Here is a 57,486-nt window from a genome sequence, read left to right as displayed (position 1 = left end):
TGAACAGCTCATAAAAACCGATGCCGTAAGCAAGCAGCACAATCAACCATCCCATGGTAAGTGATACCCATTTGCTTGTTTGATCACTTCCTTTGAGGGAACGGTAGATGATGACGGAATCAAGTGTATCCGTGATCACCATACCCACTGTAAACGTCACGCCCAGCATGAGGGGCATCCACTCGGAACTATTTCCTGCGGCCAACGCCCAGACAGATGTTTGGCTCACCGTGTCGGCGGCGAGGGCCAACACCCCGCCGATCAGGACGATCAGAAAGGGGTTGCTGGTTTCGCGCAAGGAGCGGGGAATCCATTTCCCTTTCACTCCTTGCGGTTGAAACGGCTCCTGCTTATTGGTCCATTTCACCAGATTAAATATGTTGAGGGTGCCGATCGTTAACAAAGTGATAATGGACATCCAGGTAGCCACTTCATCAAAATAATCAGGGAAGGTGAACATCTGACTGACGACCCCGATGATCACAGCCACGCCAGTGACAACCAAGCCATGCCCCAATGAAAAAAAGGTGCCTACCCAACGGGCCATGGTATTCCGCTTATGCCAATTGTATCGCGTCAATCCGTCGATGCAGGCCAGATGGTCCGCATCCAACCCATGCTTCAACCCCAAGGCGAACACCAATGCAAACAACGACCATTCTCCCATCAATCAATCTCCCCCTCGCATGGTATTCAACTAGAATTCAATCCCCTTGACAGCGGACACACCAGCATCATAATAATGTTTCACCGGTTCGATCCGCGACACCAGATCAGCACGTTCCATCACTTCCGGCAAGGCGTTGCGCCCCGTCAGCACCAAATGCGTATGCTTCGGCCGCTGTTCGATTAAGGACAGCACTTCCGCCCGCGGCAAAACATCGTCGATGGGGAACGAAGTGATCGCCAATGCATTATTGATTTCATCGAGAATAGCAACATCATACTCTCCACTCATGACCCGCTCTTTCACCACCATCCAGGCCTCTGCCAATGCGGTGCGATGCTCTTCCGGTGTTTTGGTCCAAGTGAAGCCGACGCCCAATGGTCGCACCTCCACGCCCAGTTTTTTCAGTGCCAATTGTTCACCATAGGTGCGTTGCGGCGATTTGATGAATTGCCAAATCCCCACCCGTTGCCCCCGGCCTACCGCTCGCAAGGCGAGTCCCAGCGACGCCGTCGTTTTTCCTTTGCCGTCTCCGGTATAAACCAGTGTCAATCCTTGCCGGCCGGCTTTCGCTTTCTCAGGCATATTCCCCACTCCTTTGTTGCCGGGCTTTTGTGCAATGTTGCAAAAAGCGAGCGGCAATGCGTGAATTGGAAACGAAGTGAAGGTGTGTGTACCCGGCCAACACGTTGGCTTGGGCATACCCTTCCTTCATCTCCCCTCGCCGTCCCTCACTTGTGTAAGCAAACGGCCAGGTCGATCCGGCCTCAGGCTCCAGCGAAGAGTAATGGAATTCATGTCCACGGGCCGACTCGCCCTTGGCAAATAACAAGTTGTCATCCGTGGCCCGCACTTCCCGATATCCCAATGCACTTAAGCGGTGTTGCATCCGCACCCGACCAGGGATGAAGCCGACCATGGGATATACTTGCCCCGAAGTGGTTTCAATGGATCGCGCCAAATACATATATCCACCACACTCTGCAAACACGGGCTTCCCGCACTGGATGAAACGACGGATGGACTGTTTAGTCCGTTCATTGCGGGATAAGCGTTCCGCAAACTCTTCGGGGAAGCCTCCGCCGATCAACAGGCCATCCGCTTCTTCCGGCACGGCTTCGTCAGCCAACGGGCTAAAAAACACCAATTTCGCCCCCAGTCGCTCCAATAACTCCAGGTTTTCTGGATAATAAAAATGAAAAGCAGAATCTTTCGCCACCGCCACCACCGGCGCTCCTGGCAAAACAGGCACCGAATCCAGATATGAGGATGATGGCATCGATAGAGGAGGGGCATCTTGCGCAATCGCGAGCAAACGCTCCATATCCACACCTTGTTCGACCTTGTCAGCCAATTGGGCAAACAAATCCTCGCATTCCCCACGTTCAACCGCAGGCACCAGTCCCAAGTGGCGTTCCGGCAACGTCATCGACTCATCCCGGGCCAGCCAACCCAATACCGGGATACCGCATTCTTGCTCAATCGCCGCTTTCACCAACCGGTAATGCCCTTTGCTTCCCGCCCGGTTGGCAATCACTCCCCTGATCGCCACCTGGGGATTTAACCGCTGGTATCCTAGCACAACCGCCGCCGCACTGCGGGCCATGCTGTGTACATTCACAACGAGGATGACTGGACAGTCGAGCGCCATGGCAATCGAAGCGCTACTGCCTTGTTCGCTGAGCGGATCTTTGCCGTCGTACAACCCCATTACTCCTTCGACCACGGACACATCAGCCCCGTCACTGCCGCGGATGAAACATTCGCGCATGTTCTCCTCGGTCAACATCCAGGTGTCCACATTGCGCGACACCCTACCTGTCACCGCCGTGTGGTAAGTAGGATCAATATAGTCAGGACCGCACTTAAACCCCTGCACTTTCAGTCCCCGGCGCCGGAAAGCCGCCATGACGCCCAAGGTGATCGTCGTCTTTCCTACGCCACTGCCTGTCCCGGCAATCAGCAATCTTGGCCGTTTCATCATCGTCTTATCACTTCCTTCACTGAGGGAAAAGGAACTTGGGCAATCGATATCGTCACATTGCCCGCCTTCTTTTTAGTGAGTAACCATTCTGTCGCTCCCGCCGACAAAAGCGCGGCAGGCTCACTGACACCGTAAGCGCCAGTGTAACGGTAAACGGTGGGGGAAGGGTCAGGCAAGGTGACCGTGTTGAGTTCATCCGGGGTGTACGTGTCCAAGCGCCAACCATATTTTTTGCAGACAGACAACAAACCCGGCTCTTCTTTTTTCAAGTCAATCGTCGCCACATTGCGGACACTACGCAGAGAAAAACGCTGTTCGTTCAGCGTTTGCACGATTACATGCTCAATCTCTTCCGCCGACGTCCCCTTGTTGCACCCGATGCCCAACACCAACACCTTGGGTCGGTAGAGCACCCCGTTATGCAAATAGCGCTGTTCTTCTTGTTCGTCCAAGAGGCGGTGCGTCACCACCAACGCCGCGTCAAATTTCGCTTGGTCGGCTTCTGCACATGAATCAACCACGCGAATATGATCAGGCAACGGGCGGTCATAATCCCACCAGTACGGTTCCCCCGATTCCTGGATCACTGCTACCCGCTCTTCATTCACCACCGCTGCGCTCACTGGAGTAGCCTTGGCGAAGCTTTCAATCTCCCAACCAAAGGAACGGCCAAACAAATCGACAGCGATCGTTTGCTGAACATCGGAAGCCGTAGTGATGACCGGCGTCGCCCCTACTTGAGCGGCCACGCGCTTCGCCAGTTCGTTGGCACCACCCAGATGACCCGACAACACACTGATGGCAAATTTCCCTTTGTCGTCCACCACCACAACGGCGGGGTCTGTCTTTTTGTCTTGCAAGATCGGGGCGATCATGCGCACTACCGCACCTAAAGAGATGAACAGGACAATGCCGTCATACCGGCGGAACAAATCCGGAAGAATATGTTTGACTGAGCCTTGAAACAGCACAATTGACCGCGCCGCCTCATCCCCGCGCGCAAACTTGTCCATATAATAGACATCGGCCTGTTCCAACTGTTCTTGCAACCGGCGCACCATATGCACTCCGTGTTTGGTGATGGCCACGAAAGCAAGGGGTCGCTTCATGCGCCATCCACCCCTTTTCGAAACCCATGTGTGAACGTCTTGTCGTACAGGCGAGAGCGAAACGCGCCCCCATCCGCCAACCGGGATGGGTCCAAAGCCCACCCGGCCAAAATCATGGCATGACTACGAATGCCTGCTCGGCGCATCTCCTCGTCTAAGTTACCGAGCGTGGTGCGGAGAATGCGTTGATCTGGCCAAGTAGCCCGTTGCACCACTGCGACAGGGGTTTCATCCGCCCAGCCGGCTTCCCGCAGTTCGCGCACCACTTTCTTAGTCAGGGTAGCGCTTAAAAACAGAGCCAGTGTGGCGTGATGGGCGGCAAGCGTTGATAGCTTCTCACGCTCCGGCACGGGTGTCCGCCCTTCTGCGCGGGTCAGGATGACCGTTTGCGTCAACTCGGGGATCGTCAATTCCGCCCCCAAAACGGCCGCTGCGGCAAACACGGAGCTAACACCTGGAATGATCTCCACTTCAACCCCATACTTCTTCAACTCCACCATCTGCTCAAAAATCGCACCGAATACGGCGGGGTCACCGGTATGTACCCGGGCCACACTACGCCCTTGACGCACATGAACCACCATGCAATCAACCAGTTGCCCCAACTCCATCCCTGAACTTGGCACAACGGTCGCTTCTGGTTTGGCTCTGGCGATCAAGGCTTCATTCACCAGTGAATCAGTGTACAACACTACATCAGCTGTCTCAATGATTCGCATGCCTTTCACCGTGATCAACTCAGGATCGCCAGGGCCCGCTCCCACGATATACACTTTAGCCGCCAACGCTGTCATTTCCTCACCACCATCAATGAAAGATATCCCAACTTCTTCCCTCTTAACTCCCGCACATCCCACCAGATCTGCTCTTCGGGCGAGCTCACTTTGCTCACCACCGCCGCCCGGTCAAGCAGATCCAGTTCGTCCAGAATGTCAAGCAACAAGTCGAGCACTTTGGCCACTTTTAAAAACACCACAGCGTCATGCGTTTGTAGCACCTGTCGCATCGCTTCCCGATCGGCCGTCGCCGGTGCGATAACCACTTGCTCATCCCCATCCGCCAAGGGAAGGTGCAAGCGGGACGCAGCTCCATTCACTGACGAAATGCCGGGGATGGACATGATTTCCACTTGCGGATGAAGCTTCCGCATCCGGCGCCCCAGATGAATAAAGGTGCTGTACAGCATGGGATCGCCCTCTGTCACGAAAGCGACATCTTTCCCCTGTGCCAGATGGGACCACACCGTCGCCACTGTTTGATCCCACTCTCGCGACAAAACGTCCGGATCGCGCGTCATCGGAAAAATCAAGCCAACCATCTCTTTTTCCTGGGCTTTTACATACTGCTCCACAATGGACAAGGCATAGCTTTTTTCACCCTTGCGTTTTTTGGGATAAGCGATGACGCGGGTTTCCTTCAACATGCGATAAGCCTTCACGGTAAGCAATTCGGGATCGCCTGGCCCTACTCCGATGCCAATCAGTTTGCCATAACGCGCTTCATTGCTCATGTACATCCCCCTCTTCCCCATCCGGCCGCCATGCAGCGATGACATATGTCGGATTGAGCGCGGCAAATCGGGTCATATTCAGAATCGGCTTGCTCCGCGACACTTGCATAAGCGTCACCCGCACCGCCATGCCCGCCGCTTCCAAGCCGGCCAAAGCCGTCGACAGTGTTTCAATCGTGGCGGCATTGATAACCAATCGACCACCCGTCCGCAATCGGGAACAACACACCGTAAGTAGCTCGGACAGCTCTCCACCACTCCCGCCGATGAATATCGCGTCAGGATCAGGCAACTTGTCCAACCCTTGGGGCGCTTTGGTGTGAACGGCGTGGATGTCGGCACGGAACTTGATGCAGTTCGCTTCGATGTTGGCCATATCCGCCTCATTTTTCTCAATTGCATACACTTGGCCGTGCGTTGCGCACTTAGCAGCCTCGATCGCCACTGAACCGGAACCGGCTCCGATATCCCAGACAACACTTTCTTTCTGCAAACGCATCTCTGTCAGGCTGAGCAGGCGAATCTCTTTTTTCGTAATCAGCCCTTTATCCGGCTTGCGCTGAATGAAGGCATCATCATCCATGCCCATGAACCAAGGCTGGCTTCGTGCCCCGTCCCGGCGTTTTAAGATCACGATGTTGAGTGGAGAAAACTCCGCTTGCGCCATTGGCTCCAACTCCCACCAGCCCGCCCGTTCATCCGCGCCGCCCAAATTCTCAGCCACAAACGCCTTGTATTCAGTCATGCCGAACCGCAACAAATAGTTGGCAATGGCCCCAGGCGTATTCTGGTCATCCGTCAGTAGCGCCACCATATCCTGCCCGTCGATGCGTTGGGCCAAGCCGAACAACGGGCGGCCATGGAGACTTTCTACCGGTACCCCTTGCCAACTTTCCCCCATGCGGGCGAACGCCAGCTGTAACGAACTCACATGGGGAAGAATCTCCACCCGCTCTCCGCCGAGACGCCGCACCAGCAAGCGACCAATTCCATAGAATAGGGGGTCGCCCGAAGCGAGCACAACCACGCGCTGCTCCGCCATCACTTCGGCAATCCGACCGATCATGCCCATGATGCCGCCTTTGAGTACCCACTTCTCTCCCCTATGCTCAGGAAAATAAGCCAAATGGCGCTCTCCGCCGATCAAAACATCCGCTTCTTCAATCCATTTCCGGCAATGCGGGGGGAGTCCATCTTTCCCGTCCGCACCGATCCCAATCAGTTTCACCATCTGTGCCACTCCATTCCGCCCTCCCCAACAGTTCACCCTTCATTTTCACCAACACCGTTTCAATCGTCAGGCCTCCATCCACATGCCGCAAGCCTTGACGGCAGACCAACTGGCTCAACCGCGTGAAAAACGACATCCGCCCGGCTTCTTCCATCAGCTGGCCCGCGTGGGTCGCGCTGTTAGCCTCACGTACCGCCTGCACCAAATCGGGGGGTGCCCCCACTTCCTCCGCCACCGCCGCCAAAAAACCAAAGTCGACCGCGGCGCTTTTGGAGTGAACCATCATCACACCTTGGGCTACCTTGGAAAACTTGCCCATCATCCCTACTAAACTCACTCGTTCCACTCCGGCCCGTTTGGCGTGTTTCAATGCAAAACCTACAAAATCGCCCATCTGGATAAAAGCTTCTTCCGGCAGATGTGGGAAACACTTCATCGCATGTTTTTCACTGCTACCACCCGTAGTCAACACGAGATGACGGCAACCATTGGCTTTGGCCACTTGGATCGCCTGCGCCACACTGGCCCGGTAAGCAGCAGTTGAGAACGGAACCACGATCCCCCGCGTACCCAAGATGGAAATGCCACCGATGATTCCTAAACGGGCGTTCAACGTTTTCTGGGCGATCACTTCCCCTTCTGGAACAGAGATGACCACTTTGACGCCCCGGTTCACCCCATGTTCGGCTAGCACCGTCTCCACCGTCTCCCTGATCATCCGCCGGGGCACCGGGTTGATGGCCGCTTCCCCCTCCGGAATCGGCAAGCCCGGCTTAGTCACCCGACCCACACCGACACCACCGTCAATCTCGATTCCTTGTTCACGCAACCAGGTGACGGTGGACACAATCGTCGCTCCGTGCGTGGCATCGGGGTCATCCCCGCCGTCTTTGACCGTACTGGCTCGCGCATGGTTTCCATCCATCCGTACCTCATCCATGGCAAACACCGCCTTTTGGCCGATCGGCAAGCGGATCGTCACCTCTCGGACGGCTTCCCCGGTGATCAACGAGAGCAAAGCTGCTTTGGTCGCCGCCGTCGCGCAGGCTCCCGTAGTATATCCCGTACGGAGCGGCTTTTCTTCGCTTGTTGCCTGCGTTGACTTCATGTCACGCTTCCATCTCCCGTTCAGCCATCATGGCTAAGGCATTTACAATCGCCACCGCCGTCGGACTGCCTCCTTTGCGGCCCAAATTGGTGATAAATGGCACATTTAGCTTCAACAGCTCCTCTTTCGACTCCGCCGCAGATACAAAACCTACAGGCACACCCACGATGAGCCCCGGTTTGGCTACACCCTCCCGAACCAGGCGGATCAATTCCAACAGCGCCGTGGGGGCGTTGCCGATCGCGAAAATGCCGCCTTCAGCCTCGGCGACTGCTTTTCTCATCGCCACAATCGCTCTGGTCGTCCCCAACCGTTTGGCTTCTGCCATCACATCACTGTCAGAGATATACACCCGCACATCTCCACCAAATTTTCCCAAACGCATTTTGTTGATCCCCACTTGCACCATCTGCACATCAGCCACGATCGGCTTGCCTGCTTGGATCGCTTGGATGCCCGCTCGCACTGCATCAGGATGAAACACAACACTTCGGCCCAACTCAAAGTCGGCGGTTGCATGAATGACCCTCTGCACGACGGGAAATTGCTCCGGCGTAAAATCATGCGCCCCCAATTCATCGGCAATCATTTGAAAGCTTAAATCCTCAATCTCCTGAGGTTTGGTAGTTACGGGGCGAAAAGTCTCACTCATGGGACATTCCTCCTAATTCTGCTCGTACCTGATCCAGCACTTGATCGATCTGATCCAAAACGCGGCCATATTCGATCTGCGGCCGGGAAATAAGCACTACATGTAACCCCAACTCCAAAGCGGCTTCCACCTTCTCATCAACCGAACCGATCTGCCCGCTCTCTTTGGTGATGACGGTGGCCACTTGATAATGTTGGTACAAGGCCTTGTTCAATTCTTTGCCAAACGGCCCTTGCATAGCGATGATGTTCTTCTGTTCCAAACCCAACCGTTCGCATTTTTCCATGTTATCCTTGCGTGGCAACATCCGAGCAACCAACCGCACGCCCGGTTCTGACAACAATCGCTGAGAGAAGATGTCCAACGTTTTGCTCCCTGTCGTCAGCATGACCACCCCTTTTCGGCGCGCCGCCACTTCCGCCGCCTCTTGATAAGAGGATACGGTCTCGATAAGTGGATGACGCTCACCCTTCCATTCCGGGCGTTCGTAGCGAAGGTAAGGGATACCTGCGCTTTCAGCCGCCTGAATCGCATTTTTGGATGCTTCTTCGGCAAACGGATGGCTGGCGTCCACCACCATGGTAGCGCCTTGTTCCTTTAAAACGGCAACCATTTCATCCGCCGTCAATCGGCCTACCCGCACAGAAACGCCCGCTTCCCGCAAGCTGTCGGCGGCACTTTCGGTCACAACCGAGGCCACGAGTGGATACCCTTCTTGTTGCAACAAACAAGCCAACTCACGGGCATCACTTGTTCCAGCCAACAGAAAAATCACTGCTGTTCCCCCTTCAATGGTCATGATGATGATGGTGGTCATGATGATGATGGTGGCGACCGGTCGCGACCGCCTGTTTGGCCAAGGTTTTCCAGTCCAATGCCTGTCCCTGCTCCAACTGGTCGACGCGGCGTTTCCAGATGTCTACCAACCCTTCGTCACACCCGAGGTAAGAAACCATCACCGCTTCTGCACCGACGTTGGTCTCATTAAACTCCCGCACCATCCTCTCCATCCGCTTGATCAGCACGCCAGTAAATAAGAAATATGGCAACACCACCACCCGTTTGGCACCCAATCGAAGGCATCGGTTCAATCCTTCATTAAGCCGTGGGTCCGTCACCCCGATGAAGCAAGCTTCCACCCACGGGACAGGCAATCGTTCCCACAACAGGCGTGTGATCTTATACAAGTCGCTGTTGGCGTCGGCATCACTTGATCCACGCCCCACCAGCAGCACGGCCGTCTCTTCCGTTTCCCCAGCCCTAAGCACGCTCTGAAGCCGCGCTTCCAAGATGGGCAATACCAATGGCTCCACCTCAAGCGCCCGCGCGTATACAAACCGAACATCGGGATAAGCCGCTTGCGCCTCCTGCAAAAATAAAGGGATGTGCACTTTGGCATGCCCTGCCATGAACAGCATCAGCGGAATCACTTTGATCGAAGTGGCCCCTCTGTCAACCGCTCGCTTCACACCGGCATGCATGTCTGGCTGGGCAAATTCTAAGAAGCAGGTCTCCACAATCGGTTCCGTAAACTTGGTGGCCATCTGTGCGGTGAATTGCAACAATTCTTCATTCCCCTCAGCATCACGGCTGCCATGACCCACAAACAATATCGCTTCCATTTCGTTCTCTCCCATCCGTTGAAATTGGACACGACCTGTGCACCACATGCTCTTCCGAGCAAGAACGATAACCTCCCCCTGCCTAATCGCCACAAGCTAGCGGTTCAATCGTGATCTGGCCTTCGGTGTATCGAAACCCACCAATCTCTTCCACCCGTTTGAAGAATTTATGGAAGCGCTCATTGGGCTCAGCCTGTTCTTTGTAGGCGCGCACCGTTTGTTCAACCGCGTCAATTAACTCATCAGGGGTGAGCCCTTCCGCCACCCGCTTGGCCACTTGGGCGTTGCGCCCAATTTTCTTGCCTCCCAGAAACAAATCATACGTGCCACGGCGATGGACAATGGCAATATCCTCAGTCACCGCTCCGTAGCAAGCCATCGCACAACCGTTAAACCCGATTTTCAGCTCCTTAGGGACGCTCAAGCCCCCAATCCGTTTCTGTAATTCCTCCAACTGCGGAATCGACTCCCCCTTGTCCCCATCACAAAAATCACAAGCCTTCAATTGAACTACATTTCCTACTGGCTCCAGAAGAAGTCCCGCCGCGCTCAACTGCTCCACCACGCGATCTGGGTTTTCCGTCGGCACTTTCAGCACCAACCGGTGATCGGGCGTATAATGGATCTCCCCCTCTGCTCCAGCCACCTCTGCCAAACAGCGCATCTGCTCCGGTGAGATTTTTTTCTCTGCCAAGCCCGCTGACACCGCCACTTCAAAAATCGACGCGACGCCAGTCTCGCGCCTTTCCAACATCGACAGCGCTTCTTCAGCTAACTGCACGGGACTCATTTCGTCTGCCGCGTCCGGCGTACCCGCAGCATCAAGTGCCCACGGCTCTGCTTCTGGACGCAGGCGCTCGTGCGGTTTCAAAGCCTGCACGGTCTGGTCCAATGTATATTTGCGCTGATATCCACGCGGTGTAATCATCAATCCTTCATGCACAAACGTGCTCCCATTACCGATCAGCACGGTGGTGAGCATACCAATCTCGTGATCCAGCATCTGGCCAAGAGTGGTCAACACCACCTGCTGCCGTTCGCGATAAGCGCTCTTCACCAATCCCACCGGGGTATCCGGGGAACGGTATTTCAAAAGGATTTTTTGCGTTTCAATGATTTGCTTGGTTCTGCGCCCGCTGCGAGGGTTGTACAAGGCAATGACGAAGTCGGCAGCGGCAGCGGCTTCAATCCGCTTTGATATCACTTCCCATGGCGTCAGATGATCGCTCAAGCTGACGGTGCAAGCATCGTGCATCACCGGCGCCCCCAACAGCGAAGCGCACGAGTTGATCGCCGAAATTCCCGGGATCACCTCCACATCGATGCCAGTTTCCGGGCGCCACCCTTTTTCAATCAACACCTCGTAAACCAAACCGGCCATCCCGTACACACCAGCATCACCGCTGGAAATCACCGCCACCTTTTTTCCAGCATCCGCCAGCCTGACCGCCTCCTGCGCCCGGCTCACTTCTTCCGTCATTCCGGTGCGCACAATCTGTTGCGTCGTTAAAAGCGGACGGATAAGATCTACATAAGTGTTGTACCCGACGATCACTTCACTCTCCATCAACGCAGAACGGGCCCGCGCCGTTATGTGCTCCGCATGTCCCGGCCCAAATCCGACCAACAAGATCTTGCCGACTGGACGGCCCATCCAATCACCCCATCTCCATATATAATTGAAAATTAATTCTATTAAAAATGTTCAACCGACAAAGAAAATAAAAGCTCCTGACTACACGCTTTGACCTGTCAGGAAAATGAAAAAACACTTTCCGCTCTCTCGGGCAGAAAGTGTTTATAGGCGCAGAATCGCAGACACCAAGCAGACACATCCCACATGGGCACACGTATCTCTTGCCGTCCCTATAAACACCTCCCTATCCGCGTAGGTCAAGCGGTGTTGTCAGAAAAGGCAGGTCTCCTGGCTCATGGATCATCGTCTTCACTTGAATCTGGCCTTCCCATCATCAACAAATGCAGTGGCCAAACTCGGACTCCCCATTCACAGTGGCGGGACCGCGTCGGATTCTCACCGATCTTCCCTCTTCGGGAGCGCAGATCTGGCGCTCCACCTTTCCCCACAAAGATATTCATTTTTTAACAAAATCATTATATTGAAATTGTAACTTACTAGCCTGCATATTTTCAATTTTGCCACTGGCATTATCGCAGGATAGACGCGTCCTTTTAATCGGATGCTTTTAATTCCTTGATTATTCACAGTTAACCAGCAGTTTAATTCAGATCAACTTTCTGATAAAATACACATCTTCCCGCGCCTTCTCTATACGGCTATCCAGGGCTCATTTTTCAAACACATACAGCCTGCCGTTTGCCGGTGTGCCCAAGCGTGGCCCCTTAAATCCTCTTTTCAGGAGTTCTTGGCGCATGGACACCATCAGGATCCCATGGCTGACAATCAACGTGTCTTCCCCGTTGCGGGACATGATTTCATCGATCACGTCCGTCAAGCGCCTCTGAACATCCTGTTTGGCCTTTATTTGCGAGCGGTGATTGCAAAGCCAAGCTCCCCTCATCATTAACCCCCAGGCCCAAAGCGGCAATTTCACCTTATGGTTGCGAAAAAGAGGACAGATCGGGATTTCACGCAATGCTTTTGTCACGGTGATCGGCCCTTGATAAATTCTGCGCGCTGTTTTTTCCGCCCGCGGCAAATCGCTGGTGAAACAGCGTTTCCATGCGATATCTCCTAAATCCACTTCGCCTTCTTCTATATCAGCGACATCGTATTCCTGAATCCATTGCGATAATTCCTGTTGTGTCAGCAAAAATTTTTTAGGGAATTCTTTCTTCACTTTAAAATGGCGAACCAAACCGATTTTCATGCATTCCATCCTTTCTGCTTGAAACAGCCGCCAGCGACCAGCGGAACAAGTGAATGAAAACAACGCGGAGACAACGAAGGGCTCGTATTTTAAACGCCTTTCCCTTCGTTTCATTCACTCAATAGGAAAAGGTTCTCCGTACATCACTTTTATCTTAGAAGTTACTCATTTTGCCCCATCAACAATCCAATTATATAATATTTTTTATAATCTAATAAATAAAATTGCAGGAAGGGGCAAATCTCAGGTCGTATCCATGCCCGCTCAGTGCCAATCTGCGAGCTCATTGCAAAGAGAGGTGTATCCCCATGGAAATCACATTTACACTGTGAACGGACCCAATGGCGTGAAGCGAATGAGAAAATGGTTTTGGAGCCGCTAGCCTATTCATCAGACACGCTCTAGCGAACACTATTTCCAAGCGCAAAAATTCGCCGGTACGCCCTATGCCAAACAGATTCGCACAGTGAAAAAAACCGAAAGATGCTGCACAATTGGGGCGTAGCCGCAAACATCCCATCCGCCCTGATTGGGAAGAGGTGAAAGAACAGGTGATGCGCACTGCCGTTTACCACAAGTTCAAATTCATGCTGATCTACGAAGCCTGTTGCTGCCCACTGGTGACGAACTGATTATCGAAAACTCCCCCATTGCCTATTATTGGGGCTGTGGAGCGGATGGAAGCGGCTTAAACCGCTTGGGTGTGATCCTGATGGAAGTGCGGAGCCGCTTGCGGCAAGAAGGCTGATACATCCATTTGTCCCACGCGGGTTGTCGGCTTATTGGCAACATAGCCCCTAAGCAATGGTTGCGTCTTGTACACATGGTTGCAGGGCGCTACTTTCAAATACTTGGGGGTGTCTATCATGTGAATCTGCGCTACGAGACTTCCACGCCTATTTGACTTGAAAAAAAGCATTGAATTACCCTCTTAAATTTGCTAGCGTGGACGGAAGATGCGCATTGAATTCAATATAAGAGGAAGAGAACAATGAATCAAACACATTCTGTAAAACAAAAAACACACCAGTTTCTGATTATTTTATTACCTATTCTCGTGACCCAATTGACTCTGTTTTCAATGAACTTTTTCGATACGGTGATGTCAGGCCACGCCAGCGCCCGTGACTTAGCCGGGGTGGCGATCGGTTCTAGCATTTGGTCTCCCGTCTTCACTGGGTTGAACGGGATTTTGCTATCGTTGTCCCCGATTGTCTCCCAATTAGTCGGGGCCAAGCAGAACAACGAAGTGCCATTTAAAGTGATTCAAGGCATTTACTTGGCGGTGGCCATAGCATCCGCGGTCATCCTGTGCGGGACTTTTCTCCTTGATCCCATCCTGAACGGAATGAGCCTTGAAACACAGGTACGGCAGATCGCCCACGACTATTTAATCGCGCTGGCATTTGGCATTGTGCCACTATTTATCTATACCGTCTTGCGTTGTTTTATGGATGCGTTGGGTCAAACACGGGTCAGCATGTTCATCATCCTGCTGTCCTTGCCGATCAATGTCGGGTTGAATTATCTGCTGATCTTTGGCAAATGGGGCTTTCCCCGGTTGGGTGGGGTCGGAGCAGGTTATGCTACGGCGATTACGTATTGGTGCATCATGTTTATCAGCTTCGCAGTGATCGCTCGAGTCAAACCCTTTTCCGACTATCGCGTGTTCTCTCGATGGTTCCGACTGTCTTTGTCCGCATGGAAGGAACAATTGAAGATTGGCGTCCCCATCGGGTTTGCGATCTTCTTCGAAACCAGCATTTTCGCCGCCGTCACGCTACTGATGAGCGGCTATGACACAGCGACGATCGCCGCCCACCAAGCAGCGTTGAACTTCGCTTCGTTCCTCTACATGGTGCCCATGAGCATCTCCATGGCCTTGACCATCGCCGTCGGCTTTGAAGTAGGGGCAAAAAGGAGCAAAGACGCACGCCAATACAGCTTCCTGGGCGTCGGGATCGCCCTCATGATGTCCGTTGTTTGCGCCATCGCGCTGATTCTCTTCAATGAGCAGGTGGCCGGATTTTATACCACCGACCCTACCGTATTGGAACTGACCAAACAATTTTTAATCTATGCCATCTTCTTCCAACTGTCGGACGCCATCGCCACCCCCATTCAAGGGGCATTGCGCGGGTATAAGGACGTCAACTCCGCATTTTTGGTAGCCCTCATCTCTTACTGGGTCTTGGGGTTGCCGATCGGTTATCTGTTGGCAAACTATCAGGCATTTGGCGCGTTCGGTTACTGGATTGGCTTGATCTCCGGCTTGGCCTTCGGCGCGATCTTCCTGATGGGCCGCCTGCTACGAATCCAGCGCCGTCACTCGGCACCGACTCCTACCGGACAGGTGCGATAACCAAACCGGAATACAGCCGTCTGTTATATTCATCAAAAAACAGCACTCCCCACCACTCGTCTACACACTGGGGAGTGCTGTTTATTATGAAGGCATAGGTGTCGGTGTCGGAGCCGCATAGCCATCCTTGTACTTGCTGTCGATGATTTGCCGAATCTCTTTCAACGATTTTCCTTCTTGCTTCAACATGGCCGACTCCGCCGCAATATCCAGGCAAGTGCCGCATTTGGTACCGTGCGAATCCCATACGATCTGGCCGTTCGGTTTCATCTCGTGGATGAAGCAATCCAAATTGCTCTTATGCCCAACACTCTCTCCGCAACCGCAATAGCAGGGCATTGATTTCAACACATCAGCGTTCGCCGCGGCAATTTGGTAAATCTGCCCTACCTTGGGGTCTAATCCTTTTACAAATGAAGGCAACACAGAACCTCCCGCCGTCAATTCACGAACATCGCCTGCTACATGCTGTTGCCCGCCATGGTTGGCATGGCTCGTGGTATCGTGTGATTGCGTTCCCTCCTGAGCGCCGCAACCGGTCAAACCACCAACGATCATCAACGCTCCCAGCGTAATTACCCATTTTTTCTGTTTCACATGCATACCCCTTCACTTCGAATGCAAAAAAATCACATGAAAAATGATAACACACAATGCAACCAAGGTGAGTCTAGCTTTTTATCCAGGAGCTCTTCGCCGCGCGTGAAGCAAATGAGAAAATGATTTTGGAGCTGCTCGGAACCTTTTGCCGACATGTTACAGCCGCAGAAGAGGGCAGGTGATCTGCATGCAGGCGCTTTTCACTTGCCTGATCGGATATGATACCCTATCTTTATTAGGGCTTGCTTTCTTCCTTAAGACTTCGCGATTGCATATCAAACCAACTTTGGAAGCTTTTGTTTGCTTGACTTGGAGGTTTTTGCTCATGTTACATATGTTGATTGCCGATGATGACGAAAACATCAGAGAACTGGTACGCTTTCATTTTCAGAAAGAGGGATTTACGGTGTTTGAAGCGGCCGATGGGGAGGAGGCGATGCGAATTCTGGAAGAGGAGCAAATTCATTTGGCTGTGGTGGACATTATGATGCCGCGCAAAGACGGCTATGCGCTGTGCCAAGACATCCGCGATTTTTATGACATCCCCGTTATCATGCTGACGGCCAAGGATCAGCTACTTGACAAAGAAAAAGGGTTTCAGTCTGGAACCGATGATTATCTGGTCAAACCGTTTGAACCAAAAGAATTGCTGTTTCGGGCCAAAGCATTGTTGCGGCGCTACCGCATGGTCAATGCAGATTGCATCCAACTCGGGCAGACCGTGATTGACCGCAAAAGCTATGAAGTGCGGTGCCGCGGGCAGACGATTATCCTCCCTTTGAAGGAGTTTGCGTTGTTGTCCCAATTAGCCAGCTATCCCCATCGCGTTTTCACGCGGGAAGAGTTGATTCATTTGCTCTGGGGGCCAGACTTCGAAGGGGACATGCGCACGGTTGATGTACATGTGAAAAGGTTAAGGGAACGATTTAAACATAAAACGAATGATTTCACGATCAAAACCGTGCGAGGAATCGGATACAAATTGGAGGCCGACACACAGTGAAAACACTATACATGAGGTTTGTGGCCACGACCATTTTTATTATGTTACTGAGCGGATTGATCTCTTTTTTATTGAGCAATCTTTATTATCAAATCAAATTAAAACCGTACAATAACGAAAAAATCACCCGCATGGCCAAAAATGTCACTTCGTTTTACCAAGCAAACTCCGAAGTCGACTTGAACCAGTATCTGGACAGCGTAGCCAATCTGGGTTACCAAATCGCTTTAACAGACGAACGCAAAAAACTGATGACATTCGGAAGACCATTCAACAGCACGACCTTGAAGCCGGCCGCCATTGACCACGTCTTGCGCGGACAAACATACCACGGCATCGCCCAATACCCCAAACAAATATTTGTAACCGGGTTTTTCGATGACGAATTGAGCAACACCATCGGCGTTCCCATTGATATCAAAGGAAAGCGCCACGCTCTTTTCATTCGACCCGACATTGAATATTTGTTCGGGGAGATGCGGGTATTTTTCACCGTGTTGGTCGCACTCACCATTGGCTTGAGTGTGGCTTTTGTGTTTGCTGGTACGCATTACATCGTCAAACCGATCAGAATCCTGACTCGCGCCACGAAAATCGTCGCCCAAGGCAAATACAACCTTTCGTTAAATGTGGATCACGAAGATGAAATCGGACAGTTGGCAAGGCATTTTACGCACATGGCCCATAGCTTGCAACGCCTTGACGAAATGCGGCAGGAGTTTGTTTCCAACGTGTCCCACGAAATCCAAAGCCCTCTGGCATCGATCCAAGGATTTTCCAAAACATTGCAGTCAGAAGAGATTCCCCCTGCGCAACAAAAACATTATTTGTCTATCATCGAAAAGGAAAGCCATCGCTTGTCTTTGTTGAGCAAACAGTTGCTGACGTTGGCCTCCTTGGATAAAGAAGCCGGGACACTGGAAAAGACAACCTTTGATTTGGCCGACCAGATCAAACAAGTGCTCTTCATGATGGAGTGGCAATGGCGAAAAAAAGACTTGGCCATTGAGATGGAGTTACCGGAAACCTTCATTCAAGCCGATCCCAAATTGTTGCATCAAGTGTGGATCAATTTGCTCACCAACAGTATCAAGTTCACTGAACGCGGTGGAACCATCACGATCAAGATCGACAAAACACGAAAAAAAGAAATTGCCGTAATGGTTCAAGACACAGGGATTGGCATCCCGGAGCAGGATCTCCCGCGTATTTTCGACCGGTTTTACAAAGTAGACAAAGCCCGGGAACGGAATGATCATGGTAGTGGACTGGGACTAGCCATTGTCTATAAAATCATCGAAGCGCACCAAGGAAGCATCGACGTGGCAAGTCAAGAAAACAAAGGGACGACCTTCACCATTCGCCTGCCCCAGATGTAACTTTCCATTCATTTGCCGTTCATATTTGCTTTCTATAATGGGGCCAGAACCACAGAAAAGGAGTGAATAAACTTGTTTCTGGCCCTAAGAGAGCTAAAGTTTGCCAAGTTGCGCTATATCCTGATCGGGTTTGTCATGATTCTCATTTCCTGGCTGGTCTTTATCATCTCCGGCTTGGCCAATGGATTGTCCGCTGACAATGCCGCCGCGTTACTAAACATGAAGGCGGATCATTTCGTGATCCAGCCCGACTCCGAAAACAAACTAAACCGATCGCAGATTCCTGAGTATAAATGGACGGAAATCAAACAAATAACAGACGGAACAGGAGCAACCCCGCTAGGGCAAAAAATGCTGTCCGTCACCAAGGTGGGTACCAAAAACAAAATGGATGTCACCCTTTTCGCTATCGACGCGAACCAATTTTTAGCCCCTGTCATTACCGAAGGAAGCCACTTCAACAATACGGCCAAAAACCAAGTGGTGGTGGATGCATCCCTTAAGCAAGAAGGAATTGGGTTGGGAGATTGGCTCCAAGATTCCGAAACAAATCAAAAATGGAAAGTGGTTGGATTTACGGAGGGGCACACCTTCAGCCATACACCAGTAGTGTTTATAAATTTGAAAGATTGGGACGACCTAATCCGCGCTAATCCACAACGGAAACAAAGGTATTACAGCGCAATTGCATTACAAATGACTCCCTCTCAAGCTGACGAGCTGAAACGGGAAGTGAGGGAGATCGATGTGATAACCAAAGAGGACGCGTTGCAGAATATTCCCGGATATAAAGAAGAACAAGGATCACTCACCATGATGATTGTCTTTCTTTTTGTGATCGCTTCATTTGTACAAGCCGTGTTTTTCTATGTAATCACTCTGCAAAAAACCAATCAATTCGGCGTATTAAAAGCGCTTGGCGCCAACACATCCGATCTGGCGCGCAGCTTGATAGGGCAAGTGATTTTGCTTACCGTCACAGCGATCTTAATCAGTGTCGGATTCTCATACGGAGTAGAATCGATCCTGCCGGAAAGCGTGCCTTTTAAATTGGACGTAGAAACATTTCTTCTCTTTTCCGGATTGCTGTTGGTTGTGTCTGTATTAGGGACCTTATTATCTTTGCGCCGAATCGCCAATGTGGATGCGATGGAAGCGATCGGGAGGGCAGAATAAATGAAAACAAAACTGGCATTTGAAGATGTAAGCAAATGGTATGGCACAGGAAACAATGCCGTTCATGCGTTAGATCATGTCTCTTTTCATGTAAATGAAGGCGAATTTGTCGCTATCGTCGGCCCATCTGGTTCAGGAAAAAGCACCCTGTTGTCGATCGCCGGGGCGTTGCTGTCCCCATCCGCAGGTCGCCTCATCCTTGACGGCCAAGATATTACTAACCTTTCCGCCAAGGAAATGACCAAGATCCGGTTGGACAAAATCGGTTTTGTCTTTCAAACATCCAACCTCGTTCCTTTCTTGACGGTGCGCGATCAGTTGTTGTTAGTCGCTGAGATTGCCAAAAAACGCGGCACAGAGGCAGCACAAAGAGCTGATGAATTGTTGGCGCACTTGGGACTCGCCCATCGGCGCAACCATTATCCCGAGCAACTGTCGGGCGGTGAACGACAAAGGGTAGCTATCGCGCGTGCGTGGATGAACAGCCCGGAACTGATCCTGGCCGACGAGCCCACAGCCAGCCTTGACTCCAAGCGGGGCAGACAGGTGGTGGAGATGTTAGCGGATGAGGTTAAATCCAGGAGAAAAGCGGCGATCATGGTTACACATGATGAACGAGTGCTAGATCTGTGTGATCGGGTTTTGACAATCAAAGACGGCAAGCTAATTGCAACCGCCTCCCAACCGCTACAACACAACCACCACTAAACCTGCCTGTAACATAAAACGATTTCCCTGATACGGGAAATCGGGTGGTTCTGTCATGCAAACGACACCGCTAAGAGGCGACCGATCAGCAGGAACGAGATGAATTCCTCCGTTTGATGGTGGGCACTTGTTTGCCGATGAAAAAAAGGAGCGGGATAGATAAGGCAATCCCTGCCACGGTAAACGGTGCAAAGATCAGAAAGGTCTTACCTGTAATCCATTGATCATGGAAAGCAAGATACAACAGCAATGAATTGATCGGCAAATTGCAGGCCACTGCCGTCCAGACCCCAGGGCAAGGCCGGCGCAGGGCAATGGTTGCCGCCACGTGGGGGAGAAACACATTTAAGAGCATGGCCAATATATATCCGCAATTCAGATAAGACCACACACTTTCCGGTCCGTTTGACCAGCTTAGATAGGTGAATCCATAAGCAAGAACGGTCAAAACCAAAACGGCAAACCGGAATTCTCGCTTCCCCACTTTGGCATGCCACTTACCCGCTGTTTGCGACCATGCAGGCAACCAAATCGCTTCTTCCAGATTATGCAACGTGACAACAATGGGAAACAACCATTGAAAATATAGAAAAGACAGTTCAAACACGGGTGCATCTCTCCTTATGCCAGAACTGCGCAGTCCAGTGATCCCCTCTTCGGTCGCCGAACCGGTCATTGTCACCTTCGATCATACTCCTTCATCCAGCTGAGTACAAGGTCAAAATGCAGCTGTAAGGACTAACCCGTCTATCTTTCACATATACTGTGGTCGATGGGGAGGTGGAACCGTTGCAGGAAAAGAAACATCCATCATGGAGGCAAATCACCATCGGCACGTTGGCTGGCATCAATCTGATGATGCTTGCACTAATCGCCGGGAAGGAAAGCATCGCCATTGAAGAATCCGTCCCTTCACTAGCTAAAACCCCCGAACACACTGCGGAGCGGGTCGAGTACGGGATGGAATGGGTCAAAACGACTACGGTTCCAGCATATGATCCACCCGCTATGTCAAAAGGCGCGGGTCATTGGGTCGTGGAACAGTACCGCGAAATGGAATACCATTATGATATGAACGGCCGTCTGCTGTTTAAACGGCCCACCAACCAATCCTCCTATATGCGTTATTTCAAACCGCAATAACAAAGCCACTTCATCCGGCGATGAAGTGGCTTTTTCTTTATGTGACAATCTCACTCCAGCACGTGCGAGTGCTGTCAGGGCATCCTTTCATCAAGTGGCACACTCCTTCAAAGAAAAGCGGATCTTTCCAACCCTTGGCCAGCTGGCGCGCTTCTTTAAAATGGTGCATCGCTTCATCCACGCGTTTCTGCTCCAGCTGGATACGCCCCCGCTGATAATGGCCCAACGCCCTTAAAGCGGGAAGATCTTGCTGGATCAATCGTTCCGCCAACCGATTGGCCTCAAGGTAATTCCCCTGATGCGAAGAAAGATGTGAACGCATGGCTAACCACATCGGCTGCTCGCTCTGTTCCAAGGGCAACCGCGACAGCGTCCGTTCTGCTTTGGCGACCTGGCCGCTAGCCATTTCCATCCACACATAGGCAAATAACAACGATTGATTGTCCCGAAACAAAGTTAGCCCTTTTTTGAGCCACAAGATCGCTTCTTCGGTTCGCCCCAACGCCCACAAATTCCAAGCCACGCCGTGATAAGCACCTGCATGCTTTGGGTCCAATCCAAGCAAGCGCTGATACCAAGCCAAAGCTTGTTCATGCTCTCCCATCTCTTCATAATCATGTGCGATTGATTCCAAAATGCGGGGATGATTGGTTTTTTCATATGAAGCCAGCCGCCAAAAAGAGACACTGCTCCATTCTTGACAGTGCCGATAGCAATGGGATAGATAATACATTGCTTCCCAATCGTCTTCATTGATGGACAAAGCGTGATAAAAATACGGAACCGCTTCATGATACTCTCCCAATCGATAATGGCACGCTCCCAGATTAAACCACGCATCCGCATGGTCGGGCAAGAGCGATGTAACCTTGGAAAACTGTTTGATCGCTTTGCGGTCATCCCCCCGCTTAACGGCAATACAACCCAGCATTTGATGGGCGAACCCCACGAAAGAATCATGTGCTTCCGTACTGGCTACGATTTGAAAATGGCGTTCGGCTTCATGCCATTGCCCTTCGTGAAAAAGGCTCAAACCCAGATAAATTCGCCCGAGCAGAAAGTCGGGCTCCTGCTCGACCACTTGTTGAAACAGCTGATTGGCTTCCTTAAACATCGTCAGCCCATAGTAACCTTGCCCCTGCCGAAATGAACGCACCGCCGATTCGTGCAGCCACACCTCTTCTTCGATCTCTTCATCTCCACCGTCTAAATCCGGATACTTCTCCATCAATTTGGTCACTTGTTCCATGATTGCAGCCCAAGACTCCAGCATCTGATCACATGATTTTTTAATTTCACGAAATCGGTTGCGCCATTTGCTTTTTTCTGCAACCGGACTTTTGGGATACTGCGTCTCTATTTCATCTAACGCCTGTTCGACCAATTGTAGCCATTGCTGATGATACATCCCGCTTCCCCCTCGTTATTCCGACATTGCATGTGGTAAGTATGCCCAAATGAGTGGAAAGCCATGTACAACAACAACGCCCCCCCATATGCACATGGAAGGGCAAAAAGCGTGTCACACCAGCACGGTGCCGTGTACTTCTTCTCCCAGCATTTCTACAATATTATTTTCTTCATCCAGTACGGCGACAACCGGTTTATGCGACCGGGCCGCCTGCTCTTCCATCAGCGCATAGGACATGATAATAACGCGGTCACCCGGTTGCACCAAACGAGCAGCGGCTCCGTTCAAGCAAATGACTTTGCTCCCCCGTTCACCGGGAATCACATACGTTTCAAGCCGGGCACCATTGTTGTTGTTGACGATTTGCACTTTTTCATTCGGCAAGATGTCCACTTTGTCCAAAATGTCTTGATCAATGGTGATGCTACCCACATAGTTCAAATTGGCTTCCGTTACCGTCGCGCGGTGGATTTTGGCCTTCATCATTGTTCGGAACATGACTTTTCCCCTCTCCCATCAAGCAGTACGTTATCGATTAGACGCGTTTTCCCGAAGCGCACAGCAACAGCGACGATCAAACGTTGCTCCTTCCATGCGGCGCCGGGCTTTTCCAGCCGCGGATAGGTTAACACTTCCGCATAGTCGATATCGGCCAACGGCGCAGTCTGAATCCGATCTCGCACAAACTGAGCCAACTCGTCGGCGCTAGTGAATTGCTCTTGCGTCCATTTCTGCTCTACTTCCCGCAAAGTCCGGTTAATGACAAGCGCCTGCTTCCTTTCCTCAGGAGACAAATAAACATTGCGGGAACTGAGCGCCAGCCCATCTGGTTCACGCACCGTCGAACATGGGACAATCGTCACTGGGAAATGCAGATCATGCACCATCTGCTCAATCACCGCCACTTGTTGGGCGTCTTTCATGCCAAAATAGGCACGATCCGGGGCCACGATATGAAACAACTTGGTCACAACCGTGGCCACGCCCGCAAAATGACCTGGCCGGGAAGCGCCGCACAAGCGTTCCGTCACTTTCTCCACATGCACCTGGGTCAATGGTTCTGTGGGATACATCTCACTGACAGAAGGGTGAAACAAAAAGTCCACACCGGCCGCCTCGGCAAGCGCTTGATCCCGCTTTAAATCACGCGGGTAGCGATCCAAGTCCTCACCGGGACCGAATTGCAATGGATTTACGAAAATGGACATCACCACGGTGTCACATTCTTGTTTGGCCCGTTCGACCAAGCTCAGATGCCCCTGATGAAGATAACCCATCGTCGGCACAAAGCCAATGATCCCTTGACGATGCGATTTCAACGCCGTTCTCAATTCATGAATGGTTTCTATCGTTTTCATGCGGTTGCTCCTTCTTTCGCTCCATACAATTGCTCCGCTGTTTCGCCAGCCAAGTGCGTCACATGCTCCTCTTGCGGGAACTGGCGATTTTTCACTTCTTGTACATACTCTGCAATCCCCTCAGTCATTATGCGGCCCGCTTGGCGATACACTTTGACAAATGAGGGATGCCACTCACTGCCGAGCGCAAGCACATCATGAAATACCAACACTTGCCCATCGCAATGACGTCCAGCGCCAATGCCAATCGTCGGCACCCGCAACTTCTCACTGATCAGGCGCGCCAACTCTTCGGGGACGCACTCCAGCACCAATGCGCAAATGCCGGCTTGTTCCAGAAGTTGCGCTTCTTCGATCAACCGCTCAGCTGCCGCCAACTCTTTGCCTTGGATGACGTAACCGCCCAATTGATTAACTGACTGCGGAGTCAAACCAAGGTGCCCCACCACAGGGATGCCGGCTTGGGTCAAAGCACGGACATTCTCTATAATCTCCCGACCACCTTCCAGCTTCACTCCGTAGGCTCCGCCCTCTTGCATGAGACGCGCTGCAGCTTTCAACACTTCATCACGCGACAGGTGGGCTACCATAAATGGCAAATCGGCAATCACCATCGCCCTGTTGACACCGCGAGAAACCGCTTTCGTATGGTGCAACATGTCTTCCAGCGTTACCGGGATGGTGGAATCATAGCCCAACACAACCATGCCCAGCGAATCGCCAACCAAAATCATGTCCGCTCCAGCCGCCTCAGCCATCTTCGCCGCTGGATAATCATAAGCTGTGATCATGGCAATCGGTTCATTTGCTTGTTTCATCTTGATTAATGTTCGGGTTGTCACACGTTTTTTAGCTGTGCTCACAAGGAACCCTCCTTTTTCATAGGGCCCTTGGGTCAGAGAAAATAGAAAGCGCCGCTATCAGCCACACAAAGGGACTAAAAGGGCGCCATGCATCCTTGACCGCTTGCTCTGTCTCCGTCCCAAAGGCTCGAAGCAGAAAATGGCTTCTTTGCTTAGTTTGTTCAAATCACACAGGTTACACAGTGCAGCTCCAATTTTTGTGGATGCCGCCTTTTCCCCAGCTATAGGTTAACCAAAATCAAAACACAATGCAATAAATTTCTTTACGATTCATTTCAATGAAGGATGTCCTTCTACAGCAAACCAAGATCACCACAACCATTACCAAATTTCATCTTCATTCCACCAACAGCCAACCAACCTTGCCTCCGCAACGCATGGGGTACGTCCCCGGGTGGATCGGGGTAAATTGGACGGTAGCCTTGCCGTCTGCCAACGGGGTTGAAATCTGGAATTCGTCGATTTGGAGCCCTTGTCCACAATCCGCCTCTGACTTTGACACCACCTGCAATCGCAACGGAATGCCCGCTTTCGCTTGGATCATGCCTGACCATCCGGACTCATCAACAAGGGCTTGTGCCACCTGCATCCCAGTAAGCTGCTCAGCTTGCACCGCTTTAGGATGGTGGGAGTGATGTGACGGCGCGTCAGCCAATATAAACAAACCGACTTGTTGCCACCCTAGTGCAGCCACCATGAGCAGGGTTCCACCCCACATCACCCAATCCCCTACTCCCAAACCCGGTAACACTTCAGCCTCCTCCCTGATTAGCTGAACAAGCAATTGCGTGACACATAAAAACAAAACGGCCATTAACACGATTGTCAGATCTGGCGCTTCTCTCAGCACCATCACACCCAACATGGCCCCCATCATCCCGCCCATAATCCCAGCCACAATCCCATCCACTGCGGCTAACAAACCACTGGGCTTGCCCAACCAATACCCCAGCAACAAGCTGAACAGTATGGCCCATTCCGTCGGCAAAAATAGGTTGCCCCCGAATAAGATTCCCAAAATGGTTCCCGATAGCAGTCCCGCCATCGTCGCGCCAGCCATGGCTACCATCATACCGGTGTGCTTAGACAAGCAAAACCGGTAACGACGTACAAAAATAAGCAGGCGGATGCAACCTACCCCCAACACCATTCCCCCTAAGGCCACTCCCATGCCAAAATCCCCTCCGCCAAGGCAATTCGATTCGCAAATTTCTGCTAATTTACACCAAGAAGGCCCCTTCAATATCACCACAACCATTTTACCATATGCAGCACGTGGCACGCATAGTAGCATCACCGCAATCTGTCGTACTCAAACCGCTCATTTTCGTAATTTGTTACAAATTGTTGCACAAAAATTCCGCAGCCACTTTGCGTAAAACCAGCGCATTTCCCACCATTCATCCCTGAAAAATCTATTATTTTCATTAGAATAAAAGGATTGAAAGACAATTACACAAAAAGCAGGTTACCCATTCGGCATCATATTTTAAAAAATTTATCATTTTTCTGCGATTTAAGGAGGAATTCGCTTCAATTTGTTGAAAAACAAAAATGACCGAGAGGAGGTGACCATTTATGATTCGCAAATTGCACTCTGGCGAACCGCCTCAAGCTTAATTCTTCGCCGCGAAACAAAAAGTGGCCGCAGCAACAAGCAAGATGATTCATTTTTCCAAAATAAAAATAATTAAAATCCTGCGGCTACTCCTTACACGGCAAAGTGATGAGTCTCATCAATCAAGCCCTTCGATTCGATTTGGTTGGGGGGCTTTTTTCTTGATGGCGCCAAAGAAAAAAACATCTAAAGAGATGCCAATCAGAGGCGGTACTTCATATCGAGGAGGGTGTCTGCACGATGGAGTTGGTTGAAAAGCAATTGTACAGGGTTTTTAGCCATTCCCAATCTTTGCTTGGACAAGAAGGGTTGTACTGCATGGCGTCCGATGCGGAAAGAGCACGCCACTATTTTATTGAGCAATCCATTACTGCCGAATTAAAACAAAATCGGAGTTACTATCTCACCCGCTTCAATGAAGCTGCCGATTTTGTGTTTGCGGAGGTATTCGTAAAGCAAACTCCGAGCAAGGAAAATCAACCAACAACCACCTGTCAGTTATGTGAAATGAAAGTGAAAGAATGGTTTCATCCGCATGAAGAATGGGCCCTGCTCTATCTGAAATACCAACGCGGCGAAGTCGTTTCTTTACCTGAAGAGATGGTCAGGTTTATCGTAAAACGGGACATCTTACATGCGGATGCGGTATACATAGAAAAAGTGGATTTCGTCGAAATAGATTAACCATGAATTTATCGCGACCCGCTACCGGTCGCGGTCTTTGTCTGGAATCGTCAACCAGGTAAAAAACCTCTTAAACCAGCGAAGCCCCCGATGAAGCGCGAATAAGAATACGGCCTTGTTTGGCAATGCCTTTTGCCTTACTGATCCTTATTTCCGGCACGAAAATGTCTTTTCGAAATCGGTCAATTCCGCTTCCTGCTTTAAAAACGAGGCCGGCGTTTCCGGTCGAACCTGAGTGACCAAGGCGTCGGCATAGGCTTCGATCCGCATCTGATCATAAAATTTCTCCTTCGGGATCCACGCATCCCCAACCCGTGCTCCCAAGACGGCGCCCGCTATCGCCGCCACCGTGTCAGTATCAAATCCCTCCCGAATGATCGACAGTAGCACCTCGGTCGGTTCAAGATCGTCGCGACAAGACATGAGCAGGGCGTGTAACCCTCCGAGCAAGACAAAACCTTGGTTGGGATGAGCTCTTGTAAACCCTTCTTTCAACTGGGGGCGGGCCCAATCGGACAAACGGCGTCGCATCGCTTCCACCGGCATGTCGATCCATGTGCAAGCCTGAACCATTGCTTCACGAATGGCTGATGAGTTCACCTCATCGATTCGCCAACCTTGTTTGGACATCTCCTGCAATCGCTCTTCCCCTTGCCGGGCAAGCTCCGGTAAAGCGGCAAACCCCGCAGCCCTCGCATCGCGGTGCGTAGCCAGGCTGGATTCGAGCGCGACTTGCCATAAGAGATCAGCCTGTTCAGGCTGGCAATACAAAGCACCCAACGGTCCAATACGCATAGCGGCTCCCATTCCGGCTGATGGGCTACCCGCATGTTCCCCCCTCTCCCCTTTGCGCATGCGATGCAACGCCTCCGTAAAAAATCGGCCAACTCCTCGCCATGCACCCTGTTTCATTCCTTGAACAAGTATGCTTTTCCAAGCGTCCCGGTTCCAGCCTCCTGCAGCCAGACAAAACTGCACCAAGGCCATCGCTTGTTGTGTATCATCTGAGTGCAAGCCGTGTGGACGCAAGCGGCGCCGTTTTTTTTCAGCGATCTTGTCGACGGGGTACGCTGTTGGTAACTCGCTATATTGACCATAAACTTCTTCGATCTCCCACTGCGCCATCCCTCGACAAGGCATCCCAGTACATCTCCCCATGCCAATCCCAATATCACTCCGCGCTTCTTATTTTTCATTTGTTTTATCTCCTTCTCATGTTGTCTTTGCGCTTTATCCTCAATCTGAATATACCAATTTTAACGAAGATCATCGCCAATCATAAAAAACGCCATGCGCCGGCACGCACCGTCACATGGTCTCCTCTCGCTTTAACTTCATATAGCCCTTCAACATCTCCCCGCACTCAACCCGCATGAACTCATTCAAATACTTCACCTGATAACGATATCCCTTGTATTTATACTCTACCAACCGCTCACCAGCCAATTGCACCGTTTGGATGATTTCTCCCTGAGATTGCCGGAAATAATTCCGAATCTCCGCCATATCACGCAAACATTGATCCATGATCTGCTCCAGCTGGTATTGGTATATCTCCCCCATCTTTAGGTGACCCATTTGCTTTTTGTCCCGTTCCAACACACCCAGCAACACTTCCAAATGTGCGTACCGCTTCAATTCCACTTCAAACGTTAGTTGATCTTCATCATACAGCATTGGCATTTCCCCTTTGCATCATATCGGTCGGCCCCGCATTATCGCCCTCTCGGACTTAAATCACGCAACCATCTCCCTTTCATAAGCATATACTCCAACCCCAATCCTTACACGAACATGCCGAAAAAGCCCCTTATGAAAACGGGCTTCTCTATCTTGGGTAAACAGCATCGCTATGTAGGTTGGGCATTCCGCCGGGCCCTGCTAAGGGGCACACCATAACAATAGATTATTATAAGTCTATTCTTTTTTTAAACAGCGTTTCGGCCCATCTCAATACACAAAGCCGACCCCTTTCCAAGGAGGTCGGCTTTTGCCGGCTGATTGTGCTATCTCTGTTTTTTTCCAAACAGGATGGTGAGATCAAATGTCATCTTTCCGATTGTAAATATACCTTGTATCCATTTGTGTTCCTCGTTCGGGTTCCCTAAGGCTCGCTTGCATTATTTTTTAGATTTGGACATAAAAAGCACCCCAATCGGTGAATGAAAAAGGCACAGACAAATAAACCCAACCTCGTCACACATTTAAAGCGGTTGAGTTTCAGTGACTGAGCCTCACATTACCGAAAATGAATGCAGTGGAGCATGACAAAACTACCTCGCTGATCAATATAAGCATCTTATTCTTTTACGTAAATAGTAGCCCTTGAATTAAAAGCGTTATCTTGCATTAAGCTACTAGGGATTGTGCGCCTTGACTTCAGGATTGATCCAGACAGAACTGGCATGCTTATTACTCTTAGGAACCAAGCTGTTGCTGTGAGTTATGGTTGCTCCAGTAAACACCCGACTTGTCAATCGTCGCGCACAAAAAATCCACCGTTCTTTTCCGTCTTTGGTAGACATTTTTCGCGCTTTGAAATGACGCTTCAAATAGTCGAAGGAAACATGGGGATAATCTCCTTTGCGCCGATCATCTTTGCAGTAGACGATTTTTGTTTTGGTCGGATTGGGTTGCAAACGATAGCGTGATAGTCGCCGGTTTATGCTTGCCAATAGCCGCTTGGCCTCGTTTTCACTTTTGCAATGACAAAGAATGTCATCAACAAAACGCCCGAAAGGAATATGTGGATAGTTGGTCTGCATCCATTCGTCAAACGCATGATAGAGGTACAGGTCGGCCAACAGATGGCTAATAACCGCTCCCGGGGAGACTCCCGCACTTTTGAATAAAACACCCCGGTTGTTTTTTTGCGGATTTTTCAACCACCGTTCGATATAGAGCGACACCCACTTTTGATCTGTGTATTTTTGAATCATTGGCAACAGCTTGGCGTGATCTATCGAATAGAAAAAATCTTTGATGTCCAGGCACAATACCCAATCATGTTGCAGGCACCGTTTGCTGGCCGCTTCCACCGCATCTGCGGCGCTTTTTCCGTTTCTGTTAAACAGATTGTCATGGAAGATGGTCGACACTCTCGGCTCCAGATGATTGATCACCACATATTGGGCGATTTGATCGGTCACAGTAGGAATGCCTAATATTCTCCAACCGCCTCCAGGCTTATGAATAGAGATTCTCCGTAAGGGGGTGGGGACATAATCACCTGACGCAAGCCGTTTCCATAATCGGGTCAAATTTCCTTCCAAATCGGCTTCAAATTGCCGAATCGTTTGCCCGTCGATTCCGACCGATTTGGTCTTGCGAGCTCTTTCGTACGCATGGCGAACCGCTTCTTTCGTGATCCGGAATTTGGTTTTTCCGCTTTGACTCAACGGGTGTCCTCCTTTCACCCAGCATCTCACATACCCGAAAAATTGAAATATACCACAATTTACGCCATAACGCTCGCGTTTGCTTGTGCGGCCGGAAGAAATGGGCAAACTCTATGGCAAAAGGCATAAAAAAACGCCAGCCGGCAACATTCACTTTTACCAACTAGCGTCTTTTTTCCTCCCTTTTTCTCGTTCACTCATTCACCCGCCACTCGATCTCAGCCGAATAGACGGGTACCACGCCTTGTTGTGTCCGCAACAGCAACGCCCCTTGTTCATTCAATTCTTGGGCGATGCCGGTCAACGTTCCCTGCGTGGTACGGGCAGTGATCTGTTTCCCCAGCATTCCTGCTCTTTCTTGCCATGCTTTTCGAATCGGGCCGAATCCTTGACGCAAATACATTTGGTACCTGCGTTCCAACTCGTACAATATCCCCGCTGCCAAAGATGCGCGATGTACTGGACGGTCACACTCATGCATCAAAGAGGTCCCCACATGCTTGAGCCAATCGGGCCAGTCGTCGGTTTTCACGTTGACATTGATCCCCATCCCCATGATCACATAATGGATTTGATCTTGTTCACCGCGCAATTCCGTTAATATACCGCACACTTTCTTACCGTGGATGAGCAAATCGTTAGGCCACTTAATCTTCACAGGCAATCCCGTCGACTCAGCCAGCGCCGCCTGCACGGCAACTGAAGCAAGCAATGTCAAGTGTGGTGCATGGCTCAATGGAATGGGCGGGCGCAGGATCATGCTCATCCAAATCCCTGTGCCTGGAGGAGAGTGCCAAGCGCGCCCCAATCTGCCGCGCCCCTGCAACTGCTCTTCGGCGATAACCACTGCCCCTTCCGGAGCGCCTTCCCTCGCCCATTGGTGCGCCACGATTTGCGTGGATTCCGTTTGCGCCAGATACTTTATCTCACGTCCAAACACGTCCGTCTGCAAATGCGGATATATTTCTTCAGGAGCCATCCGATCCGGCCGATGTACCAATCGGTAACCGTGGCGCGGACGTGCTTCAATCTCATAGCCTTCTTGTCTCAATTCTTCAATGTGTTTCCAAATCGCCGCCCGGCTAACGCCCACTTTTCGGCTGATTTCCTCACCCGACATAAAAACGGCGTCGTTTGCAATCAAGACGCGGATCAATTCATTGCGTATACTTTGCCCCAAATTGACACCCTTCCTTCAACAATGCTTCTCTTTCATTTGGAATCCGTTGCAACGCCGCTTGTTCTGCAAGGTAAGCCAACGTGCGACCCACCCACGGCCCTGCTTGGCGGCCTGTCTGGCGAATCAGATCCGTCCCGGAAACGGCCAATTCCCGCGTGTGTTTGACTGGCATCGCCCGCCACCACGCTGCCAACTTCATCTCATCTGGATCTTCCGGCCGCCTTAACTCCAGCAAGCAAGCCAATTGCCCCGCTCGCTGAAGCGCATCAAGGCCAAAGCGATATAAACGGCGTTTCCATTCCTCATCCGTTTGCCGCTGCCAAGTCAATCCCAACTGCATGCAAGCGCTGATCGCTTCTTTGTCCCGAGTGGCCAACTTCAGCTGATTCAATCTCGCCGCCAGACCGGCCATGTCTGTTTTGCACAGTGACAGCAGGTAACTCCAGCGGACAATCCTGTCCCGCACCCAGTCAAACCTTTCCAGCCTTTCTATGGCAAGCTGGCGCCCGTCTGCCCACTGGCAAAACGGGGGGAGATGGGCAAAAAGTCCAGTGTCAGCCAGAATCTCCAACCCAGCGGATGGAGCCATTGCCTTCCACATTTTTTCCAGCTCAGACACCACCCGTTCGACAGATAAAAACCGGCATTCCCGTTTCAGCTGGACCATCGCCTGTCTTGCTTCTGCATCGAGAGAAAACCCGAACTGCGCCACAAACCGCGCGGCCCGCAACATTCTGAGCGCATCTTCTTGAAACCGCTCCATGGGATCTCCAACGGCTCGTATCACTTTCGCTTCCAAATCAGACATTCCCGAAAAATAATCAATCAATTCTCCGTGCCGATCTTGGGCCATGGCATTAACCGTGAAATCGCGCCGAGCCAGATCGAGCTTCAAAGAAGATACAAAAGCGACTTGGCTTGGACGCCGCCGATCCTCATACTCCCCTTCGATGCGAAACGTCGTCACTTCGATCGGCAAGTCGTTATGCACGACCGTAACGGTGCCATGTTGCAAGCCGGTAGGCGCCGTTCGCGGGAATATCGCTTGCACCTGCTCCGGCCGCGCCTCTGTCGCTACATCATAATCTTGCGGCTGACGTCCCATCAGCTCATCTCTGACGCAACCACCCACAAGGTACGCGGCAAACCCCGCTTGCTCTAGCTTCTCCATCACCCACAACGCCGCTTGTTTGCGCTCATCCATCTCATTTCCTCCGTCCAAAACCTCTCTGACGAATTAGCGGGACAACACCTTCGCATATAACTGTTCATATTGATCCGCAATTTTCAAGCCACAAAACTCCTGTTTAACACGGTCCAAACCCGCTTGCGAAAAATTTTGGTGCAACGCATCGTCTCTGAGCAACATCAACGCGTATTGAGCCATCTCTTCAATCGCGCCGACTGGCGCCAGAAAGCCGTTTTGCCCATGTGTCACCACTTCAGGGATACCCCCGGCGTTGGAGGCGATCGTAGGCACACCACAAGCCATTGCTTCCAGCGCAACCAAGCCAAAGCTCTCTTTTTCGGACGGCAACAGCAGCAAATCGGCCAATGAAATCAATTGGGCCACTTCATCCTGTTTGCCTAGGAAAACCACTTTATCATCTAGGCCTAGCTCCTGCACCCGCTGGATCACTTTGGGCATTTCCGGCCCTTCCCCTACAAGGAACAACCGTGCAGGAATTTCGCTTGCCACCCGATGGAAGATTGAAATCACGTCCAACGGGCGTTTCACTGCCCGGAAATTGGATATATGTAATAACAGTTTTTCCGTTTTTTCACAGCAACGATCCCGCAACGGTTCCACATCGCGAGGGTAATACACACGGGTGTCAACGAAATTATAGATCCGTTCGATTTCCTTGTTCACACAAAACAACTCTTCTGTCTGTCTAACCAGATCGTCTGACACCGCCGTCACAGCATCGCTGTTCTGAATTCCGAAACGAATCACATCGCGCAATGAGGGATCTTCTCCCAACACCGTGATGTCTGTCCCGTGCAAAGTCGTCACCACTTTGAGATGGTCGCCCACCATCTGTTTCGCCAGCACAGCAGCAATCGCGTGCGGCACCGCATAGTGAACATGCAAAAGATCCAACTGGTACTCTTTGGCCACTTGCGCCATTCGGCTGGCAAGGGACAAATCATACGGCGGATATTTGAAGACTGCGTAGCGGTGCGCCTCCACTCCGTGATAACGGATATTTTGATGAAACCGCCCCAAACGGAACGGCATGTCATAAGTGATGAAATGGATGTCATGGCCTCTTTCAGCCAACAATTTCCCCAATTCGGTGGCCACAACCCCCGATCCTCCATGTGAAGGATAACATGTAATCCCAATGCGCATTTGGCATCCTCCCGCTCTTCTCGCTTTATGCCTCAATCAATGATGTTTTTTTCAATGGCGTCGGGCTTTTTAACGCTTCCCCATAGAGCGAACCGATCTGGTGGCCCCATAACTGGTCACGGCCGCGCACCATTGCTAAATACGTTGGGCTGTTTAGCGGGGTGCCCACTTCTCCCTCTTTCGGGTTAAATTGGCTTTGATAAGCCAAAATCGATTCCATTTTCTGTTCGTAAACATCACTGATATCCACAATCACATCAGCTGGATGGACATCATTGATGAAATAATAATACAATTGATGAACACGATGGGCTTCTTCGTCCCCAGGTGTCTTTTTTTTGCGAATCCCCGCGTCAAAAACAGCCTCTTTCACCATGCGGCTACATGCCACATGATCTGGATGCCGATCTTCAAAATATGGGGCCAAAACCACCTTGGGCTTATACTGGCGAATCACTTGTGTCATCTTGTCGATCTGCTCTCTTCCGCCCAAGCCGCGGTCGGGAAAAGCCAAATCGATCACTTGCCCGACCCCTAAGATGGCGGCAGCCCGCTTCGCTTCCATGCGTCGCCGTTCCACGGTCCCGTTTGAAGACAGCTCCGCTTCGGTCAGATTGCAAATGGCGACGCGGTAGCCCTGTTTCACATGTTTGGCCAAAATGCCACCCGCTCCGATTTCTACATCATCGGGATGTGCACCAAACGCCAAAATATCTACGGTATTCATCTATGTTCCCTCTCCTCTCCCATTACCGGGTTGGATTGACCAGCTCGCGCCACGACAGCTCGCCTTCTTTGACGGCCCGAATCATGATTTCCGCCGTCGCTAGATTCGTAGCTACTGGAATATTTTGGACATCGGCCAATCTCAACAAAGCCAATATGTCCGGCTCATGCGGTTGCGCGGCCAGCGGATCGCGGAAAAAGACGATCAGATCCATGCGGTTTTCTGCTACCAACGCTCCGATTTGTTGATCCCCACCCAGCGGCCCAGATAAAAAGCGATGCACCTGAAGTGACGTCGCCTCCGCAATGCGCTTGCCGGTTGTTCCGGTAGCAAAGAGGCAGTGGGGCTTAAGCAACTCTTCATAAGCGATAGCGAATTGCACCATTTGCTCTTTTTTTGCATCATGCGCAATTAAAGCGATATTCATTGGGCTCCCCCTTTTCAATGATGACGTCACATACGCGCCAAGGATGATGCATGCGTAAACAAGGCGGGCGTGCCACCTGTATGCCAAAATAATACCCGTTTTGATTTATCGGCTGTTTTCGCCAATTGGTCGAGCATTCCCGCCAACGCCTTTCCTGTGTATATCGGATCGACCAAAATCCCTTCCGCGCGGGCCAACTTCCGAATCGCTTCATTCCCCGCCGGTGAGGGCGAGCCGTATTTGCGACCAATGTATTGATCGAACAGCGCGTCGGCCGGCGCCAATCCAGAAGCTGCCGGATGGTTGATCTCTTTACACAGCTGGCGCATGAAACGGTTCACCTCTTGCTCCGTCTGCTCTCGCTCTTGCCAGACACTGATCCCGCGGAAACGGGTGGGGGTTTGGGTCAGGTTTCGCCCGACAGCAAGCCCGGCCAACGTTCCGCCCGTCCCCACCGCCACATAGATTTCATCAAACGGTGGCAATTTCTGCTGTTGCCGTTGCCGCTCCAGCTCGTACCATGCGGTGACATAGCCGTAGTCTCCTCTTCCGGTAGAGCCTCCCACGGGAATGATAAACGGCTTTCTGCCCAAACGCTCTGCCGCAAACGCTTTTTCCCGCATCACCGCAAGCAAGCCATCTGAACCGTACGCCCCAGTCGCAAACAATTTCGCGCCGAGCAATTGATCCAACAACAAATTCCCCTGCACATCGCCTAAGCGGTTACCCGCAAAGCACAACCAAGTTTCCAAGCCAGCTTTGTTAGCGGCTGCCACTGTGAGGCGGGCGTGATTCGACTGGGGGCTTCCCCCCGTAATCACCAAATCACATCCTTCATCCAATGCTTGTCCCAGCAAATACTCCAACTTGCGCAGTTTGTTGCCGCCGAATGCCAATTCCGTCATATCATCCCGTTTGATCCACAGGCTGGCTACCCCCAGTTCCGCCCCCAGATTGGCTAGCGGCATCAACGGGGTATCTCCGCTCAGCAACGGATACCTTGGAAACGCGTTTTTCATTGGATCCCCGCTCTCCTCTAAGCGAAATCAATCACATTTTCCAAACCGTACACGAGCCGGTCTTGATCCATCACTTTTTCAACCGCTAATTTCACACCTGGCATAAATGATTCGCGATTGAAAGAATCGTGGCGGATGGTCAACAGTTGCCCTTCGCCGCCAAACAGCACCTCTTGGTGCGCGATCAACCCTGGCAAACGCACGCTGTGAACGCGAAAGCCCTGAGTCAACCCTCCACGCGCACCGTGCAGCAGTTCTTTCTCTTCTGGGTGCCCCTGTTTGATCTCGGTTCGCGTCTCACTGATCATCTCGGCCGTCTTCATTGCCGTGCCTGAAGGAGCATCTAATTTCTGATCATGGTGGTATTCCACAATTTCGACATGAGGCAAGTATTTGGCCGCCTGCCGGGCAAACACCATCATCAAAACGGCGCCCAGCGCAAAGTTAGGCGCGATGATCGCCCCTACACCTTTTTCCGCACACAGCTCGGATAGCTCTTGTACTTCAGCTTCCGACAATCCGCTTGTGCCCACCACCGGCCGCACACCTTTGCTGATCGCCAACACCATATGTTCTTTCACTGCGTGGGGAGTGGTGAAATCGACCCACACATCTGCTTCATGCTTTTCCAGTGCTTCTTGCGCCGTCGCATAAAACGGGGCCCCAATCGGATTGAAACCCAATGCTTCACCGACGTCTTGTCCAGCGTATGTGCGCGAAACGCCAGCAACCAACTCCAAATGATCGTATTGTCGCATCATTTTTATTACCTCTTGCCCCATGCGCCCACTGGCGCCGGCAACGATGACTCGAATACCCATGGTGTCATTTCTCCTCTTCTCTGTTGTCTCCATTATTTTCCTTCCTGATCAATCCGTGTCCAACGATTCGCATCACGCGTGCGATATTTTTCCATCACCCCATCAAAGGCCTTCTCCAAGTCGATATTGAGCGAATTGGCAAAACAGGTGACGATAAACATAATGTCGCCCAGCTCACTTTCGAGGCTGTTTTCTTCTTCGCCGGGCTTTTTTGGTTTTTCCCCATAGCGATGATTCACTTCACGGGCTAATTCCCCCACTTCTTCCGTCATCCGCGCCAGCATAGACAACGGCTGAAAATAGCCCTCTTTAAACTGGCTGATATACGCGTCTACTTCTTGTTGCATCTCTTTCAATGTTTTTTCCGCCATGTTCTTATACCTCCAACCACACTGGCAATATCGCATTCACTTCGTTTGGACAGCCAACGGATGTTCGGTTGCGGGCCATCTTCATGGTCAAGACCCTGCGGTGACCTGCCTGATCTCTCTAATCATTCCATAAATCGCTCACAGCCGCCACCCCAAAACCAACCCTTGCCATTACAAACCGATGGTTATCGATACCACTTATTTATTTATAGTAACCATGCCGTAGCCAATAAACAAGCAGTTAATCAAAAAACCCCCATTCAGGGAAAATAAAGCTTGTCCAAATACAGCCTAAAGCTATGTTTTCGTCCGGCGCTTCTTGACTGCGCTTCAAGAAGATACGCCGCCACGTTAAAATCATAACACATTAGCGCTTTTCTCCATGTTTCCCTCATTGATGTCACAAAATAGGACATGTATAATATAGCGGGATTAAATGATAAACAAAGAGGCGGTTAAGATGAAATTTACGGGGATTGAACATGCTAGGAACATCTTTTTGATTTTTTTGGGAGCTTTCATTTTTTCTGTGGGGATCAATTATTTCGCCATTCCCAGCCAATTGGCCGAGGGGGGATTCACCGGGATAAGCTTGTTGCTGTACTACGCCTTCGGATGGTCGCCCGGTATGGTCATTCTGGTGTTAAATATTCCGCTTTTGTTCATCGGGTACCGCGTGCTTGGCAAGCGGACATTCTTTTATACGTTGGTCGGAATTGGCGCCTCATCCTTGATGTTGGAGCTGACCGTACCCATTGTCAAACTGTGGGGTGCACCTCCCAAAGACCTGCTCTTGTGCGCATTGTATACAGGCGTCTTGGTAGGAGCTGGACTCGGTATCATCTTTCGAGTCGGCGGCACGACCGGTGGTGTAGACATTATTGCGCGGATCGTGCAAAAATATTTTGGCTGGAGCATCGGCCGAACCATGTTTTTGTTTGACTTTGCTGTCATTGCCAGCTCCGTTTTTTTGATCGGCTTGGATATGGCCATGTATACTTTGGTTACCGTCTTTATCGGCGCACAGGTGGTAGACTTTGTGGTGGAGGGCTTGAACGCTTCTAAAGCGGCCACCATCATCACCAACCATCCGCAAGCACTCGCCCGCACCATCACGCAAAAAATGAATCGCGGCGTCACCATCTTAAACGGCAAAGGGGGATACACCGGCCACGAAAAAGAAGTCTTATATGTGGTTGTCGGCCCAAATGAACTGCCAAAGTTAAAAGATACGGTGACCCAACACGACCCTTATGCATTTGTCGTAGTGCACGACGCCAAAGATGTGTTGGGTGAAGGATTCACATACGGAAAGTGACCCCTGGCTGGCAGAACCGTTTACGTTGGTGCTGGATTGGATTCGGCCCGATAACGGAGCCAAGCGACATAAGCTAATACGGTGACGATCATCAGCGCCAGCCAATAGGTAAGCGAAATCGCTTCCCCTTCCTTCCACCGATGGACTGTCGCCATCACATCCCGCTCGGTACCATAAAACAGCGGATAAAGCAACTGTTCAAACTGCCCCAGCGCAACGGCCAAACGATCCAGCTGCTTTTCCTTACGCATATAAGCGATCAAGGAGTCCATTTTATGCACAACAAAAGGACTCTTCGCCACGAGCAGCGCGGGGCGGACGAGTTGCGCCTTCTGATGCAACGCTTCGATTGCTTGGCGGGCGCGTTGCCGGTCTTTGCGTCCAATGGCTTGCTTCGCTGTGGCCACCTCTTCTTTCATCGGCAGATAAAAACGTTGCCACAACGGTTGATTGGGATGGGACAGAGCATCAAAAGCCAGGTGCATCCGTTCAGCCGCCTGGGAAAGTTCCTTCCGATTCGGTCGAATTTGATTTAAGCCCCATTCCAATTCCATCAATACTCCACTCAAGTTGTGTACTGCTTCCAGCGACAGGTTTTCCGCCAGCCAATCTGCTTGGGAAAAACGCCTTGCCAACACCCCTAAATCCTCACGTGCTTCCAGCCATTGTGCTGATTCCACTTCCCGTTCGATTTTCCCCGCCAACTGGGTCCATTCTTCCCTTTCCTGCTCCACCCCTTCCGCCTGCACGACGGCGGGATGGACGATCAGCCACAGCAGAATCATCGCCAGGCCCTTACCCATCCACCGCAAATGCACCTTGAAGACACACTCCTCCCGTTCACTAGTCTTTGGTACAAGACTATTCCCTTCAGGTATCGGAATATGTCTGTAACCCGGGAAAAAAGAAAAACCGGGCAAATTCCCGGTTTCTCGGTAAACGCTTATGAAGATCGCGGCAGGGGTAAGTCTTGCGAGCGCCATTTGCTCGGCAACATCGCAAAAATCGAAAACAACAACAACGTAGTCAAGCTAAGCAAGAGCGTGAACCAACCCACCACATGGTCAAGCGGTTCCAATGACATTGCCAGCCAAGGATGAATATCCAACCCATAGTCCAATCCGTCGTTGAGCAGCGTCCACGCGGCGACGATGAGAATCTCCCGCTGGCCATACGTGTAAAAAGGAGCGTACAGAATAGCTTGCGCGGCCATCCCCAAATGGGAAAGCACCAACATCCAATGTTGCCACGATAGGGAATCCATCATCGGACGCACATCTAGGTAAGCACCCCAAAATATCATCACCACAGCCCAAATGCCGTATTTAAACAAGGTGATCGAAGCAAAAGCCTCTAACAGCGGACTACGGCGCGAGCACAGGTACAACAACAACACAAAAGTAAAAAAAGTGCTCGCCGTCGGGCTATCGGGGACAAACAGGGTTAACACCTTGGGCTCTGTCAAAGCCAACTGCTCTTTGTACCAATAAAATCCATAAATGGACCCCAAAAAATTAACAATGAATAATATCCATAAGACGGTGCGTTTTCTGAGCATGGACAGTACATAGTGCATAGCATCAGACACTGACATGGATCCACCCACTTTTTATTATGCAAAAGCCTGGTTACATAGATGTAACCAGGCTTTGTGCTAAATTATTGTTGTTTTTGCTTCATGAGCCATTCTACAAGAATTCGCTTCTCTTCTTCACTGCCTTGGAACATGCCCGCAGGCATCGCTGTTCCTTTACCTTCATCAATGTACTTGGTGATTTCCTCAGCGGTGTGACGGTTACCTGTACCGATCAGCGTAGGACCGTTTTTCCCTTCCAGATTGTCACCGTGACATTTGATGCATGCGTTTTTCGCGTAAATTTGATATCCTTGTTCGTCTTGGGCTATTACTTTAGTATTTTGTGGTGTTTTACCGATAGCTGATTCCAATTGCAATTCGTGCTCATATTCCGCCGCCCATGTCAACGCGCAAATCGCAACAAGCGTAACCAACATGATGCCAACTGGCACCGGACGTTTGATCGGGCGACGTTCTTTCGTACCATCCAGCCATGGAGCGAGCATCAAAGCCATAAACGCAATCCCTGGCAGGATAACAGTACCAATCACTACGAATTTACCAGCAGCCCATTTGTACTTCAACAACTGGTACAAGAAGAGGAAGTACCAGTCAGGTACAGGCAAGAAACCGGTGTTCGTCGGATCCGCCAGTTCTCCCAATTCAGGTTCATGGGCCATGACCAGTGTCATAAAACCAACGAGGAAGACGGCTGCAACCATCCACTCTTTCAGAAGGAAGTCGGGAAAGAAAGCTTCCGTTCTACCAGGAAACTCTGAGTAGTCCTTGGGATACATCTTTGGACGGTCTGCACGAACGCGCGAGTCTCCCACATAGTGGACTTGTGTATGGTTTCCGTCTTGATTATGTGCCAAGTGGATCCCTCCTCACGCGTAGACCTTATAGCGGTCCAGAAATGCCCTGACGACGAATGAGAATAAAGTGTACACCCAACAATGCGAGTAACGCAGCTGGGAGGAAGAACACATGTAACGCGAAGAAACGAGCAAGTGTTTGCGCACCTACGATGTCTCCGCCTTGCAGGAAGATAGCGATGTATGGCCCAATCACTGGTACGGATGCGGCAATCTCGACCCCTACCTTGGTAGCGAAGTATGCTTTGTTGTCCCATGGCAAGAGGTATCCTGTAAATCCGAGACCCAGCATAACTGCAAAAATCAACATACCTACAACCCAGTTAAATTCACGCGGGTGTTTATAAGAACCGGTGAAAAAGACACGCAGGGTATGTAGGAACAGCATCACAATAGCGACACTCGCACCCCAATGGTGCATCCCCCGAACGATTGCGCCCATGGCGATTTCGTTCTGCAGGTAGTTTACACTTGCGTGAGCGTTTACAATGTCTGGAACATAATACATCGCCAAGAACATACCGGACAGTATTTGAATAACGACAACAAAAAATGTCAGTCCACCAAAGCAATAAATAAATGCTGAGAAATGGTGGGCAGGGTTAACGTGTTCCGGTACTTCATGGTCGGCGACATCGCGCCAGATCGGCGTAATATCCAGACGCTCGTCCACCCAATCATAGATGGCGCGCAGCATCCGCTACACCTCCGTTTCAAGAGCCATTAAGCTTTCTTTAGTGGTCCGATCAGCAACTTGCCGTTTTCGATCTTGGTTTCATACCGATCCAACGGTTTTGCTGGAGGAGTACCTGGAACATTTGTCCCGTCCTTCGTATATCGTCCAAAGTGGCAAGGACAGAAAAATTCATTTTTGAATTGTGGGTTGGTATTGTAGCTTACGGTACAACCCAAGTGTTTGCACACTGGAGAAAGGGCCAGGATTTCGTTGCCCTCCTTCAATACCCATGCCGTCATGGTTTCCCCTTTTGGTGGTTCATACCAACCATCTTTGCGGTGAATGACGAACTTCACGCTGATGGGGGTATCGGTGATCTCATCTACCTTGAGACCCACATCCAAAAAGTTTCCTGCTTCTCCTTTTTTCAGCATAGGATCCACAGCGAAACGCACCATCGGGAATAGCAGTCCCGAAGCGAGGAAACCGGCTGTCCCACCTAACGTATACGTTAAGAATTGGCGGCGGGAAACTTTCTTACTCACGACTTGTCCGACCTCCTTCTATACGGCTTCAACCGTCCACTCGGACCGGAATCTTTGTTTTGCTAGGACACTGACTATCTTTTACTAGGACATATACATGATAGCGAAAGGTGGGTGATAAAGTCAAGGAACCGCTGTGACTTTGAGCGGACAAAATCGGGACGTTTTAATGACAATTTAAGCATGATTTTGCCACACTTCCAGCACTTTTTGGTAAAGCTGGTCTTTGGCCTGTTCCAAATGCGCCTCGCGCCCCTCCTGTTCGCCCTGTTCAACCGTGTGTTTGATGATGACTAATCCCGTTTTTTCTGCAAACGCTTCCTGCAAATCTTCCATGATGGCCGCGTGAGCCCGGTCCGCAAGCAGAATGAGATAGGTGAAACCAGAGTTGGCCATCTCTTTTATTATTTCATTTATGTAAGGTTTAAACACCTCCGGATTTTGACCAATGTATGAAATGGCGGGTAGCAACAAAAGCCTGCCCCTTAGTTTTTCCTCCAAATCGTTTGCTAATTCGTCGATAAACAAACTTTCATCCACTTGCAACATCTTGCCTGTGAGCCGCACTGTGGATATAGGCAACAAGAGCGTGTCCACATAAGCCGCCACGCTGCCCCATTGTTCCCGGTCGATTCCTTTTAAAATCATGTCCGTTCCTTCTTTCCAAAGAAAAATGCTCAGCTACATGCTGAGCATTATACAGCAAAACATATCAGGACTCCAGTATCTTGACCCATTGTTCGCTGAGCCGTAAAAATGTTTCTTCGTCTCTTGCTTGGAGCGCATGGTCAATCCGCTTGTACAGCTCTTTGCGTTGAAATTCTTTTACCGCTTGGTCTAGGATGATCTCCGCGAACAGACTGAGCAAATGGTCTTGCACCAAGTCATGTTTTTCCATGGGGTTTCCCTCCAATATCGCGGCATATTCGGGACATGCGGCTCGGTCTTTAAAGTGAAGCCCAATATAAACTTCTTCGTTCGGATTCGTTCGGATATCATAAAACGCCGTCTCAACATCTGTACCTACGCGTTTGTTTTTAGTGAATCGAAAGGGAATCATCTTACTGCACTTCGCCGAGATGATCATCGTCTTCGGCAGATGGCGGACATGATCAACGAAATGCACCCTTGAAAGCAACCGTTCATTGGAAGACAAGAATTCAAGCAACCACGCAGCTTCTTTTTTTTGCAGCTCATAACGATTCAAGAACCAACGAATAAACTCTTTTTTCTCTTGAATAGTAACGCTGCTCTCCATTCTTACCCCTCACCTACTAAATTATTTGAATATTTAGTCTATTGCTGGGTTATGTTACGCAGAAACATCGGTTAGTTTCTGGTAACAATATAATTCGACTGATTTCGCCTGTTTTCCTGCTCGTCAGCCTAATTTCAAAAATCGATCTTCGATGACTTTTTCCCTAAACGCAGTGATCCCCCGCAACCATTTGGCCCCCATCGGAGTCAGTGACAGGTAATGCACTTCCCCGTCCACCCCTTCTCGCAAAACACCCAGATGCACCAGCATGCGCACCACTTTGTCAAACAAGCTTTCTTTCGTCTCATAATAGTATGGAGCCAACCATGGATCAACCGCTTGGTAAACCACTTCCGTCATCATCCACCCCGGATGGCACAAAGAGCTGATCCAACGAAGGATGATAGGAAGGTGCGGAATGGGTTTGCGGTACAACCGGATGAAAAACCTGACCATTTCTTTGCCTACTTCTTCTTGTTGATTTGTTTTCCCGCTTTTTTCTACGTTCAAACGCAAATAACCCTCTCGATCTTCTATAATATAACCTTGATAAAAAGCATAATCGTACAAGAAGGAAAAACGATCAGGATACTGATGGTATCTTCTGCCAAAGCCAAACCTGGGTCCCTTTTCAGTAATCGGCTTTTCTTCAATGGCCATCTTTTGCAAAATATACTTCTGCTGTTGTTTGTAGATGGACCCATCCACTGTCAGCCGAATGTCCTCCTTGCCCAAAATATCGAGAAACAGTCGCAAATCCTCCATCATTTGCCCCTGCTCATCCCGATAAAACGACGGCTTCGACATCAACCGGAAATGGGGTTGCACATAAGGTTCCAAAAAAATGTCACACATCTGTTTGCCCAGATCAGATGGCAAATGGTAGAGGTATTGCGTCCGATGCGAATACCCTGGAAACAGCCAACCCCGCTTTAAGGCACCGACAACCAATGACCGCGGCTCCCCATCCATTCCGTCCAGTGCCGCTCTCCCTTTGGCCAATAACTCCTCAAATGTGTACGCCGGGCTTTGGTCAAACACGAGCAGTTGCAAAAACCGTTGCTCAGCTTGCGACAATGTGCTGATTTGGGAACGCAACTGGTTTTTCTTGCCGAATTGTTGCAACAAGGCGCAGATCAAATCATTTTTGGAATGCTGATTATTTGTTTGACAACCATAAAACCGGGTCAATTGTTTCAATTGTTCAATATCGGCATAGGTTAACCAATCTGCAATCCTCACCATCTTCCCATCCTCTCGTTTCTGTCATTATTCCTATTTTTGACAAAACGAGAGCGAGATAGACTTAAGTGGTTGAAGAAGGCAACTTTTTTTCTTCCCTCTGCGCCTGCCCGAGGTGACGGGGTTCATCCTCCCTCACATAAAATAAACGCCCGAGGATGAACATGCCTAGCAGCATGCCAAACAATTCAAAGGAGGTAAAAATCCTTCCGGGAAGAAACAGCGCCAACATATCATCCAACAAGCCTTGCCAATCTCGAATGATCTGCTCGAGCCACTGGGGAAACGGCAGGAAGAATGTCCCGTGCAACAGCCCGAAGGTGCCGATCATCTGGGCCGGGGTGAGGGCGTGCGCATGTTTGGCGGCGGAACCCAATCCCATATAGAGCAGGCACGTGCCCACTCCTATTATGATGGCCGTCCATTCCCCCATTTTTTCCGAAAGCAAGGGATTGGGATACCACATGGAAATCATCCAGGGAAAGAAGCCGTTTTTCAAAGCGATTAATATCCCCACCACTAGCAGGATTTCACAGCCCAACCGGCTCATGTGCTTGACCATCGGAAACCACCTCACCCCACTTTTATGAATCTAATCCACAAAAAAGAACCGCTCTATGTGAGAGCGGCTTTGCACAGGACGTACAATATTGGATAGGAGTGGAGAGAAACCATACTGTATATCCAATTATACGACTGGAGCAGGACAAGGTCAATCTTTTTTTGCAATTTTCTGATTGATATTTTCTATAACTGCGCAATTAGACCCGCAAAACCAGGGAAAGAAACATCAATGGCTTCCGTCCCTTCCACCACTACATCACCAGACGCGGCAAATCCGGCAATCGCCATGGCCATGCCGATGCGATGGTCCCCATGGCTGTGGCAATGTCCACCACTGAGTTGCGTTCCCCCTTCAATTATCAGTCCATCTTCCGTCTCTTCCACGGACGCCCCCAGTTTTCTCAATTCCTTCGCGGTGGTTGCGATTCGGTTGGTCTCTTTGACTTTTAACTCTTGCGCATCCTTAATCACCGTCGTGCCGTGGGCTTGCGTCGCAACCACTGCCAAAATGGGAATTTCATCAATCAAGCGCGGAATCAATGCTCCCCCGATCTCCACTCCATGCAGGTTATTACATGAGACCGTCACATTGCCGACCGGTTCATTGCACCAATGAGCAGTGATCTCTGTATGCACCTCGGCACCCATCATCCGCAAAGCATCCAATATGCCTGTTCGCGTTGGATTGAGGCCAACATGTTCCACTGTGACTCGGCTACCTGGTACCATCAATGCCGCTACCAGGATGAAAGCAGCCGACGAAATGTCACCAGGCACCCGCACCTTGGTTCCGGTCAGCGTTTGACCCCCTTTGAGCCTCACTTCCGTCCCCTTCGCCTCTAGTTCCACTCCAAACCCAGGCAACATGCGTTCTGTATGATCCCGCGATTGGGATGGTTCACGCACAACCGTGTCCCCTTCGGCATTTAACCCCGCCAACAGCAGACAAGATTTCACCTGCGCGCTGGCCACGGGACTTTCATATGTGATCCCCTGCAACTCGCCACCCCTCACACCAATGGGGGTGAACCGGCCTTCTTCCCGGCCGTCAATGCGCGCGCCCATCTTTCTTAACGGATCCACAACCCGCTTCATGGGTCGCCTAGCGATGGACTCGTCACCGATCAAAGTGGAATAGATCGGCACTCCAGAAAGGATACCCAACATCAATCGGATTGTCGTACCGGAGTTGCCTACATCCAGTGGGGACGTCGCTTCTTTCAACCCTTCAAAACCGCGCCCGCGCACACGAACCGCCGTTTCGGACAAACGTTCGATCTCCACGCCCATCTGCTGAAAACAGCGGATGGTGCTCAAGCAATCCGCTCCGGGCAAAAAACCTTCAATCTCTGTCGTTCCATTGGCCACCGCGCCAAACATGATGGAGCGGTGGGATATAGATTTGTCTCCCGGCACGGTGACAGTAGCGCGAAACGGTTTGCGCTGTGATGTACGAATCATGGATGATACCTCCCTTTGTTTATCTGTCAACTCTGTTTTTTTGTGCTACGGCGCGTCTCATGATGTCAACGGCACACTTCCAAGCCGATTAGTACATGCGGCGGGTTGCGCCTTTTACCGTCATCACGTTCTGTCAGCGTGCACGGCGTATCCGGCCTCTTTAAGGCAAGCCACCGCCCGCTTGAAATCATGCTCTTTTTTATAAGTCAGTTTCAACACGCCGGGCAACTCTTCACGATTGTTCAACACTTCAATGTTGCTGATATTGACGCCCTGCTCACTTAGGATCGCAGTGACGCGCGCAATCTCCCCGGGCACGTCCGGAATATCGAGCCAACATTCATACACAGGCGCGAGCAAGCCCTTTTTACGGTCAGGCAATTGCGCACGTAACCGCTTCGATCTCGCGAAAAAAGCTTCAATCCGATCCCCATCCCCCTCGTGGATGGCATCGCGCATATGGTTGATCTGCAACATCCAATCATCGAGCAGGTGGATCAACTCTTCCCGGTTTGAGAGCAGGATATCCCGCCACATGACTGGATGGCTGGCGCCGATCCGCGTCAAACTACGGAATCCGCCCGCCGCCAGCCGATGAAACCACTCGTTTTGCTCATTGTAATCGCCGACCATATTGACAAGCCCCGCAGCGATGATGTGCGGCAAATGACTGATGGCTCCCACCACTCGGTCATGGTGAACCGGATCCATGATCACCAATTCTGCTTTGGTCGCCAAATGCAAGAGGCGACTCAGCTTTTGCACAGCCAGCAAAGACGTATCGGGATCCGGGGTCAACACATAATAGGCGTTTTCAAACAGTAGGGAATGAGCTGCTTTCATGCCCGAGCGATGCGAACCGGCCATCGGATGCCCACCGATAAAGATGACGTCTTGCTGCTTTAATTTTTGGGCGTGTGCGACGATTTCCGATTTGGTGCTTCCCACATCGGTGACAATACAAGCGGCTTTCAACGGTAAGCTGGTCAACCGATCGATCGTCTCTTTGATCGCTCCAACCGGCAACGCGATAATGATAATATCCGCTTCACAAACCGCTTCTGCCAAATCGGTTGTCGCTTCATCGACCGCCCCTAACGTCGCGGCCAAGGCCAAGTCCTCGTCAGAACGGTCATAACCGATCACCATGGCATCTGTTCGTTCCTTCAATCCCAGCGCTAGCGATCCGCCTATCAATCCGGTTCCCAATACGGCTATGCGATCTGGCATGCTGTGTCACTTCCCTCTCTTCTGTAAAAATGCGTGTAACTCTTCCAAGAAACGTTCATTCTGTTCCTTTTTCCCGACCGTTACGCGGATGTGTTCAGGGAAGCCCAAGTGTGCTCCGGAGCGGACGATCACACCTTGGTGCAACAAATGCTGAAACACTTCGTCAGCGGAGTGCCCCGTATCGACCAAGATGAAGTTGCCGTGAGCCGGGAAATAAGAAAGGCCCCACTCATCAAACTTCTCAGTCATCTGTTTGATCCCCATCCGGTTTTGGTTGCGGCAGTACAAGACAAATGCCTCATCCTCTATAGCCGCCGCCGCGGCTTTTTGCGCCAAGCGATTCACGTTAAACGGCTCACGCACCCGTTCGAGTTCAGCGATGACATCGGGATGGGCGATGCCATAACCGACCCGGAAGGCGGCAAGCCCATATATTTTGGAAAACGTGCGCAAAATGATGATCTGCGGATTGTAATCCAACAGAGAAATAGAGTCGGGATAAGTCGAATCCGTCACATATTCATAGTAGGCTTCATCCAAGACCACCAACACATGCGGCGGAATCCGATCCAGAAAATCACTTAACGCATCCTGGCCGACAATCGTGCCTGTCGGATTGTTAGGATTGCAGATCCAGACGAGCCGTGTCTTCTCGGTAATCGCTGCGAGCATACCCTCCAAATCGTGCACACCTTCGCGCAATGGCACAACGACGGGAACTCCTCCTTCGATTCGCGTCACCGTGTCATAACGGGGAAAGGTGAAATCAGCCATCACCGACTCCGCCCCCGGTTCAAGATACGTCCGGGCAAGCATTTGTACGATTTCATCAGAGCCGTTGCCAAAAATCAAGCGGCGCGGATCCACTTCCAGATGCTCCGCCAGCTTCTCCCGCAGTTCTGGGGCGGCTCCTTCAGGATAATATTGAAATTCCCCTTTGATTTCCTCCAAAGCTTTCCACACCCGCGGAGAGCATCCAAACGGGTTCTCGTTGGAAGCGAGCTTGATCACATCTTCCAACCCCAACTCCCGCTTGACCTCTTCGAGCGACTTGCCAGGCTTGTACAAGGGAAGACCCCTCACCGATGCTTTTGGTTGCATATCTATGCTCCTCTCATCCCTTTTCCACTTATCTTACTCTGATTTCAACTGTCTGACAAATCGTGAGAAAGAGGCCAGCGCATGGTCGATTCGGTTCGGATCAAGCAAATCGGAACGGCATTCCTCTATTTTCCCAACCAGCGCGCTCCCCACCACGACGGCGTCGGCATGACGGCGAAAACGTTGCACATGCTCTCCAGTGGAGATACCAAACCCCACCGCCGTTGGTACGGGGCTCGCCGCTCGCACCGTATCCAAAAACGCTTCTACATCATCAGCGAAATACTGTCTCATACCGGTTGTACCCAAGGAGGAGACGCAATACACAAAGCCCTCCGCATCAGCCACAATCTGCTCGATCCGCTCCTTTGACGTCGGCGTTACAAGCGGAATGATGGGAAAAGCACATCGATTGCCAATCCGCCTGAGCGGTGCGCTTTCTTCATGGGGAAGATCAGGCACAATCAATCCTGCAAATCCGCTTGCTTTCGCATCTTCCACCAAGGCCTCCACCCCATGGTGCAACACGGGATTAAAGTAAGTGAACAGGATCAAAGGAGTGTGAAAGCCTTCTGCATGCAACTCTTCGCCTAATCGCAACACGTCTTGGAGCGTGACACCCTTTTTGAGCGCTCGTTCAGACGCTACTTGGATTACCGGCCCATCCGCCATCGGATCGGAAAACGGAACACCCAGCTCGATCGCTGCCGCCCCTTCTTCCTGTAACAAACGAAGAATTCGCTTGGTCACCTCCAACGAGGGATCTCCCGCCATGATAAAAGGAATAAAATATTGCTCTGCTTTCCGCAATCTTACATCCAGCGCCGTCATCCTCACTCCACCTCCATCGCTTGGCGTATGGTTTCCACATCTTTATCGCCGCGTCCGGACAGGCAAATCAACACAATGTCTCCTTTGCGCCGCATTTTAGCCAGCTTGACCCCTTCCGAAATGGCATGAGCTGATTCCAGCGCCGGCAAAATTCCTTCCGTCCGGCATAGAAGCTGCACCGCTTCAATCGCTTCAGCATCTGTCGCCGACGTATATCGCACCCGGCCGCTATTTTTCAGATATGCATGTTCCGGCCCCACACCAGGGTAATCCAATCCGGCGGAAATAGAGTGGGCTGGCAAGATGCGCCCCGCTTCATCCTGCAAAAAATAACTGTACATGCCATGTAGCACTCCCGGTCGGCCTTTGGTCAGAGATGCCGCATGGTAATCGGTTCCAATGCCTTGCCCTGCCGCCTCTACACCATGCAATTTCACCTTCCACTCATCCAAGAAAGCGGCGAACATGCCAATCGCATTGCTACCGCCGCCCACGCACGCCACTACATCTTCCGGCAACTTTCCTTCCCGTTCTAACATTTGTTGCCTAGCCTCATCACCGATAACGCGTTGGAAGAACTTCACTATCGCCGGATAGGGGTGAGGACCCACAGCGGAACCCAATAAGTAAAAGGTGCTGTCCACCTCCGCCACCCAACGGCGCAACGCTTCATTGGTGGCATCTTTGAGAGTGCGTGTACCAGACGTGACTGGAATCACTTTTGCTCCCAAAAGCTCCATGCGAAACACGTTGAGCTGTTGACGACGCACATCCTCCTCACCCATATACACTTCACATGCCAGTCCCAACAAAGCGGCGGCAGTCGCTGATGCCACGCCATGTTGACCCGCTCCGGTTTCGGCGATCACTTTCCTTTTGCCCATCCGCTTGGCCAACAAAGCTTGCCCTAAGGCATTATTGATTTTGTGGGCTCCCGTGTGGTTCAAATCTTCCCGTTTCAAGTAGATTTTAGCTCCGCCGATCTCCTCCGTCAGGCGAGAGGCAAACGTCAAGGCAGTTGGCCGCCCCGAATAATGACGCAACAAGTTCTTGTATTCCATAATAAATCCCTCGTCACGCACCGCTTCTGCAAATCCTTGCTCAAGTTCCGCCAAGGCCATCATCGTTGTCTCCGGCACGAAGCGCCCCCCGAACTCACCGTATCTCCAAGACGCCCTCCGTTCCTCCGCCGCGCTCTTCCTCATCACCACTCGCCATCACCCTTTCCACAAATCGGTTTATCAACAGGCCGTCTTTGCGGCCATCCGTCTCAATGCCGCTGGACACATCTACCCCATCTGGGCCGTATCTCCCGATCAAGGCGCCTACATTGCCAGGATGCAATCCACCGGCCACCCACACAGGGAGGCCATACGCTTTTGCCGCTTCCTGCCACTGGAGAATTCCTGTCCAGTCGAATGATTTGCCAGAGCCACCTTGGGCCGAATCCAGCAGGATACAGTCAATCCATGGCGCATAATCCGGCAGCCCTGCTTCTGACACCGGTCTCGCTGAAGCGTCAAACACCTTGCAGAGACGGATCCCCACCATCTTTTTCAATGTTTCGCAATAAGCAGGAGGCTCGGTTCCATGCAACTGCAACACATCAAACGAATATCGGGTTTGCCATGTTACAGCAACCGCAAGGGGGGCATCTTTCAACACAGCCACCTTTTTTATGCCTGCCGGCACGGCTGACAACATTTCCGGCAAATGGTCTAAGGAAACTGTCCGCCGCCGGCCGGGGACCATGACGAATCCGATCAACTCGATAGGGAGCCCAGATACCAAGCGCACGTCTTCCACCGTTTGAAACCCGCACAACTTAATACCCGTCATGCCGACCCCGCCTGCTTCAACTCTGAGAGCGCTCGCACTGGATCCGCTTGACGCATCAGATATTCACCAACCAATATCCCTTTAACGCCTGCTTCGCGCATCCGTTTGGCATCTTTGGGCGCATGGATTCCGCTTTCGCCGATGACGGGAAGGTGGGTCGGGAGGAGCGGCCGCAATCGTTCTGTCACGGCCAAGTCCGTCTCAAAGGTCACTAAATTACGGTTATTGATGCCGATCACATCCGCCTGGCAAGCGAGTGCATCATCGATCTCCCGTTCATCATGGATTTCAACCAACACTTCCATTCCCAAGCGGTGAGCCGTTTCACTGAGTAGCTGTAGCCGCTCTCTGTCAAGCGCGGCCACGATCAACAAGATGGCGTCGGCGCCGATTAACTTGCTTTCCAAGACTTGAAGCGGATCAATGATAAAATCTTTGCGCAAGACGGGCAAAGCAACGCGTTTTTTTACTTTCACCAAGTTGGAAGCAGAGCCTTTGAAAAAAACGGCATCCGTCAACACGGAGATGGCATTGGCTCCGCCTTCCTCATAAGCGATAGCAATCGGAACCGGGTCCACCTGTTCGCGAATAATGCCTTTTGACGGAGACGCCGGTTTGATCTCGGCGATTACTCCCAATTCCTTTTCGGCACACAAACATTCTGCCAAGGAAATCCCTTTCGGCATCCGCTCCGCCTGTTCCCAACGCTCTTTCGTATAGCGCTGGGTCAACTGTGTCACTTCCAACCGCTTTTGGGTGAGAATCTTATCAAGAAACATGGGCAACCTCCTTTGACAAGCGAATCACTTCTGCCAGCTTGCGGCAAGCTGCCCCGGAACGGATGATCCGCAACGCTTCTTTGACTCCCTCAGACAGTGTGGGGGCTTTTCCTGCCAAGTATAAAGCTGCGCCTGCGTTCAAAGCCACAATATCGCGCGGTCCGCCCGTAATCCGCCCATCAAAAATGCCCCGTATCAACGCCGCATTCTCGTCCGGTGTGCCACCGCTTAAGGTTTCGCGCGCCACTCTCTCCAAACCCAACGCTTCCGGTGATACCTCATAAGTCGTCACGTGCCCGTCCTTTAATTCGGACACTTTCGTCTCCGCTGCATTGGTCAGTTCATCCATGCCATCCAATCCTGCCACAACCATGGCGCGTTTGATACCCAACCGTTGCAACACATAGGCGACTGGCTCCGTCAAATCCACATCATACACGCCAACCAATTGCACATTCACACCAGCTGGATTGCACAAAGGGCCTAAAAGATTAAAAAACGTACGAAATCCCAATTGCTTGCGGGTTGGCATCACATGTTTCATCGCCGGATGATACAATTGAGCGAACAAAAACGCCAATCCCGTCTGTTCTAGCAGTCGGTTGGCTTCCTCCGGTGCGAGTCGGATCTGCACCCCCAACGCTTCCAGTACATCGGCGCTCCCGCTCTGACTCGAGGCAGCCCGGTTTCCGTGTTTTACCACTGGGACCCCGCCTGCGGCTACAACAAAGGCTGCAGCCGTTGAAATATTGAAAGCCTTTTTGCCAGAACCTCCTGTGCCGCAAGTATCCACCGCATCGGCAAACCGCAACGGCAGGGGCACCGCTAAGGAACGCATTGCTTGCGCAAATCCAAGAAGTTCGTTCTCCGTTTCTCCTTTCATCCGCAACGAGGTGAGTAAGCTGGCGATTTGAACCGGCGTTGCGTTTCCCTCCATCATACATTCCATCGCCTGTCTCGCTTCTGCCGTTGTCAAATGCTCCCCTGCAACGACTTTTTTCACCAAGTTCGCGATCATCTCAACGCCTCCATGAATTCGCTCTGTTTAGCCATTGCCAACGCCGTCAACATTCCCTTGGCTTTGTGCGACGTTTCCAAGTATTCGCCGATCGGGTTTGAATCGGCCACAATGCCCGCACCTGCTTGCACAGTGGCACACTGATCCTGAAAATGAATGGTACGGATAGCGATACACGAATCAAGATTACCTGTGAAGCTCAAGTACAAAATCGCTCCACCATAGATGCCGCGCGGTTCGGGCTCAAACTGGCGAATCAGCTCCATGGCCCTGATTTTGGGCGCACCAGACAACGTCCCCGCAGGGAAACAAGCTTGAAAAGCTTCCAGTGCGTGTACTCCTTCTTTCAGAGTCGCCTCCAGATGAGAAACCAGATGCATAACATGGGAATATTTCTCGATGACCATCCGCTCCCGGACGCGCACAGCACCATATTCCGCCACACGTCCCAAATCATTGCGGCCCAAATCAAGCAACATTACATGCTCGGCGATTTCTTTTTCATCGTTGAGCAACTCGTCCATCAGCTCCTGATCTTCACGTTCGTTTTGGCCACGTGGACGTGTTCCAGCGATAGGGCAGATTTCCGCCAGACGGTCGGTCACACGGATGATGCGTTCAGGAGAAGTCCCTACCACCTGTTCCTTACCCAACCGCAGATAGTACATATAAGGAGAGGGGTTGAGCACCCGCAGAATGCGGTAAACGCGGAACGGATCTGGCGCGTGGGGCTGGGTAAATTTTCGGGACAGCACCACTTGGAAAATGTCTCCCTCCCGAATGTGCTCTTGTGCTTGCCTCACCAGCTCCATGTATTCTTCCTTGCCGATATTGGCAAATTCTTCGCTCGATTGGGAATCAGGCGATATGTCATGCTTAAAAGATAACTCCCCGCCCGCATGCCCTTGCAACGTCTCTACACACCAAGTTTCCAACTCCTCGACCGCCCGCCGGTAACTCTCCGACAGCGGAACCTCTGCTAACGCACCGTCAGTCAGTGCCAGATGTTGCACAAAAGTGACGGTCTGCTTCAGGTGATCAAAAATGATCAACCGATCCGCAACCATAAGATGAAAATCATAATGTTGCGTCTCTGCGGTTGGATGAGTGATCGGGCGAGTTGGTTCAATAAACCGAACAGCCTCATATCCGACATAACCCACCGCGCCGCCGAGAAAAGGGGGAAGATGGGCATATTTCGGAGCTTGGAATTGACTGAACCACTCCTTTAAAAACTGCATCGGATGCGTGATGTCCAAGGTGCGACACCCTTGCACATCTTCTATCACTACCTGATTGCCTTTGCATTTCAGCACACACATCGGCTCGGCTCCAATCATGGAGTAACGTGCCCATCGTTCGCCGCCTTCCACACTTTCCAACAAAAAAGCGTAAGGGTCATCTTTCACCCGTTCAAACAGCCGGATCGGCGTCTCCGTATCAGCTACCACGGTCTTGCATATGGGAATAAAAGAATAAGAAGAAGAAAAAGATTGGCATTCTTCATACGTGGGGTAAATCATGGATAGCTCCCTCCTTCTCGATGATGAGAAGGGAGAAAAGGATATAGAGAGGGTGTAACACAAATAAAAAAGTCAAAGCACGCGAGCTCTGACTGAAGTCATCATATTCTTCATCATTTGGCTCAGCTCAACTACGCTATATCCTATTCTCCACTCAACTCTGCTCTCAATTAACTCAACAATTCACTCAAACTAACCTGATCTTATCAAGACTTTATCCGAGTTCCCACAGAATGTCAACCCACGTCGAAAAAAAGGACAGGCCTCTTTGATAAACGGCCCGTCCTTTAAGCAAGATATTTGAACGCATAGCGACTGGGAGATTTACTCAAACCGGGCGCCAATCGCAGAATAAATACGGACAATCCTAAAAAAGACAGTGATTTTGCCCGCTCCTGCGTTTGGAGACGGAGTCACTTCCCGACAAGCGACAAAGGAGCGCAAATTCACACATCCGCTCCAAAATTTTTTAGACAACAAGCTCACAGATCAGGCCTCGTTGATGCACGACTGCCCTTGTTTCATTTACTGTGTCGAAATCTCCTTCAATGTTTGTACGATTTCGGCTTCCTCGATTCCACGCACCATCTCTACCTGTCCCAGCTTGCGCGACAATACAAAGGTATACTGGCCACCGCGCGCTTTTTTATCCTTTTTCATCGCCTCCAACAGGGCAGGCAACGGCCAATTTTCTGCATAGCGGATCGGCAAGCACAAGCGGCGGAGCAACTGTTCCGTCCGATCAACCAATTCGCCCGGTGCGCCCAGCAAACGGACACTTAATCGCGACGCGCCGGCCATGCCGATCGCTACCGCTTCACCGTGAGTGTACACACGATACCTCGAAACTGCCTCTAACGCATGGCCGATGGTATGTCCATAATTGAGAATTGAACGGATGCCCAATTCTTTCTCATCTTGCGACACCACGGCGGATTTCACCTTGCAACCACGATAAATCGCTTCCGTCAGACGCTCGGGGGACAGCGCAAGCAATTCCTCGGCATGGGCTTCCAACCACTCCACAAACGAGACATCCCAGATCAGCGCATGCTTCGCCACTTCCGCCAGTCCGGAATGCACTTGGCGCGCTGGCAACGAGCGCAACACATCGACATCAAAAACGACCATCAGCGGTTGGTGAAATGCTCCGATATAATTCTTACCCAAGGCATGATTGACGCCTACTTTCCCACCCACGCTACTGTCATGCGCCAACAAGGTGGTCGGCAACTGGATGAAAGGGATGCCCCGCATATAGGTGGCAGCAACAAACCCGGCCAAATCCCCCACTACACCGCCGCCCAAAGCCAGCACAACGCTACCGCGGTCAAGGCCGAACTGCAAGCAATCACCAATCACTCGCTCAACCACGCTTAAATTTTTGCTCTCTTCGCCGGCAGGAAAAACCGTCATCCCTATCTGATATCCTTCCGCACGCAATGACGCTTGGAGTGCCTGGCCATACAAGGGAGCGACAGAGCTATCAGTAATCACCATCAGCTTGCGGTCCTTTTCGACACCCACTTCCTTCATCAGGCGAGGCAACATCTGGTAGGTGCCCCGGCCGATATGAATGGGGTAACACTGATTAGACGTGTTCACCGTCAAAGTGCGCATCAGAATCTCAACACCCTTTCACGGTAACGATTCAGTTGTTCTTTCAACTCATCCAATGTATCAGCTGGAAATTTCTCAAGTAGCGCACAGGCAATTTCCCAGGCCACGACATTCTCCGCCACGACACACGCCGCTGGAACCGCACAGCTGTCCGACCGCTCAATGCTAGCGGCGAAAGGCTCTTTGCTATCGATATCCACACTATTCAGCGGTTTGTATAGGGTAGGAATGGGCTTCATCACCCCGCGAACGACAATCGGCTCTCCTGTGGTCATCCCTCCTTCAAAGCCGCCCAATCGATTAGTGCGGCGAGTGAAACCAGTAGCTTCCGACCATTCGATTTCATCATGCACTTCGGAGCCTGGGCGGTGAGCCGCTTCAAAGCCAATGCCGAACTCAACTCCCTTAAAGGCGTTGATGCTCACAATCGCTTGCGCAATGCGCGCGTCCAATTTGCGATCCCAATGTACGTGGCTACCTAGCCCCACCGGAACGCCTTCCACGATGACTTCCACAATGCCCCCCAGGGAGTCGCCCTCTTTTTTGGCTTGGTCAATGAGTGCCATCATCTGTTGTTCAGCATGGGGATCCAAGCAGCGCACAGGGGATTCCTCTGCACGCGCAGTCCACTCTTCCCACGGCAAATCCAGCCGCTTCGCTTCGACACTGCCAATGCGTAGCACATGGCCGCCCA

The 57,486-nt window shown here is 51.2% G+C and carries 63 protein-coding genes and 1 riboswitch (2 of these 64 cut by a window edge); of the genes, 11 read left to right on the top strand and 52 right to left on the bottom strand.

Annotated elements, in window-relative coordinates; genetic code table 11:
* The 13 genes from NYR52_RS07750 to NYR52_RS07690 all read right to left on the bottom strand — a co-directional run.
* Positions 1-667: the 5' portion of a HoxN/HupN/NixA family nickel/cobalt transporter gene (locus tag NYR52_RS07750; protein WP_259436741.1), read on the bottom strand. Its footprint begins 131 nt before the window's first position; 667 of the gene's 798 nt are visible here — the first part of the coding sequence; it begins with the start codon at positions 665-667; its stop codon lies off the left edge, out of view.
* Between the two features lie 30 nt (positions 668-697).
* On the bottom strand, positions 698-1,252 hold the full coding sequence (gene cobO, locus NYR52_RS07745) for a cob(I)yrinic acid a,c-diamide adenosyltransferase (protein ID WP_259436633.1): 555 nt from the start codon (positions 1,250-1,252) through the stop codon (positions 698-700).
* Positions 1,245-2,651, bottom strand: a complete 1,407-nt coding sequence (locus NYR52_RS07740; protein WP_259436632.1) for a cobyrinic acid a,c-diamide synthase CobB — start codon at positions 2,649-2,651, stop codon at positions 1,245-1,247. Before NYR52_RS07740 ends, cobO begins: the two co-directional genes overlap by 8 nt.
* A complete protein-coding gene (locus NYR52_RS07735; RefSeq protein WP_102992323.1) occupies positions 2,648-3,760 on the bottom strand; it encodes a cobalt-precorrin 5A hydrolase in 1,113 nt (370 codons plus the stop codon). Before NYR52_RS07735 ends, NYR52_RS07740 begins: the two co-directional genes overlap by 4 nt.
* Positions 3,757-4,554, bottom strand: coding sequence for a precorrin-4 C(11)-methyltransferase (gene cobM / locus NYR52_RS07730; RefSeq protein ID WP_054096549.1), 798 nt, complete (start codon positions 4,552-4,554; stop codon positions 3,757-3,759). Before cobM ends, NYR52_RS07735 begins: the two co-directional genes overlap by 4 nt.
* Positions 4,551-5,270, bottom strand: a complete 720-nt coding sequence (cobI, locus tag NYR52_RS07725; RefSeq protein ID WP_106342414.1) for a precorrin-2 C(20)-methyltransferase — start codon at positions 5,268-5,270, stop codon at positions 4,551-4,553. Before cobI ends, cobM begins: the two co-directional genes overlap by 4 nt.
* The gene (cbiE, locus tag NYR52_RS07720; protein WP_259436631.1) at positions 5,260-6,510 is read right to left on the bottom strand and encodes a precorrin-6y C5,15-methyltransferase (decarboxylating) subunit CbiE; all 1,251 of its coding nucleotides are present in this window, start codon (positions 6,508-6,510) and stop codon (positions 5,260-5,262) included. Before cbiE ends, cobI begins: the two co-directional genes overlap by 11 nt.
* Complete coding sequence (locus NYR52_RS07715; protein ID WP_054096546.1) at positions 6,431-7,609, bottom strand: cobalt-precorrin-5B (C(1))-methyltransferase; 1,179 nt, start codon at positions 7,607-7,609, stop codon at positions 6,431-6,433. Before NYR52_RS07715 ends, cbiE begins: the two co-directional genes overlap by 80 nt.
* Before the next feature lies 1 nt (position 7,610).
* On the bottom strand, positions 7,611-8,261 hold the full coding sequence (locus tag NYR52_RS07710; protein WP_022738125.1) for a precorrin-8X methylmutase: 651 nt from the start codon (positions 8,259-8,261) through the stop codon (positions 7,611-7,613).
* The gene (cobK, locus tag NYR52_RS07705) at positions 8,254-9,036 is read right to left on the bottom strand and encodes a precorrin-6A reductase (RefSeq protein WP_054096545.1); all 783 of its coding nucleotides are present in this window, start codon (positions 9,034-9,036) and stop codon (positions 8,254-8,256) included. Before cobK ends, NYR52_RS07710 begins: the two co-directional genes overlap by 8 nt.
* 13 nt (positions 9,037-9,049) lie before the next feature.
* Positions 9,050-9,883 (bottom strand): sirohydrochlorin chelatase, encoded by an 834-nt coding sequence (locus NYR52_RS07700; RefSeq protein WP_259436630.1) that lies wholly within the window; start codon positions 9,881-9,883, stop codon positions 9,050-9,052.
* An 82-nt stretch (positions 9,884-9,965) separates the two neighbouring features.
* On the bottom strand, positions 9,966-11,537 hold the full coding sequence (cobJ, locus tag NYR52_RS07695) for a precorrin-3B C(17)-methyltransferase (RefSeq protein WP_259436629.1): 1,572 nt from the start codon (positions 11,535-11,537) through the stop codon (positions 9,966-9,968).
* Positions 11,538-11,780: 243 nt separating this feature from the next.
* Positions 11,781-11,977, bottom strand: a riboswitch (cobalamin riboswitch).
* A 212-nt stretch (positions 11,978-12,189) separates the two neighbouring features.
* The gene (locus tag NYR52_RS07690; RefSeq protein ID WP_259436628.1) at positions 12,190-12,732 is read right to left on the bottom strand and encodes a histidine phosphatase family protein; all 543 of its coding nucleotides are present in this window, start codon (positions 12,730-12,732) and stop codon (positions 12,190-12,192) included.
* 494 nt (positions 12,733-13,226) lie between these two features.
* Between NYR52_RS07690 and NYR52_RS07685 the strand changes: the two genes are divergently transcribed.
* Positions 13,227-13,364: an NADAR family protein gene (locus tag NYR52_RS07685; RefSeq protein ID WP_022738131.1), complete on the top strand. Its 138-nt coding sequence runs from the start codon at positions 13,227-13,229 to the stop codon at positions 13,362-13,364.
* Entirely contained in the window at positions 13,340-13,480 is a 141-nt protein-coding gene (locus tag NYR52_RS16750; RefSeq protein WP_375163184.1) for an NADAR domain-containing protein, read from the top strand. The genes NYR52_RS07685 and NYR52_RS16750 overlap by 25 nt, the downstream gene beginning before the upstream one ends.
* On the opposite strand, the gene NYR52_RS07680 is transcribed toward NYR52_RS16750, so the two are convergent.
* Entirely contained in the window at positions 13,421-13,651 is a 231-nt protein-coding gene (locus NYR52_RS07680; protein WP_022738132.1) for a hypothetical protein, read from the bottom strand. The two genes, NYR52_RS16750 and NYR52_RS07680, sit on opposite strands and share 60 nt — an antisense overlap.
* A gap of 72 nt (positions 13,652-13,723) precedes the next feature.
* On the opposite strand from NYR52_RS07680, the gene NYR52_RS07675 reads away from it, so the two are divergent.
* Entirely contained in the window at positions 13,724-15,094 is a 1,371-nt protein-coding gene (locus NYR52_RS07675) for an MATE family efflux transporter (protein WP_259436627.1), read from the top strand.
* Between the two features lie 84 nt (positions 15,095-15,178).
* Here NYR52_RS07675 and NYR52_RS07670 read toward each other — a convergent pair whose 3' ends face one another.
* Entirely contained in the window at positions 15,179-15,697 is a 519-nt protein-coding gene (locus tag NYR52_RS07670; protein WP_259436626.1) for a PCYCGC motif-containing (lipo)protein, read from the bottom strand.
* Positions 15,698-16,013: 316 nt separating this feature from the next.
* On the opposite strand from NYR52_RS07670, the gene NYR52_RS07665 reads away from it, so the two are divergent.
* From NYR52_RS07665 to NYR52_RS07650, 4 genes are all read left to right on the top strand, one after another.
* Positions 16,014-16,697: a response regulator transcription factor gene (locus NYR52_RS07665; RefSeq protein ID WP_259436740.1), complete on the top strand. Its 684-nt coding sequence runs from the start codon at positions 16,014-16,016 to the stop codon at positions 16,695-16,697.
* On the top strand, positions 16,694-18,076 hold the full coding sequence (locus NYR52_RS07660) for a sensor histidine kinase (RefSeq protein WP_259436625.1): 1,383 nt from the start codon (positions 16,694-16,696) through the stop codon (positions 18,074-18,076). The genes NYR52_RS07665 and NYR52_RS07660 overlap by 4 nt, the downstream gene beginning before the upstream one ends.
* 72 nt (positions 18,077-18,148) lie before the next feature.
* Positions 18,149-19,252: an ABC transporter permease gene (locus NYR52_RS07655; protein ID WP_259436624.1), complete on the top strand. Its 1,104-nt coding sequence runs from the start codon at positions 18,149-18,151 to the stop codon at positions 19,250-19,252.
* Positions 19,253-19,960 carry an ABC transporter ATP-binding protein gene (locus NYR52_RS07650; RefSeq protein WP_259436623.1) on the top strand — a complete coding sequence of 236 codons (708 nt, stop codon included), beginning with the start codon at positions 19,253-19,255 and terminating at the stop codon, positions 19,958-19,960.
* Between the two features lie 85 nt (positions 19,961-20,045).
* On the opposite strand, the gene NYR52_RS07645 is transcribed toward NYR52_RS07650, so the two are convergent.
* Positions 20,046-20,636 (bottom strand): HXXEE domain-containing protein, encoded by a 591-nt coding sequence (locus NYR52_RS07645; RefSeq protein WP_259436739.1) that lies wholly within the window; start codon positions 20,634-20,636, stop codon positions 20,046-20,048.
* Positions 20,637-20,749: 113 nt separating this feature from the next.
* On the opposite strand from NYR52_RS07645, the gene NYR52_RS07640 reads away from it, so the two are divergent.
* Positions 20,750-21,103, top strand: coding sequence for a hypothetical protein (locus tag NYR52_RS07640; protein ID WP_102992311.1), 354 nt, complete (start codon positions 20,750-20,752; stop codon positions 21,101-21,103).
* A gap of 37 nt (positions 21,104-21,140) precedes the next feature.
* Here the strand turns inward: NYR52_RS07640 and NYR52_RS07635 are convergent, their stop codons facing one another.
* From NYR52_RS07635 to NYR52_RS07615, 5 genes are all read right to left on the bottom strand, one after another.
* On the bottom strand, positions 21,141-22,511 hold the full coding sequence (locus tag NYR52_RS07635; protein ID WP_132220234.1) for a tetratricopeptide repeat protein: 1,371 nt from the start codon (positions 22,509-22,511) through the stop codon (positions 21,141-21,143).
* 114 nt (positions 22,512-22,625) lie between these two features.
* On the bottom strand, positions 22,626-23,012 hold the full coding sequence (gene panD / locus NYR52_RS07630; RefSeq protein ID WP_022738146.1) for an aspartate 1-decarboxylase: 387 nt from the start codon (positions 23,010-23,012) through the stop codon (positions 22,626-22,628).
* Complete coding sequence (panC, locus tag NYR52_RS07625; RefSeq protein ID WP_259436622.1) at positions 22,997-23,872, bottom strand: pantoate--beta-alanine ligase; 876 nt, start codon at positions 23,870-23,872, stop codon at positions 22,997-22,999. Before panC ends, panD begins: the two co-directional genes overlap by 16 nt.
* Positions 23,869-24,735 (bottom strand): 3-methyl-2-oxobutanoate hydroxymethyltransferase, encoded by an 867-nt coding sequence (gene panB, locus NYR52_RS07620; protein ID WP_259436621.1) that lies wholly within the window; start codon positions 24,733-24,735, stop codon positions 23,869-23,871. The genes panC and panB overlap by 4 nt, the downstream gene beginning before the upstream one ends.
* A gap of 337 nt (positions 24,736-25,072) precedes the next feature.
* Positions 25,073-25,906 carry a hypothetical protein gene (locus tag NYR52_RS07615; protein ID WP_259436620.1) on the bottom strand — a complete coding sequence of 278 codons (834 nt, stop codon included), beginning with the start codon at positions 25,904-25,906 and terminating at the stop codon, positions 25,073-25,075.
* A 367-nt stretch (positions 25,907-26,273) separates the two neighbouring features.
* On the opposite strand from NYR52_RS07615, the gene NYR52_RS07610 reads away from it, so the two are divergent.
* Positions 26,274-26,429 (top strand): hypothetical protein, encoded by a 156-nt coding sequence (locus NYR52_RS07610; protein WP_259436619.1) that lies wholly within the window; start codon positions 26,274-26,276, stop codon positions 26,427-26,429.
* Between the two features lie 164 nt (positions 26,430-26,593).
* Positions 26,594-27,037 (top strand): hypothetical protein, encoded by a 444-nt coding sequence (locus NYR52_RS07605; RefSeq protein ID WP_022738517.1) that lies wholly within the window; start codon positions 26,594-26,596, stop codon positions 27,035-27,037.
* Positions 27,038-27,184: 147 nt separating this feature from the next.
* On the opposite strand, the gene NYR52_RS07600 is transcribed toward NYR52_RS07605, so the two are convergent.
* The 11 genes from NYR52_RS07600 to NYR52_RS07550 form a co-directional block, all read right to left on the bottom strand.
* Complete coding sequence (locus NYR52_RS07600; protein WP_259436618.1) at positions 27,185-28,195, bottom strand: ADP-ribosylglycohydrolase family protein; 1,011 nt, start codon at positions 28,193-28,195, stop codon at positions 27,185-27,187.
* Positions 28,196-28,345: 150 nt separating this feature from the next.
* The gene (locus tag NYR52_RS07595; protein ID WP_132220229.1) at positions 28,346-28,714 is read right to left on the bottom strand and encodes a YhjD family protein; all 369 of its coding nucleotides are present in this window, start codon (positions 28,712-28,714) and stop codon (positions 28,346-28,348) included.
* 680 nt (positions 28,715-29,394) lie between these two features.
* Complete coding sequence (locus tag NYR52_RS07590) at positions 29,395-30,435, bottom strand: reverse transcriptase domain-containing protein (RefSeq protein ID WP_158283235.1); 1,041 nt, start codon at positions 30,433-30,435, stop codon at positions 29,395-29,397.
* A 193-nt stretch (positions 30,436-30,628) separates the two neighbouring features.
* Positions 30,629-31,555, bottom strand: a complete 927-nt coding sequence (locus NYR52_RS07585) for a biotin--[acetyl-CoA-carboxylase] ligase (RefSeq protein ID WP_054096581.1) — start codon at positions 31,553-31,555, stop codon at positions 30,629-30,631.
* Positions 31,556-31,592: 37 nt separating this feature from the next.
* Positions 31,593-32,819, bottom strand: a complete 1,227-nt coding sequence (locus NYR52_RS07580) for a CCA tRNA nucleotidyltransferase (protein ID WP_132220226.1) — start codon at positions 32,817-32,819, stop codon at positions 31,593-31,595.
* A 33-nt stretch (positions 32,820-32,852) separates the two neighbouring features.
* Positions 32,853-33,971 carry an N-acetyl-alpha-D-glucosaminyl L-malate synthase BshA gene (gene bshA, locus NYR52_RS07575; protein WP_054096534.1) on the bottom strand — a complete coding sequence of 373 codons (1,119 nt, stop codon included), beginning with the start codon at positions 33,969-33,971 and terminating at the stop codon, positions 32,853-32,855.
* Between the two features lie 25 nt (positions 33,972-33,996).
* Positions 33,997-34,698 carry a bacillithiol biosynthesis deacetylase BshB1 gene (gene bshB1 / locus NYR52_RS07570; RefSeq protein ID WP_259436617.1) on the bottom strand — a complete coding sequence of 234 codons (702 nt, stop codon included), beginning with the start codon at positions 34,696-34,698 and terminating at the stop codon, positions 33,997-33,999.
* Between the two features lie 22 nt (positions 34,699-34,720).
* Positions 34,721-35,125, bottom strand: a complete 405-nt coding sequence (locus NYR52_RS07565) for a methylglyoxal synthase (RefSeq protein ID WP_259436616.1) — start codon at positions 35,123-35,125, stop codon at positions 34,721-34,723.
* A gap of 26 nt (positions 35,126-35,151) precedes the next feature.
* Positions 35,152-36,144, bottom strand: a complete 993-nt coding sequence (locus NYR52_RS07560; RefSeq protein WP_054096531.1) for a 1-aminocyclopropane-1-carboxylate deaminase/D-cysteine desulfhydrase — start codon at positions 36,142-36,144, stop codon at positions 35,152-35,154.
* 17 nt (positions 36,145-36,161) lie between these two features.
* Positions 36,162-36,965, bottom strand: a complete 804-nt coding sequence (gene dapB / locus NYR52_RS07555) for a 4-hydroxy-tetrahydrodipicolinate reductase (protein WP_259436615.1) — start codon at positions 36,963-36,965, stop codon at positions 36,162-36,164.
* A 32-nt stretch (positions 36,966-36,997) separates the two neighbouring features.
* Positions 36,998-37,336: a nucleotide pyrophosphohydrolase gene (locus NYR52_RS07550; protein ID WP_054096529.1), complete on the bottom strand. Its 339-nt coding sequence runs from the start codon at positions 37,334-37,336 to the stop codon at positions 36,998-37,000.
* 460 nt (positions 37,337-37,796) lie between these two features.
* On the opposite strand from NYR52_RS07550, the gene NYR52_RS07545 reads away from it, so the two are divergent.
* Complete coding sequence (locus NYR52_RS07545) at positions 37,797-38,654, top strand: YitT family protein (RefSeq protein ID WP_054096528.1); 858 nt, start codon at positions 37,797-37,799, stop codon at positions 38,652-38,654.
* Between the two features lie 20 nt (positions 38,655-38,674).
* On the opposite strand, the gene NYR52_RS07540 is transcribed toward NYR52_RS07545, so the two are convergent.
* The 20 genes from NYR52_RS07540 to aroC form a co-directional block, all read right to left on the bottom strand.
* Positions 38,675-39,472, bottom strand: coding sequence for a sporulation protein YpjB (locus NYR52_RS07540; RefSeq protein WP_259436614.1), 798 nt, complete (start codon positions 39,470-39,472; stop codon positions 38,675-38,677).
* A 125-nt stretch (positions 39,473-39,597) separates the two neighbouring features.
* On the bottom strand, positions 39,598-40,248 hold the full coding sequence (locus NYR52_RS07535; RefSeq protein ID WP_246026846.1) for a DUF1405 domain-containing protein: 651 nt from the start codon (positions 40,246-40,248) through the stop codon (positions 39,598-39,600).
* A gap of 65 nt (positions 40,249-40,313) precedes the next feature.
* On the bottom strand, positions 40,314-41,105 hold the full coding sequence (locus tag NYR52_RS07530; RefSeq protein ID WP_022738495.1) for a menaquinol-cytochrome c reductase cytochrome b/c subunit: 792 nt from the start codon (positions 41,103-41,105) through the stop codon (positions 40,314-40,316).
* Positions 41,106-41,130: 25 nt separating this feature from the next.
* Positions 41,131-41,802, bottom strand: coding sequence for a menaquinol-cytochrome c reductase cytochrome b subunit (gene qcrB, locus NYR52_RS07525; RefSeq protein WP_022738493.1), 672 nt, complete (start codon positions 41,800-41,802; stop codon positions 41,131-41,133).
* Between the two features lie 26 nt (positions 41,803-41,828).
* Entirely contained in the window at positions 41,829-42,326 is a 498-nt protein-coding gene (locus NYR52_RS07520) for a Rieske (2Fe-2S) protein (protein ID WP_022738492.1), read from the bottom strand.
* Positions 42,327-42,503: 177 nt separating this feature from the next.
* Complete coding sequence (locus tag NYR52_RS07515) at positions 42,504-42,974, bottom strand: DUF2487 family protein (protein ID WP_259436613.1); 471 nt, start codon at positions 42,972-42,974, stop codon at positions 42,504-42,506.
* Between the two features lie 64 nt (positions 42,975-43,038).
* Complete coding sequence (locus NYR52_RS07510) at positions 43,039-43,584, bottom strand: ReoY family proteolytic degradation factor (RefSeq protein ID WP_022738489.1); 546 nt, start codon at positions 43,582-43,584, stop codon at positions 43,039-43,041.
* Positions 43,585-43,707: 123 nt separating this feature from the next.
* Entirely contained in the window at positions 43,708-44,829 is a 1,122-nt protein-coding gene (locus tag NYR52_RS07505; protein WP_132220220.1) for a hypothetical protein, read from the bottom strand.
* 61 nt (positions 44,830-44,890) lie between these two features.
* Positions 44,891-45,388: a hypothetical protein gene (locus NYR52_RS07500; protein WP_132220219.1), complete on the bottom strand. Its 498-nt coding sequence runs from the start codon at positions 45,386-45,388 to the stop codon at positions 44,891-44,893.
* 185 nt (positions 45,389-45,573) lie between these two features.
* Positions 45,574-46,851 (bottom strand): 3-phosphoshikimate 1-carboxyvinyltransferase, encoded by a 1,278-nt coding sequence (aroA, locus tag NYR52_RS07495; protein ID WP_259436612.1) that lies wholly within the window; start codon positions 46,849-46,851, stop codon positions 45,574-45,576.
* Positions 46,852-46,974: 123 nt separating this feature from the next.
* The gene (locus tag NYR52_RS07490) at positions 46,975-48,081 is read right to left on the bottom strand and encodes a prephenate dehydrogenase (protein WP_259436611.1); all 1,107 of its coding nucleotides are present in this window, start codon (positions 48,079-48,081) and stop codon (positions 46,975-46,977) included.
* A gap of 6 nt (positions 48,082-48,087) precedes the next feature.
* Positions 48,088-49,182, bottom strand: coding sequence for a histidinol-phosphate transaminase (gene hisC, locus NYR52_RS07485; protein WP_132220216.1), 1,095 nt, complete (start codon positions 49,180-49,182; stop codon positions 48,088-48,090).
* Between the two features lie 33 nt (positions 49,183-49,215).
* Positions 49,216-50,013 (bottom strand): tryptophan synthase subunit alpha, encoded by a 798-nt coding sequence (gene trpA / locus NYR52_RS07480; protein ID WP_259436610.1) that lies wholly within the window; start codon positions 50,011-50,013, stop codon positions 49,216-49,218.
* Positions 50,014-50,015: 2 nt separating this feature from the next.
* Complete coding sequence (trpB, locus tag NYR52_RS07475) at positions 50,016-51,218, bottom strand: tryptophan synthase subunit beta (RefSeq protein ID WP_132220965.1); 1,203 nt, start codon at positions 51,216-51,218, stop codon at positions 50,016-50,018.
* Positions 51,169-51,852, bottom strand: coding sequence for a phosphoribosylanthranilate isomerase (locus tag NYR52_RS07470; protein ID WP_259436609.1), 684 nt, complete (start codon positions 51,850-51,852; stop codon positions 51,169-51,171). The genes trpB and NYR52_RS07470 overlap by 50 nt, the downstream gene beginning before the upstream one ends.
* On the bottom strand, positions 51,849-52,631 hold the full coding sequence (gene trpC, locus NYR52_RS07465) for an indole-3-glycerol phosphate synthase TrpC (protein WP_132220213.1): 783 nt from the start codon (positions 52,629-52,631) through the stop codon (positions 51,849-51,851). The genes NYR52_RS07470 and trpC overlap by 4 nt, the downstream gene beginning before the upstream one ends.
* Complete coding sequence (gene trpD / locus NYR52_RS07460; RefSeq protein WP_259436608.1) at positions 52,621-53,649, bottom strand: anthranilate phosphoribosyltransferase; 1,029 nt, start codon at positions 53,647-53,649, stop codon at positions 52,621-52,623. The genes trpC and trpD overlap by 11 nt, the downstream gene beginning before the upstream one ends.
* Positions 53,646-55,172 (bottom strand): anthranilate synthase component I, encoded by a 1,527-nt coding sequence (gene trpE, locus NYR52_RS07455; protein ID WP_259436607.1) that lies wholly within the window; start codon positions 55,170-55,172, stop codon positions 53,646-53,648. Before trpE ends, trpD begins: the two co-directional genes overlap by 4 nt.
* Positions 55,173-55,697: 525 nt before the next feature.
* Positions 55,698-56,792: a 3-dehydroquinate synthase gene (gene aroB, locus NYR52_RS07450; protein ID WP_259436606.1), complete on the bottom strand. Its 1,095-nt coding sequence runs from the start codon at positions 56,790-56,792 to the stop codon at positions 55,698-55,700.
* Positions 56,792-57,486 carry the 3' portion of a chorismate synthase gene (gene aroC, locus NYR52_RS07445; RefSeq protein WP_132220209.1) on the bottom strand. The gene runs 466 nt beyond the window's last position, so 695 of the gene's 1,161 nt are visible here — the last part of the coding sequence; its start codon lies off the right edge, out of view; it ends in the stop codon at positions 56,792-56,794. Before aroC ends, aroB begins: the two co-directional genes overlap by 1 nt.

The organism is Laceyella sacchari (assembly GCF_024927925.1).
Classification (GTDB): domain Bacteria; phylum Bacillota; class Bacilli; order Thermoactinomycetales; family Thermoactinomycetaceae; genus Laceyella; species Laceyella sacchari.
The sequence above is the reverse complement of the archived record's forward strand: the minus strand, read 5'-3'. Positions and strand labels throughout refer to the sequence as shown.

Coding starts and splice junctions, on each gene's coding strand:
- NYR52_RS07565 (WP_259436616.1), bottom strand. CDS start 35,125: ATGAATATCGCTTTAATTGCGCATGATGCAAAAAAAGAGCAAATGGTG.
- aroB (WP_259436606.1), bottom strand. CDS start 56,792: ATGCGCACTTTGACGGTGAACACGTCTAATCAGTGTTACCCCATTCAT.
- NYR52_RS07650 (WP_259436623.1), top strand. CDS start 19,253: ATGAAAACAAAACTGGCATTTGAAGATGTAAGCAAATGGTATGGCACA.
- cobO (WP_259436633.1), bottom strand. CDS start 1,252: ATGCCTGAGAAAGCGAAAGCCGGCCGGCAAGGATTGACACTGGTTTAT.
- NYR52_RS07585 (WP_054096581.1), bottom strand. CDS start 31,555: ATGTCGGGTGAGGAAATCAGCCGAAAAGTGGGCGTTAGCCGGGCGGCG.
- cobI (WP_106342414.1), bottom strand. CDS start 5,270: ATGAGCAATGAAGCGCGTTATGGCAAACTGATTGGCATCGGAGTAGGG.
- NYR52_RS07560 (WP_054096531.1), bottom strand. CDS start 36,144: ATGAAAAACGCGTTTCCAAGGTATCCGTTGCTGAGCGGAGATACCCCG.
- NYR52_RS07545 (WP_054096528.1), top strand. CDS start 37,797: ATGAAATTTACGGGGATTGAACATGCTAGGAACATCTTTTTGATTTTT.
- NYR52_RS07715 (WP_054096546.1), bottom strand. CDS start 7,609: ATGAAGTCAACGCAGGCAACAAGCGAAGAAAAGCCGCTCCGTACGGGA.
- NYR52_RS07510 (WP_022738489.1), bottom strand. CDS start 43,584: ATGGAGAGCAGCGTTACTATTCAAGAGAAAAAAGAGTTTATTCGTTGG.
- trpB (WP_132220965.1), bottom strand. CDS start 51,218: ATGAGGAAGAGCGCGGCGGAGGAACGGAGGGCGTCTTGGAGATACGGT.
- NYR52_RS07670 (WP_259436626.1), bottom strand. CDS start 15,697: ATGCATGTGAAACAGAAAAAATGGGTAATTACGCTGGGAGCGTTGATG.
- NYR52_RS07505 (WP_132220220.1), bottom strand. CDS start 44,829: ATGGTGAGGATTGCAGATTGGTTAACCTATGCCGATATTGAACAATTG.
- NYR52_RS07645 (WP_259436739.1), bottom strand. CDS start 20,636: ATGACCGGTTCGGCGACCGAAGAGGGGATCACTGGACTGCGCAGTTCT.
- panC (WP_259436622.1), bottom strand. CDS start 23,872: ATGAAAACGATAGAAACCATTCATGAATTGAGAACGGCGTTGAAATCG.
- bshA (WP_054096534.1), bottom strand. CDS start 33,971: ATGCGCATTGGGATTACATGTTATCCTTCACATGGAGGATCGGGGGTT.
- trpA (WP_259436610.1), bottom strand. CDS start 50,013: ATGACGGCGCTGGATGTAAGATTGCGGAAAGCAGAGCAATATTTTATT.
- NYR52_RS07710 (WP_022738125.1), bottom strand. CDS start 8,261: ATGAGTGAGACTTTTCGCCCCGTAACTACCAAACCTCAGGAGATTGAG.
- NYR52_RS07635 (WP_132220234.1), bottom strand. CDS start 22,511: ATGTATCATCAGCAATGGCTACAATTGGTCGAACAGGCGTTAGATGAA.
- NYR52_RS07500 (WP_132220219.1), bottom strand. CDS start 45,388: ATGGTCAAGCACATGAGCCGGTTGGGCTGTGAAATCCTGCTAGTGGTG.
- dapB (WP_259436615.1), bottom strand. CDS start 36,965: ATGGGTATTCGAGTCATCGTTGCCGGCGCCAGTGGGCGCATGGGGCAA.
- cobJ (WP_259436629.1), bottom strand. CDS start 11,537: ATGGGCCGTCCAGTCGGCAAGATCTTGTTGGTCGGATTTGGGCCGGGA.
- trpC (WP_132220213.1), bottom strand. CDS start 52,631: ATGTTTCTTGATAAGATTCTCACCCAAAAGCGGTTGGAAGTGACACAG.
- NYR52_RS07595 (WP_132220229.1), bottom strand. CDS start 28,714: ATGCTGTATGATGAAGATCAACTAACGTTTGAAGTGGAATTGAAGCGG.
- NYR52_RS07515 (WP_259436613.1), bottom strand. CDS start 42,974: ATGATTTTAAAAGGAATCGACCGGGAACAATGGGGCAGCGTGGCGGCT.
- NYR52_RS07490 (WP_259436611.1), bottom strand. CDS start 48,081: ATGCCAGATCGCATAGCCGTATTGGGAACCGGATTGATAGGCGGATCG.
- panD (WP_022738146.1), bottom strand. CDS start 23,012: ATGTTCCGAACAATGATGAAGGCCAAAATCCACCGCGCGACGGTAACG.
- NYR52_RS07740 (WP_259436632.1), bottom strand. CDS start 2,651: ATGATGAAACGGCCAAGATTGCTGATTGCCGGGACAGGCAGTGGCGTA.
- NYR52_RS07675 (WP_259436627.1), top strand. CDS start 13,724: ATGAATCAAACACATTCTGTAAAACAAAAAACACACCAGTTTCTGATT.
- NYR52_RS07735 (WP_102992323.1), bottom strand. CDS start 3,760: ATGAAGCGACCCCTTGCTTTCGTGGCCATCACCAAACACGGAGTGCAT.
- hisC (WP_132220216.1), bottom strand. CDS start 49,182: ATGCAACCAAAAGCATCGGTGAGGGGTCTTCCCTTGTACAAGCCTGGC.
- NYR52_RS07615 (WP_259436620.1), bottom strand. CDS start 25,906: ATGGGAGTGGCCTTAGGGGGAATGGTGTTGGGGGTAGGTTGCATCCGC.
- NYR52_RS07690 (WP_259436628.1), bottom strand. CDS start 12,732: ATGAAAATCGGTTTGGTTCGCCATTTTAAAGTGAAGAAAGAATTCCCT.
- NYR52_RS07580 (WP_132220226.1), bottom strand. CDS start 32,819: ATGGATGAGCGCAAACAAGCGGCGTTGTGGGTGATGGAGAAGCTAGAG.
- NYR52_RS07605 (WP_022738517.1), top strand. CDS start 26,594: ATGGAGTTGGTTGAAAAGCAATTGTACAGGGTTTTTAGCCATTCCCAA.
- NYR52_RS07700 (WP_259436630.1), bottom strand. CDS start 9,883: ATGGAAGCGATATTGTTTGTGGGTCATGGCAGCCGTGATGCTGAGGGG.
- trpE (WP_259436607.1), bottom strand. CDS start 55,172: ATGATTTACCCCACGTATGAAGAATGCCAATCTTTTTCTTCTTCTTAT.
- bshB1 (WP_259436617.1), bottom strand. CDS start 34,698: ATGAATACCGTAGATATTTTGGCGTTTGGTGCACATCCCGATGATGTA.
- NYR52_RS07680 (WP_022738132.1), bottom strand. CDS start 13,651: ATGCTTTTTTTCAAGTCAAATAGGCGTGGAAGTCTCGTAGCGCAGATT.
- cobM (WP_054096549.1), bottom strand. CDS start 4,554: ATGACAGCGTTGGCGGCTAAAGTGTATATCGTGGGAGCGGGCCCTGGC.
- aroA (WP_259436612.1), bottom strand. CDS start 46,851: ATGATTCGTACATCACAGCGCAAACCGTTTCGCGCTACTGTCACCGTG.
- NYR52_RS07470 (WP_259436609.1), bottom strand. CDS start 51,852: ATGACGGGTATTAAGTTGTGCGGGTTTCAAACGGTGGAAGACGTGCGC.
- NYR52_RS07600 (WP_259436618.1), bottom strand. CDS start 28,195: ATGGGGAGATGTACTGGGATGCCTTGTCGAGGGATGGCGCAGTGGGAG.
- qcrB (WP_022738493.1), bottom strand. CDS start 41,802: ATGCTGCGCGCCATCTATGATTGGGTGGACGAGCGTCTGGATATTACG.
- NYR52_RS07535 (WP_246026846.1), bottom strand. CDS start 40,248: ATGTCAGTGTCTGATGCTATGCACTATGTACTGTCCATGCTCAGAAAA.
- trpD (WP_259436608.1), bottom strand. CDS start 53,649: ATGATCGCGAACTTGGTGAAAAAAGTCGTTGCAGGGGAGCATTTGACA.
- NYR52_RS07550 (WP_054096529.1), bottom strand. CDS start 37,336: ATGGCGGAAAAAACATTGAAAGAGATGCAACAAGAAGTAGACGCGTAT.